The sequence below is a fragment of the Alkalinema pantanalense CENA528 genome (assembly GCF_050753345.1).
Lineage (GTDB): Bacteria > Cyanobacteriota > Cyanobacteriia > Leptolyngbyales > Leptolyngbyaceae > Alkalinema > Alkalinema pantanalense.
On record NZ_JBLZFX010000041.1, the window covers coordinates 1 to 49169 of the forward strand.

Sequence of the window (49169 nt, forward strand, 5' to 3'; positions counted from 1 at the left end):
AAGCAGACGAGCAGGGCGGCGAGTGCTGGCGAAAATCAGCCGATACTTAACCCAAATGCTGAAGCTCAAAGTTAATCGGGAAAAGAGTCGAGTGGTCAAGATTGAGGAGTTGAACTACCTGGGATTTACCTTCCGGGGCATTCGGATCTTCGCATCTGACCAAGCTCTCCAAGACTTCAAACACCGTTTGCGAGGCTTAACGTCGCGCAGTTGGGGAGTTTCTATGGCAGAGCGATTCGAGCGCTTGAACCGATATTTACGGGGGTGGATGAATTATTACGGCATTTCTCAGCACTACACTCCCATGGAAGAGTTAGATCATTGGCTGAGGCGACGGATTCGGATGTGTTATTGGAAGCAGTGGCGCAGACCGAGGACACGCATTACCAACCTGCTCAAACTGGGGACAAGTAAGCGTCATGCGATTTTGACGGGCATTAGTCGTAAAGGCTATTGGCGCTTGTCAAAGACGTTAGCAACGCAAACGGGAATGACGAATGAGTGGTTGAAGAAACAGGGATTGCTTTCAATTAAGCAACTTTGGAAGAAAGCCCAAGGTTACGCTTAAGTCATCAGTGTTGTTTGCGCGTCGTCATGAACCGCCCATTGCGGACCCGCACGATGGGTGGTGTGGGAGGGGAGGGTTAAATTCCCTCCTCGACCCGATTAGGCGACTGGCTGTACGGTACCAACTTCACCCATTTTTCGGGCAAACCTCAAAAGCCAACTCGTGTCGATAGAAACACACGTTGAATTCTGCAAAGAAGTTCATGTGACCCAGAATCACAGGTGTATCTCTCATCTCAGTCCAAGCAAATCCAAGTAGAACAGGAGGGAACTGGGCGATCGTACCAGACACAACCAAACCGCGTGAATCACTCCGAGCCAAATTCCCACTCAATGGAATCGAAACCGTCTGATTTTCCCAGATCGCTCCTAGCTGTAGACCGATCTCATAGGGCAAAACGCTGACACTCGCACCCGTATCTAGCAATGCTGTCGCCTCTAGAGAGCGATCGCCCAGTGTGAGAGTTAAAGGAATATACGGCATGACGACGGATCGCCCAAGACTATCGATTCGTTCAGTGAATGAATAGCGTTGTCCATTAAGCATTGGATGCTGCCTTTGCTGCCACCAGAAGATCTGACAATGCCTGAACAGATGCGCTATCAGTTTGAGGCGACCATACCACGGCTTCGGTGGATGCAAGTTGCTGGAGCAGCGTATTCTCCAAATTAGAAACTACTTTTGTTGGTTCTAGGTTGCATCCTTCTTCTTTGGCAACTGCTAGAAGGAGAAAATGGATAAGCCGCAGCTTATCTTGATGAGATAACTGATCAACGGTCGGCAACAGTTCGCTGAGTGACATATTGCTTGCTCCAGAGAATACGCCTCTCTATATTATATGTTTAATTCTCCTGTTAGGCTCAGGACATATGTTAGGCGGTGGTTGAAGACTTTTAAACCTGTTATGGTCGAATTGCATACCAAGCATGTATAAACAGAGTCTGCATGAATAGCACTGGACTATCAAATCCGCTGGATGCAATAATTGCCGAGACTTCATGAGATGGTAATACCGCCGCATCCCGACCATGAGAATCGAGAAAGTCTTTGATTGTCTGCTCAGGATATTCGGCATACTGCAACATCCGAGTCCAAACCTCACGCAAGCTTTGATAGGACGAAGTGGACATATCAGACGCTAAATCCGCACTAACTAAATATCCTTGAGGGCGAAGTCGTGCCGCAATTTGACCGAAAAAGTTGCGCCTCTCCTCTTGCTTCATAAAGAAGTGCGAAACCAATAGGCAAGTTGCCGCATCAAACGGCTCCGAAACAGATAATGAATCTAGATAACCTTCATGCCAAGTGCAACGCGATGCAATTCCACTTGCTTCGGCTTTCTGACGGCAAATTTCAAGCATTGCGGGGGCAGGTTCAACCGCTGTAAATTGCCACTGGGGAAATTCACGGGCGAGATAAATCAATTCCAAGCCAGTACCAACACCGATACAAAGAATTCGCGCATTGAGCGGAAGATCAGCAAGAACCAGGCGGGTCAATAAATGAAGTGTGTCGCGCAATGGGGCGAGTTTAGCAAATCTTTCGTCATAGGTAGCGGCGCGTTCTTCGTCGAAGACTACAGCTTGTTCTTGGTTTTGCATGTAGAGAATAAATAACTTTGTTATCTGTATTTTACAAGGATCAAAATCTTGACTTAGAGGAATGCTGTTCAGCCTAACGCAAAGTTCACCTGCTGTGAGTTGATTTTGCTGAGAATAGTTTAGCATTGCCAGTCAGGTGCGACGACGGGTTAGGCTGGGCCAATGAGGAAGATTTCCTGAAGATTTCACTCAGAACGACTGCCCACGAAACAATCTGAAAAGCCGATCGAACTCTGCATCACACAAATGAGGGAGAAACTACACGATCGTTCGCAATGACCACTATTTCTGCTTCCGTGGACGGGTTCCTGGGCAAATGAGCCAGTTAGTTTTGCTAGAACCTCGATCGATTAAATGCTGGGAAAACGAACGGATCAATGTTGCGAAAGCCTCGATCGATGAGTCCGCGCCGAGTCTCAAATAACATTGATGATGCGATCAATGAAGCGATCGTAATAGCCATAATTCTGAAACATGAACTGAAATACTGTAAAAACAGAGACTAGAAGGTTTTTTTTCTCTCTGGGCTCAGGCTAACAATCACTTTGACCGGGCCGATGCTAATCAACCTTGACTTCACGAATGACTAGATCGGCAGCTCCGCGTCCAACGAATTGTTCGTCGCTAAGTGTTAGACGAGCTACGTTTTGTCCATTCGCCGGATATTTACATAGTAAATGAGAAAAATTGCTGCAATCGTTTCCAAGAAAATGAAGGCGTTGATCTTCAGTGAAACATGCCATGGTGGCGTAATCAAATAGTGGCCAAGAACTAGAAGACTCATTATCGCATACACATTGAGTGCGATCTTGCTCCAACCCCGCCATCCTTGTACACCATACCAATATCCAAGAACTGCAAACGGGGTCATGACAAACCAAAATGCGTCTACAAGGTGAGGATTGAGCCAACTCGGTTCGGGGTACTCCGAAAAGAAGCAAATGTTGTCGCCGTAATGAATGACGGACGCAAGAATGTTTAGAACAACCAGCACGAGCAGCATTCGCAAATTTTTCGGAAACCAGTCCACAATGTTGTCACTCCGTTGAAAGTTATAGTTTCAATTTCAATACGACAAACGATACCAAGCATCGGCTGTGAGCCACGCTTCGCCTATTATAGATTAACTTTGCCAGCCCGCTGCCTTGGGCGTGTTAGCATGCGATCTGTTGAGACAAGATACTTGTTAACGTAGGCAAGTAAATGTAAGGCTGCAATACTGAAGGTTTCCACCCCGTAGCCTGCTGAATAAAACCACCCTTGTCAGAACGCTTAACGCTCCATAACTTATCAATAACAGGAAGGGTGAACCAGTTAAGTGTCTGATTTGTCACGGAATGAACTGGCTGTGTAAAAAATGTTAGAAAATTCTCTTTTGGCATATCTGGAGTATGTTCAAACTGAAAAGGCATCCATTCAAATGTCCCTACACCCTTCCCTTTGACCTTAACGAACCAGAAAATTGGAATCAAACCATCCGGATATCTAGCATCAACTTTCTCAACCCATTGTTCAAATAAATCATAGCTACTGATCTCACTGGGTGTGTAGTCATCACTAATTGGGTCAAGGCTAACTTCCCAATAGGCTTCAATTAAACCTTCTAACTCTTGTCCTGAACGATGATTCACAAATTTCCAATTTGACATAATCTCTAGCCCTAGATAATACAAAATACCTCATCAGTTAGCTCAAGGCTTAATCTCACTATAATTCATTAAACTATTGCTGTATTAATATCTTGCTGGAAGACTTAATATTCACTGAATATCCTCAAAGCACTGCCTCAACAAAAAAACGAAGCTGGCTAACAACTGACTATACGGAAACTTTCCATATATCTCCCGCCATTTCCCATAAGATATTCTAGTTTTATCGGGGGATACAAGTTATTTGGTTTAAGAAAAGTGAATTGTTGTGATTAATTGTCACCAAGCGCTACTCGAGACAGTTGTGTCTTGAAGTTATAGCGTCCGCAGTTCATTAGATCATTAACGAACCTGCGGAACACCTATGACACCTCAACCATTAACGCTGACGTTCACGACTCAGTATGCTGATGTATTGCCCATCGGAATGCAAAATCTTCATCGGTTGACTCCAATGAATCCTGTCTGCGATGCGATGGACATGCAATTGATTAATTGTGTCCTGAATGAATTCTGGATGACCGATTAAGTGGAACTGTAAGCGTTGTTTCTCATGTTGAACTGAACGATCGCTGCGATCGCTGGAACCTTTCGCCATATTGTGAGCTTCTCCTTGGTTGTAGTGAATCCCCTTCCCACTGCAAACTGACTCCCTTCTCCTGCGGGAGAAGGGCTGGGGAGGAGGGCGGAAGAAAGCCCAAAAATTTAGAGCCACCCCGTTTGACATCACAAACAAGAGTGGCTCGGTCAGATGTTAAAATCCTCATCAAGCCTCCTTGCTGGGCAAACAGCGAGGGGGATAGCTACTTGGGGTTGTCCTACCAATCCCGAGTAGTGCCCTAAATTTCCGGGAACCCAGCGACCCCATGCTTCGTACAAACCGTCTCGCAAAAGAAGGATGTCCACGGCGATCGCTATGAAAAACTACACTACTGAGAACCCCGCCCCAAGTCAACCGTATAGCATCAAAAAATATTAACTTTGCTCTTTTCAGAAAAATTCTTCCCCGATTCCGACCGTCCCCCAAGCAGCCTGAGCCACCGACCGACAAAAATTGACTCACCTAACCAACCTCACGGTTTCACCGACTTCCGAATCGCCAACCGCACCACAAACGCCATCAAAACAAACAAACTGCCCGCACCCATAAAAATTAAGCCAAACAGATTACTTTGGGGCCGATCGTCCTCCACGATCGTCAGATCAACTTGGCGGCGATCGGCAATGAAATCATTGATCGCCTCCGCTGTATCTTCCTTTTCGTTCTTATCCGATCGAAACTGGTCAGTCAGTGGAACTTGATCTGAAGAGGTTTCCAAAACAACGCGATAGGCATTTCTAAATTTGCGTCCCGTCTGTTCTACTTTTGCCTCCTTCAGTGATTTAACCATCACTTTGATAGGCACTGTCTTCGCCGATTCCGTTAACTTTTCACAATTGATGCTCGTCTTCGATCGTTGGCATTTCAGCGTCGTAATCCGCCCGAATCCCATTTCCAACACCCCAAACCCGATCGTCATCGCACCCAACGACCCACAAATCATCATGGGTAGCCATCCCTTAGGAAGACTCGTTTCAGGTCTGCGTCGTGTTGAAGGAACCCCGGAATCCTTATTCATAGAAATGCAGTCTCAGAGAGCGTCCCATACTAGCTTGCTTGAATTCCCCTATTGCTGCGCTGCTTCTTGCAGCAGGGGAAGGGGTAGAGAAGTAGGATTTACTGTAATCTAGCACCCACCGCTAATCTAACACCTACCACCGTCCCCCATCAATTATCGTCTCACCATAGCGGTTGGTGTATATTGCTTTCGCGTTCTCACCGCCAGCCACAAAATCCCTAAATTGAGAAAACCCGCCAAAAATAATGGATAACTATAGGTAATCGGATATTGTTCATTGACCATTGACCCTGCAATGATTGGCCCAATTCCATTGGCAATACTTAAATAAGAAGCATTCAGCCCAGAAGAAATCCCCTGTTCTTCAGGCTTAACATTCAACGAAATCAACGTACTAATCATCGGTTGAACCATGGCATTAAACATGGCAAAAACAATACTAACCTCCACAAAATAGCGAATATCTGGCCACAGCGGCATACACAAAAATGCCAACGATCGTACCAAAATCCCCGCGAACAAAATTCGAGTTAATGTCGTCCGCTGAGTCAGCCAACTGACGCCCTTCGTTTGCGCTAACACCCCCAGAATCCCAATCATGCAAAACAACAACGTCAACGATCGGTTATCCTGCTTCAACACATTGATGTAATAGGGTTGGAAGCCAAAGGTAAAGATCGTAAACGTCGTGCCAATGAGAAAATTCAGCAGCAACAATAAGCCAATTTTCGGCAGCGTAAAGCCCCGAATCAGTTCAGAAAACCCAAGGTCAAACAAATTAATTTGACGACTCCGACCTTCCGGTGCGAGGGTTTCCGGCAGAAATAGAACCGTGAGCACAAGCGCGATCGCCGCCATTCCCGAAGAAGCCAAAAACGACGCCCCTAGCGAAATCTGTTGCGCCAACAAACTAATCGCTGGGCCTAGAACAAATCCCAACCCAAATGCCGCCCCAAAAATACCAAATCCCTTGGCTCGCTCCTCCGGTTTCGTCACATCGGAAATAATCGCCTGGGCCACGGACACATTCCCTCCGGTAATCCCATCCAGCCCCCGCGCCGCAAACAACACCACGGCATTAGGAGCAGTTCCCGCCAGGAAATTCGCAATCACCGTCCCCGTTAAACTGATCATCAGTAACGGCTTACGACCAAAGCGATCGGACAGCTTACCAATCACTGGCGTCGCAAAAAACTGCGCCACTGCAAACATCGACAGTAAGCAACCCGCTTGAAAATCCGTCAGATTAAATTGCTTGGCATACAGGTAGATGGTGGGAATCAGGATCGTCGCACTTAATGCATTGATAAAAGTAATCAGTGCAGCAATCCAAAACTTACGGTTCATCGCGATCGAGAGTGAGAGAACAGACCATCAGCCTACTAGAGAATGGCCCGCCTTTGGCGATCCCCAGGTCACTTTGCTGATTGCCGATCGGGCGTTCCTGATCACTGCACCACGGTCAACCATCCGGACCCATTAGCCACCACTAATCTTGGCCTTATAGCCCAATTTGACCAGAATTTCCAATAGCTTTTGTTTGTGATCACCTTGGATCTCGATCGTCTCTTCCCGAACCGTGCCGCCGGTACCACATTGCGCCTTTAGCTTTTTGGCTAATTCTGTCAACTTATCCGGGGAATGTTGCCAGCCACTAATGACCGTCACCGTTTTGCCCCCGCGCCCTTTGCGAGACGCTTGAATGCGCAAATTTTGTTGATTAGGCGGTAAATCCGGCACCCCCCGCTCAAAGGCCGCTTCGTTATCGTTACCAAACTCGCGATACACCGTGCGATTATTCTGATCCTTCGCTTTGCCCATGGCAGCCCCTCCCAGACATGACCCACATGCAACCATCTTACTGACTCATCTTACTGACTTCTTGGACAGCATTCCTCAGCGCATTCGATCGCCAACGGCCACCATCCCCACACCCTATAATATGGATTGTTCTCTACATAGACATGGGCCTGTGACTACGACTCCGCTTCCCACAAATTCAAACCCCACCGCGATCGAACATCGTCCCGACTCCCTAGGTCGCTTTGGCAAATTTGGGGGAAAGTACGTCCCCGAAACCCTCATGCCAGCCCTGTTTGAGCTAGAAGAAGCCTACCGTCGCTATAGCCAAGATGCCGACTTTCAAGCGCAACTGGAGCAACTGCTGAAGGATTACGTGGGTCGTCCCAGTCCGCTGTATTTTGCTGAACGGTTGACGGAACACTACGCCCGTCCCGACGGCAGCGGCCCCCAAATTTACCTCAAGCGGGAAGACCTGAACCACACAGGTGCCCACAAAATTAACAACGCCCTCGCCCAAGCCCTACTGGCAAAACGCATGGGCAAGCAACGAATTATCGCAGAAACGGGGGCGGGTCAGCACGGCGTGGCCACGGCAACGGTGTGCGCCCGCTTTGGCCTCCAATGCATCATCTACATGGGCGTGCATGACATGGAGCGCCAAGCCCTAAACGTCTTTCGGATGCGCCTGATGGGTGCGGAAGTCGTGCCCGTAGAAGCCGGAACCGGAACCCTCAAGGATGCCACCTCGGAAGCGATTCGCGACTGGGTCACCAACGTCGAAACCACCCACTACATTCTGGGTTCCGTCGCTGGCCCCCACCCCTACCCCATGATGGTGCGGGACTTCCACGCAGTGATCGGCCAGGAAACCCGGCGGCAATGTCAAGAAAAATGGGGCGGCCTACCGGACATTTTGATGGCCTGTGTCGGCGGCGGTTCCAATGCCATGGGACTGTTCCATGAATTTATCGAAGATGCTTCGATCCGCATCATTGGTGTGGAAGCGGCAGGCTTTGGCGTCGAGTCGGGCAAGCACGCCGCAACGTTGACCAAAGGTCGGATCGGCGTCCTGCATGGGGCCATGAGCTACCTGCTCCAGGATGAAGATGGCCAGGTGATTGAACCCCACTCCGTCAGCGCAGGGTTAGACTATCCCGGCGTTGGACCCGAGCACAGCTACCTGATGGACATTGGCCGCGCCGAATACTACGCTGTCACCGATCAGCAAGCACTGGATGCGTTCCAACGCCTCTCGCAACTGGAAGGCATCATTCCTGCCTTGGAAACCTCCCACGCGATCGCCTACCTGGAAACCCTCTGCCCACAACTGGAAGGCAATCCCCGCATTGTCATCAACTGTTCCGGTCGGGGGGATAAGGATGTGTTGAGTGTGTCGAAACTGTTGAATCCTTAAACATCGAGATCAAAAAAAGAGGGAATTTTAGCCAATGTTGGTTAAGTTCCCTCTTTATGCGTTCCCCTTCCTTGAGCTGGGTTGAATAATGGCAATTATTCGATCAGCAAAGTCCGGTCAAAAGCCAGTCATTAGAGCCGACTTTGTAGAGATTGATCCAGGACTAGCCGTTGAATAAAGAAGGGTTGCGCCGCTGAATGTTTCCGCTTGTAAAGTTCAAAGGCTTTGATGGCAGGGGATGCAATCATATTGAGCTTTTTGCCTAAATCAGCGGAAAAAGTTGGCCCATCCAGAAATTCGGTGGTCTCGATCGTCACTTGGAGTAAGGTTTCTTCCAGGACTAAAAACACTTGGGGGTCTGCATGGGTGATGATCTCTTCGTTATCGGCAAGGGCGGGTCGGAGGGCTCTGGCTTGGGTTAGGAGCTCTTGAACCGCTTGCTCGACATAGGTTTGCAGGGCATTGAGATCCCCTTCGCGAGCAAGGGCTAGCAAATTGCCTTGGCCAAAATCATCGGTCGCAACTTCGTCTAGGGTGAGTTCTGTTAAACCTGTCGCATCCTGTTGGAACGATCGCTTCCAAGCGGTTTCCTTAACCCCGGTTTGTTTACCGTAGATGTGCAGTTGATTCACGGTTGCGATTTGCAGCTTTTGTACCCCCTGAGTCACCAGACTCACCATGCGGGTTTCGTCAGGAATATCTAAGCCTTCCAATAAAACCTGTAGGCGGGCATCACTATTAGCAACTTTAGCTTCAATCCCTTGGGGCTTCAGGGTTCGGTTCAGCAGAAAAGCGATCGCATCTGCATTGCCCTGTTGTGCGAGTTCTAAGACCTGTTGTGACATCGGACTCTCCTTTATCCGCAAACCCCCAGAGCCTTTTGCCTAGCGCATCTGAGGTGACTTATCGTCAACTTGCCATGAAACGGAACAATGTTTCCAAGATAGCCTAGGCTAATAAGATGAGGGGGCATTCTGTGCCAATTTTGGGTGAGTCCCTGGTTCTGTTGGGTTAATCAGGTTGAGGTCAGGGGGAGAAGCTTCAATTCCGATCGCCAGTCGGCGATCGATTTTTCCCAGCCTGCTTCCCAAGTTTGCGCTAGAAAAGGTTTTGCTTGCAAGCCCATCTGCCAGCCTCTTTGCAGACTTTCAACGACCTGATTCAGGGGGCCATTCATTTTGAGGGTGTGCAGGAGGGTGGCCGCTAGGATCGTGACGGATAAAGGGGAGTGGGTTTGGGCCAGGGTGAAGGCTTGCAGCCCCATTTCTCCAGCTAAATCGGTGCCAAATCCAGTGATCAGGTGCCAAATGTCATGGGTTTGCCGCATCCGAATGGCCAAGTAGCTATAGTCATCCTCGATCGGGATTTGGCGATAGAAATTGGGGTCGAGGTTCATGGCCTTGAGGGTTGAGGCATAGCCATATCCTAAGGAATCAGTAGGGTAGGTCAGGAGTTGTTCCAGATCGATCGCGGGGGGTTTATAGCGGCCTTGGACGATCGCGGCGACTTCCGGCTGGGCGTAGGCGTAGTCGATAAACTGCTGGTACAGATCCGTCGGACGTAACCCATCGGCAAGGTCAAAGACGGCTTCGGTCTGGCTGGGGTTATTCACGAGGTTGATAAATCCCTGGGCTGCTTGGAGCAAATGGGGGGCGAGGTCGATGGAGGATTGAGTCACGATCGCGGCATTGTCCACAATAACAACACCAGGATTGTAACAACACTAGGATTGCAGCAAGGCTCCTGGGACTGCAATCGCCATTAACAGTAGACAGAATCGCCCGCAGGGGTTACTTGCCCCCTATGCCTGCCGTCCACTTTCGCCTTTGAGAACGGCTGCGGTGATGAGGTGGGCAATCCGTAGCGCTTCAGGCACATGGCCCCGATCGGTAAGGCGGGTCAACGCCTGCGCGATCGTTTGCGGATCTTCGCCCCAAACTTGAAAATAAAAGGGGGGATGGTGGTGAATTAGCCCCGATCGTTGGAGAATTGCCAATCGATTTTCTGGTTCTGGTAAGCGTTCGATCGCCCATTGCATTTTCTGTAATTTGGGATATCGCCGCATAACGGCAACGCAGGGTAATCCCAAAGTCTCGGCCAAGCGTGGCAATTCAATCACGTTCAACCCGCCCATAGAAATGCCGTCCAGTAAAACGAGGTGTAGTTGATCGAGAAACTTACTGGCCTGTAGCAATTCAATTAAGCGATCGGTCGCGTCCCATCCATCGGCAGTAATGGTGCCCCACAGCATTCCTTCAAACCGCGTTCCTGCGCAGACGACTCCGGCGACAGGGACAGGTTCCGTTTGTCCTCGCGTAAATGGCGCATCATCAAAACCAATTACTCGAATAGTTTTTTGTTGTTCCAGTAGCGTTTCCAGTTTCACAAATCACTATTTCAGGAAGTAATCAATCAATATCACCTAACCAATTTCAGCCAATTCACTAGATCTGGAAAATTAATTCAGCAATCACAATCATTTTTCAAGTCTCAGCAGAAAGGGAAAGACAATCAATGCAATATTGATCGCAAGCAGCCACAGCAAATGAATCATTGAAACCCCTCCCCCATGCATTGCGATCGCGCCTTGTAAGATTGTCCACATCCAAAAAAATAGAATCGTCAGTAACAATCTTGCCGTTGCCCACCGCTTCCATTGCGGGTTCAACACTAGATACAGTCCAGTCAGTTCAATTAAGCTGAACGTGAAATAAAGGTCGAATGCTCCTGGTGGGTTAGTACCATATTGATCTACTAGACCGGGATCATCCCAATAATCAACCTTCATCCAGATGACACAGAGCAACCAAGAAATACCAAGGCTGTAATATTCAATCAATCTTACGGAAATTCGTTTGATGAAGTTTAGAACTTGAAGCAGGTGATTCATTTGAAGAGGAACTGAGGCAACACGATCGCAGATCTGGAGTCGCTGTTATCTTCACCTCAACTCTATGCCATTCCAACTTCAGCAGCAATTCACAATCAGACCATTTTATAAATTTACAAAATAAAATAGGGTAAGCGATCGCTCACCCTATCCTTAAATCTAATCAAACGCTTCAAACTTAGTAACGGTAGCCGCTGTTGTTTTGGTTGGGCTTGTACACGATGAAGCTCATCACTTGGCACTGCTTGATGTTGTCGAAAGCCACAACACGGATGTAGCAGTTGGGGTACTCAGACTTGCACTGTTGCACTTCAGTCAGCAACTCTTGGGGAGAGCTGCAGTTGAACAGAGGCAGCTTCCACATCGTCCAGTAGGATTGAGCCGGATCGGGGCTCTCATCGAACTCAACGCAAGGATAGTAACCTTGATCCAAGGTGTACTGAATTTGACGAGCAATTTGCGCATCCGTAAGCGGAGGCAAGTAAGAAAAAGTTTCGTAGCGACGCTCTTTGGGCAGAGTCTTCATGGTTTCCTCGGTAATCGTTGAGTGAAGAATTCCAATTAAGAGTCTTCTGACTCAGAAATTTCTTGCTGCTCTGGATGGTTCCCTTCCACACTCACACGAGTCATACGTTCCAATTGCTGCGATCGCTGCTTGAGATTTGCTTGCTGCATTTCCGCTAACAGGCGATCGGATAACCCCTCAGCCAATTCTTGAGCCAAGTGTTCCCGTACCGTCAGAATCCGGAAGGCTAAATCCTGCCGTTCCTGAAACAGCTTCTCCATAAAAAGTTCACCATCTTTAATGCTTTCGCGAGAGGCAAACTGGTGAAGCCAGTAGGCACGTTTGGGTTCTGTTTCGTCGAGTTGCTCGTAAACTACCCGTACAGCCCGGTAAGTCAAGTAACTCATCAGCGTCTTGGTCGTATCCTTCGCAATCTGCTTGAGATCCATATCTGGTGTGGAAGTAAGAGGAACGGGAAAGGTAAAGACGTTAATCTGAGATTAACCCAGGATTTAAATTTCTTCACCTTTAGTCACCCATCCCTCACAATCCGTCACAGAAGGGGATTAGGGCACAAAGCGCAATTAGATGGTGTCTTGAGCTTCGAATTCGAACTTGATTTCCTTCCACAGTTCGCAAGCCACAGCCAGTTCAGGAGACCAGCGGCAAGCTTCACGAATGATGTCGCCGCCTTCACGCATGAGGTCGCGACCTTCGTTCCGAGCTTGGACGCAAGCTTCCAGAGCAACCCGGTTTGCGGTTGCACCCGGCGCGTTACCCCAGGGGTGACCCAAGGTACCACCACCGAACTGTAGGACGGAGTCGTCACCGAAGATGTCCACCAACGCAGGCATGTGCCATACGTGGATACCACCGGAAGCAACCGCCATCACACCAGGCATGGAAGCCCAGTCTTGGGTAAAGTAAACCCCACGGGAACGGTCTTGTTCGATGTAGTTTTCCCGCAGCAGGTCGATGAAACCGAGGGTAACAGCCTTGTCACCTTCGAGCTTACCGACGACGGTACCGGTGTGGATGTGGTCACCACCGGACATCCGCAAGCACTTGGAAAGAACGCGGAAGTGGATCCCGTGGTTCTTCTGACGGTCGATTACCGCGTGCATTGCACGGTGAATGTGCAGCAGAACGCCGTTATCACGACACCAGTGAGCCAAGGAGGTATTGGCGGTGAAACCACCGGTCAAGAAGTCATGCATGATGATGGGCATTTCGAGTTCTTTCGCGAACTCAGCCCGCTTCAGCATTTCTTCGCAAGTCGCAGCGGTCACGTTCAGGTAGTGACCTTTAACTTCGCCCGTTTCAGCCTGTGCCTTGTGGATTGCATCAGCAACAAACAGGAAACGATCGCGCCAGCGTTGGAAGGGCTGGGAGTTGATGTTTTCGTCGTCTTTGGTGAAGTCCAAACCACCGCGCAGACATTCGTACACTGCACGACCGTAGTTCTTCGCAGACAGCCCCAATTTGGGTTTGATGGTGCAACCCAACATCGGACGACCATACTTGTTCAGCTTATCGCGCTCAACCTGGATACCGTGGGGAGGTCCTTGGAAGGTCTTCAGGTATGCAACAGGAATGCGCAAGTCTTCCAAACGGAGAGCTTTCAACGCTTTAAACCCGAACACGTTACCGACCAAGGAAGTCAGCAAGTTAGTTACGGAACCTTCCTCGAACAAGTCGAGGGGGTAAGCGATGTAGCAAATATATTGGTTATCTTCGCCGGGAACGGGTTCGATGTCGTAGCAACGTCCCTTGTAGCGATCGAGATCGGTCAGCAGGTCCGTCCACACGGTCGTCCAGGTACCGGTAGAAGATTCAGCCGCAACTGCTGCCCCAGCCTCTTCCGGCGGAACGCCTGGTTGAGGGGTCATGCGGAACGCCGCCAAGACATCAGTGTCCTTGGGGGTGTAATCAGGGGTGTAATACGTTAATTTGTAGTCCTTTACCCCTGCGTCGTACCCAGCTTTCGCTTGGGTTCTAGCTTGCGCGTAAGACATATCTCCCTTCCTGTGAAATGTGAAATCTTCACGAGCGGTTCCAGAAGACCAGAAAAACTCTGAAGTTCCGGAGTACAATCTGTTGTCCAAACCCGCTGAGGTCCACAAAACCTGCTTACCTTCGACTGTAGCAAAGCTAACAAATTTGCTTGATCTCGCGAGCCAGGGACGAGTTCTTAAGCATAATATCAGGATCTCAATAAGCTTTACTTTAGAGATCCTGTAGCGAATGATTAATCCTTGTTATGGTTTGTAGCGAAACCTAAAGGAATGCTTAAGCAGAACTTTACCTTAGCTGCGATGCATTGATGCGGCAAAAACGCAAGGTAGAGATTGAAGCGACTCCGCTGTGAATAGATCGACTCACATATCGACTCACATGTCGATTCACATATAGCTCTTGGCTGTGCCCCGACATCCCCACGGCCCCTAGCGCTTGAAACGTGGAAACAGACCAAATGGGAAAGATCAACGGGATAGAGCACCTTAACAAACTCAAACTTATCCAACTCAAGCGGTCAAGGGTGCGGTTCCTGGGTAGGCATTGGGTACCCCCCCATCCGTCGTTCAAATCGCCGTCGATAAAGGAGTTCCAATTGGCCGCCGTATTCTTGAATTAAGGCCAATTGCCGGAGATACAGGCCCCGAAAACTGTTGGCAAAAACCAACATGACGATCGCCACTGCCAGACCGGAAGCAGTCGAAATTAGGGCGGTGCTAATTCCCCCGGTCACATTCACGGTATTGGTACCGCCCACATTACCCGGTTGCAAGGCCGCGAACGATCGAATCAAGCCCAAGACAGTTCCCAGAAGCCCCAGCAGGGGTGAGAGGCTGATAATGGTTTCAAAAATCGTGTTAAATCGCTTGAGCAGGGGAATTTCAGCCTGGGCAGAGCTTTCCAATGCAAGCCGAAATTCCTCCGGTGTCGCTTGATCCAGTTCTAAGGCAGCCAAAAAAATTCGAGCGATCGGAAGATCTGAATTTTTTTCTAATAAGCCAAAGGCCGCACGCGGATTCCGTCGATAGAGATGCAAGGTTTCTTGCACAAGGCGATCGGTGCGTTTCAACACTTTCGCCCAAAAGATTAGACGCTCTAAAATCAGCGCAATTCCTAGGATCGAGAATCCCAGGAGGGGGATCATCACTTCTCCCCCCGCAGAAAACCAGTCACTAGACTGTGATGCCATCGTGTAATGCCTATCCCATCGAACGTCATCATTAATCAATCGAACAGCATATCAGGTCAATCTCTCCTATGGGGAAATCGGATCCACAAATCATCATTCTCTGGGCAGTGGCAATCGCAAATTGATCCCCAGGAAAAACCGCACAAACTAGGCAAAGTTTAGGTGGGCAAAATTTCAAGGGGCAAAGATTTTAAGAAATTAAATGTCAGGAAGCAGTGCTTAAGTGGGTAAAGTTTAGCTTGGTTTATGAGGAGTCAGTAAATTCCGGTACGGTGATTCCGAAATCTCCGTGAAATAACAGAGAGTAGGATTGACCCTTTTTTTCGGATTACGCGAAGATACGGAGAATAACCTACTCATTGATCGGATTAAGATATTTGAGATTCCAACAAGCGATGGGCGAGCCAGGGGCTGATCAGGGAATTTACCTCAGGATATTCACTGATCCATCAAGGGCAACCGGAGTCCGGCGAATAATCTATGCCGACACTTTAGGCCGATCGCAGCATTGAACAAAGGATTGAGGGGCATCAAAGCCGTTGTTCACGCATTTGTCCAATCAATCGCTGTTAAGGCATTGTTGGACGGAGAAAATCGGGGTGTCAACGTTTAAATCAGGATAGCCACACAGGATAGCCCCGCACCGAGAGTGTGCTCTAGTTCAATGTGCTCTAGTTCAATGTGCTCCAGTGACTGTATTTGCAGGAACTGTACCTAACTTGATATTGCATTTGCATTGCAAGATTTCTCACAAACATGGAATTGACTATGGTGAAGTCCAATATTTCTTCTTCCCAAGGATTAGATGTAGTGATTGACCGGATTCTTGCTACAGGTCGGATTACGCTGGCCGATCGAACCTACTTGATGCAAATTGGTTGTTCGGATAACGCACTCAGCTTTCAAGAGCACGACAAAATTAATCGAGTTTTCCAACGCCTACAAATGGGATTGGTACAAGTAGCTAAAGACTAACGTGAGTTCAACAAAAAGGAGTTCGACAAAAAGGAGTTCGACAAAAAGGAGTTCGACAAAAAAGTTGTCTCTCACAAATTCCCTGTCCTTGGATGGAGAATTCACTGGGATGCCGGGAGAGTAGAGTCCCCTGACAAGACTCAAAATTCTACAGGGCTAAATTCGTCTAGATTGGGTGAATTCATCCTTCAACTCCTGGAATCAGTGATAAAAGTGTGGTGGGTAAAATCCCTACACGGTAAAATTCAAGACCAACCGATCCAAGCTTAAGTCGTTAAACTCAAGGGTAATGGGGGTTCTTCTACTGTGTTCTCAGGAGTTTAGGTGAAGTCAACTTCCGATCGCTCATCGCCAATTCAGCCGCATGAAAAAGCAATTTTGGGTTGCCCTCTCTATTTTTGCCGCCGGGATCATTGCGCTGTTTGCCAGTATTGGCAATAGTGATGCTGAGTTTATTGAAGGCCGACCTATTCCGCGATCGGAGCAACCATCAGCAATTTCTAGGATCGATCGTAGTCTCACTTCAGATGCTGCGGTTTCCCCTTCTACGGCGTCGGATATCCCTGATAAAGCGAAAACCCTAGCAGGGGCAAAGTTGTCTTCTGAAAAGTTACCCTCTGCAAAGTTAACCTCAAAGTCCGCTCCCCGTCCCAATCAACCGACCTCTCCTGTAGTGGCTCAATCAGTCAGCAACGATCCACGACTGTCCACCGATTGCACCCTGCGCCCTGACCCCAAACCCCGCCGCCCAACTCGGCAAGAACTTGCCCCCCTCCGAGACTCGCTCCCCCTAACTCGGTTTCGTCCAACTGCAAATCAGACCGATCCCAACGCACCTCAAGAAGTGGTTGCCCTCGCCCATCCCACTAATTTTGGTCAGCGATATCTCCAAGATATTGAAGGACGCCCCGTACAAAATCCCCCGATCGTCGTGCTCCATGAGACGGATGCTTCTGGGGAATCAACCATCAATTTCTTCCAGACACCCCACGTAGATGATGACGATCAAGTCAGCTACCATGCCTTGATTCCGGAAGATGGCAGAGTCATTTACATGGTGCCACCGGACAAGCGGGCCTTCGGTGCGGGCAATTCAGTGTTTGTTAATAACGATCGGCAGAAGGAAACGGTGAAAACCAATCCTAAGTTTCCACCGTCGGTGAATAATTTCGCCTACCACATTTCCTTGGTGACCCCCCGCGATGGACGAGGCAGCCGTCGCAGAACCCACAGTGGGTACTCTCAGGCACAGTACGAATCTTTGGCCTGGTTGATTGCAAAGTTAGGCATCTCTGCCGATCGCATTACAACCCATCAGTTGGTCGATCGATCGGGAGAACGGATTGATCCTCGGAGTTTTAATGTGCGCTATTTCCTCGATCGGTTTAGCAAATATCCATTGACGACTGAGATCTCCATTCAATGCACAACGCCTGTCAATGCGAATTCTGAGAATGAATCTGCAACCTAGTGCAATAAGACCAACGCAGGCAATTCAGCACATTTAATCTAATGCCTATAGCCTGATATACCACCTAATACACAATTGGGACCTGCCTAGGACGATCGCTCAAGCGATTGAGTGAGGACGCACCAACGCTCCAAGATCAGAAACAACAGAGATCCCAACGGAACGATTATCTACAACAGTGCTATTGACGCCAGCAATTGGCAGACTGCCAGGGATTTTCAGGGATTTCTGGAGATTGTAGAGGATGAATCGCTAATGTAAACTTGATTCGCTTCTAGACTTTCTGCTTCTAGATAGCTTTGCACCGATCGATAAACCTGTTCCAAAACCTCGGGGTCGCGCTCAACACGACTGATAAATCCCATGTAATTTCCCATGATGCAATAGACCGACACAAGACCTGCCGCCGCAGAAGCCACCAACGTCCCTGCCAACATCAGGGAAAACTCCTGCCGCGTGACTGCTTCTTGCATCAAGTGCAAGGCCCAGGCCACGAGGGCAATTACAAATAGCAATATTACTATTAGCATATGTTAAAGATTGTAACAGATTCTTATTAAAAGTGCCCCATTGCGATTAAAAATCGCAAGATAACTTCACTATACTTCCCCAGATACCGGAGGCTTGTCATCTGGGAGACTCATTGCAAACGGACTTGAGGCGGTTATTGACGCACGATCAGATCGCGATCGCTTAAGTATGTCTTTATCTGAGAGACCGTTAACTGTCCGTAATGAAGTAGAGAGGCTAGCAGCGCTGCTTCTGCCTTACCTGTGGTCAAAGCATCATAGATATGATCACAGTTACCCGCCCCGCCGGACGCAATCACAGGGACTTCCACGGATTCGGCGATCGTCCGCGTAATCTCTAGGTCATAGCCCGCTTGGGTGCCATCGGCATCCATACTAGTAATGAGTAATTCACCTGCCCCACGCCCCACGACTTCCTTGGCCCAAGCGATCGCGTCAATTCCTGTATTCTCCCGGCCACCCCGTACATAGACATCCCAGCCTGGATTGCTGGAATCGTTACGCCGTCGCGCATCGATCGCCACCACAATGCACTGATTACCAAACTGCCGTGCCGCTTGGTTAATAAAATCCGGATCGCGTACTGCCGCAGAATTAATACTGACCTTGTCTGCCCCCGCCCGCAACAGCTTTTTAATGGTGTCGAGGTTACTAATGCCCCCCCCTACAGTCAGGGGAATAAACACCTGTTCCGCTGTCCGATACACCACGTCGTAGATAATATCTCGATCTTCGTGGGTGGCCGTGATATCAAGAAATACCAGTTCATCCGCCCCCGCTTGGTTATAAATCTGCGCCATTTCCACCGGGTCGCCCGCATCCCGAAGATTCACGAAATTCACACCTTTGACCACACGACCAGCTTTGACATCCAGGCAGGGAAGAATTCGTTTTGCGAGCATGGGCTGAACTTAGAAGGGGTAATACAAAGAACCGTAGACGCCGTAGTATATCGCTATTTACAGGGCTTTCCAAGTTACTGAGCGCTCCAAGCTTTAATCGACCCATCACTGCCTGCACTGACGAGCCAGTTGGCGCTAACAATCAGAGTGAAGGCTTGAATGGCTCCTTGCTCTGCGGGCCAATGGGTGAGCCGTTGCCAGTTTTGTGTATCCCAAATTTTAATTTCTCCGTCCGCACCACCTGTGATCAGCTGGCTTCCGCAGGTTGTGAACTGCAAACCCCGAAGGGCTCCGGCTCCGTGGGCTGCAATGGTTTTAAGCCAGTCTCCGGCGATCGACCACAAATGTAAATTGCCTTGATCATCGCTAACTACCAGCGTTTGTCCATCGGGGCTGATGGCGCTTTTATAGCAACAGGGCGAAGGGAGGGAAATTTCCCGCAGCAGTTCACCTGTTTGAGCTTGCCACAGACGCAAAACTTGATCCGCACTGGTTGTCATCACCAGGCTACCGATCGCATCAAAGATGACTGACCAGACCGTTGCCCGATGGCTCAATACTGTTACCAGGGTAGCTGGATTCAGGCGAAACAGTTTAACTTGGCCATCTTCCCCCGCACTGGCTAGTAACTGCTCCGTCGGATCTATGGCTAAGGCTTGAATTCCACTTTGATGCAGCGGAACAGTTCTAAGGAGCCGTTTGTCTGGCAGGCTCCACATTTTCATTTGCCCATCCTTTCCGCCAGTGACTATCAGCCCCTGCTGAGCCGCCATTGCGATCGCGGTAATCGGCACCCGATGACTGGTCAAGACCGCTTGTGCCTCACCCGTTGGCCAGTGCCATAATCGCAAGGTTTTATCAAGGCTAGTGCTCATCAGAGTCGAGCTAGCCCAACCCAGGCCCGTGACGGCTCCCCCATGGCCCAACCAGGTTTGGTGCAAGCGCCACGGAGCCACGGGAGAATGGCTGGAAGCGGCGGCGGCGGGCGGGGTTTGAGCGGTGTGAGCAGAGGAGGATTGGGCCGATCGCGGGTCAGCCGATCGCGGGTCAGCCGATCGCGGGTCAGCCGATCGCGGGTCAGTAGGGTGGGGGTGAGCTTGCTGCGTCTGAGTTTGCGGGGCTTGAGTTGACTCATCTTTGGGAACCCAACCATGCTGTTTTGCCTTGGCTAAATCCTCCTGAGCTGATGCTGTCCAGCCCTTCGCTTTTCGCAGTTGGCTGCGGTACCAGTAGGCTTCGGCATAATCCGGCTTCAGGTGAATGGCAAAGGAGAAAAAATCCAGCGCAGCCATGTACTGTTTTGCCTGGAATTGTTCGATTCCTTTCTTCAAGGCAATTTCTGCCTCCGAAGGTTTCCGGGGATCTGCTGCCCGTCGGGGTTTAGTTCGGATAGATACGCCTGTATGGGAAGCCTCTGATTTAGTCGATCGCGCGGAACTGGGCGCATAGTCTTTCAGGGCTTCGTAGGCGGCCTGGATAGTTTGAAACTTAGCCTTGGCCGCTTGCTGTTCTACGGGATCCTGATAGCGATCGGGATGATAGGTCTTCGCTAATTTGCGATAGGCTTGCTTGACGGCTTCCGGTGAAGCGCCCCATTCCAGACCCAAAATTTCGTAGTAATGCCGCATTGAATTCGATGACGATTCCAGCAATCCGTTCAATTCTGGCGATATCGAACTTCCGCCTATCTTCTTTCTTCAATATGCCCGAGCGGCCATCCTACGGAACAAATCCGCTGCGATCCCACGGGCCAACTGCTGGTAAACTTTGAAATGGTCTGTATCAATGTTGCTGTGATGGAAATCGGTCAAAAAGTACGTGTCCGTCGTCTGCGCGATCGCGTTCCCCAAGAAGTGGTGAGCAAGCTGGGTAAAGTGGGTACTGTCAAGGACTTCAAAGTCGTAGATGGCAGAGGTCTAGGCCGTCTCGTTCAGTTTGATGACCAGTATGCTACCTGGTTTTTTGAAGACGAACTGGAAGCCTTTAATTAGTCAACTAGTTCAGAGGCTAGCGTCTGCGATCGAAAGCTTGAGTGAGGCAGTGAGTGAGTTAATCATTGACTGCCTTCTTGTTTTGGGGCTGATCGCTGGGTGGCAAGCATGATGGGCTTGGGTATCAGTCTGAGCAGTTTGATGAGCCAACAATCTTGGCAGGAAATGGATAGATTGAATGGGTAAACCCGGCATCGGAGTCACAGCAAATCTACTATGGCGTTTATTCTGACGTTTTTGGGCAAGGGTGGAACGGGACGGACTACAGTCGCGATCGCCGCCGCTCATCGCTTTGCCGCCCAAGGCAGACGTGTTCTTTTGGCGAGTCAAGATTGTAGTCCGGCATTGGGCATTGCCCTAGGGGCTGAAGTGGGGCCAGATCCAACCACGATCGCCCCTAACCTCGAAGCCGTCCAACTCCACTCCACGGTGCTGCTAGAACGGGCTTGGGAAGAATTGAAAAAGCTGGAAGCCCAGTATGTACGCACTCCCTTCTTTCGGAATGTCTATGGCCAGGAATTAGGCGTTCTGTCGGGCATGGACAATGCCTTGGCGCTGAATGCGATTCGGCAGTGGGACAGTCGCTATGACGTAATCGTCTATGACAGTGGCAGCAGTCCCGAAACCCTGCGGATGCTGGGAATGCCGGAAATTGTCAGTTGGTACATCCGGCGTTTTCGTCAGGTATTTATCGATTCTGACCTCGGCAAAACCCTAGCGCCCTTCATTCCGCCGATCGCCTCGGCGATTCTCAGCGTCAATTTTGCAGCGGATAACTTTGCCCAACCGACCGCAGAAATGAACAGCCAATTGGATCAGGGGAAAGCCAAAATCGCAGACCCCCAGCGTACCGTAGCCTATCTGGTGACAACGGATGATCCACTGGCAGTCAGTACCGCGCAGTATCTCTGGGGCAGTGCCCAGCAGGTCGGTTTAACGATCGGCGGCGTAATTGCCAACCAAAGCCGTTATGCGGGAGATGCCTTCCACCCGTTGGCTGTTACTTCAGTGCCTCGAAAAACCGGCGATGACTGGCTGACGGTAATGGAAGCCTTACCCGACTTTAGCCAAGCGGTACAAGCCCCCCGGCCAATTACGATTAATGTGAGCGATCGCACCGTTGCGCTGTTTCTGCCCAGCTTTGACAAGAAGCAAGTTAAGCTAACCCAGTACGGGCCAGAAATCACGATCGAAGCTGGCGATCAACGGCGGAATATTTTCCTGCCGCCAGAGCTGAGTGGTTTGCCGGTCAAAGGGGCAAAATTTCAAAACAGTTCCCTGGTCATTTCGTTTTAACTCCAGGCTGGGGCTGGTATGCTTTTGCCGATGAATACAAGCTCCCAGATTCGATCCTCGCTTAATATTTCACCTTCGCCTAACCCTATGACAGAATCCAAATCCACGGAAATTTTGACCGAAACTGCCGAAGAAAAAGATAATCGATCGGCCAAAGCTCGCCAACTGCTGGGCATGAAAGGGGCTGAGGTGGAAGAGAAGTCGATTTGGAAAATTCGGCTACAACTGATGAAGCCTGTGACCTGGATTCCCCTGATGTGGGGCGTTCTGTGTGGTGCTGCCTCTTCGGGCAACTACACTTGGTCGATCGAAAATGTCTTGATTTCCCTGGCCTGTATGCTGATGTCGGGGCCACTGCTGACGGGGTATACCCAGACGATTAATGACTACTACGATCGGGAAATTGACGCGATTAATGAACCCTATCGGCCCATTCCCTCCGGAGCCATTGCCCTAGGACAGGTGAAGGCGCAGATTTTGATTTTGCTGGCGGGGGGCATTGGGGTGGCCTATCTGCTGGATTTGTGGGCTGGCCATGGGTTCCCAACCATTACCGTGATGGCGATCGGCGGCTCCTTAATTTCCTACATCTACTCCGCGCCACCCCTCAAACTGAAGCAAAACGGTTGGTTGGGGAATTATGCCTTGGGTGCGAGCTATATTGCGCTGCCTTGGTGGGCGGGTCATGCGCTGTTTGGCGATTTGAATCCGACGATCGTGGTGCTGACGCTGTTCTACAGCTTGGCAGGGTTGGGAATTGCCGTGGTTAATGATTTCAAGAGCGTCGAGGGTGATCGGGCCTTAGGATTAAAGTCCCTTCCCGTGATGTTTGGCATTACGACGGCAGCTTGGATTTGCGTCTTAATGATTGATATCTTTCAAATTGGCGTGGCAGGTTATCTGATGTCAATCCATCAAAACCTCTATGCTACGATTCTGCTGCTCTTTGTGATTCCCCAAATTACCTTCCAGGACATGTATTTCCTACGGGATCCACTAAAAAACGATGTGAAATATCAAGCCAGTGCCCAACCATTTTTAGTGCTGGGAATGTTGATCACGGGAATTGCCCTGGGAAATGCAGGCTTGTCCTAGGGGGACATCAGGGTGCTGTCGTTCGGTGTGATCGCAGGTTCCCAAAACCATCTCGATCACACATTTAGATTGAGAAAACTCTAAAAAGACTACAAATTTTTCTCATCCTTCCTGTAAACTGTTCGATTAACTTCTGGGTTAGTCTACGGTTCTCACCTCCGCGAACCGCCAAGGCTCTGGGTGCACCTTTGATATGAACCATTGGAGTGGTCTAACAATAGACACTTCCATGGCTCGGCAATTCCCGCTAGATACTTAAAGAGGCTTCTTGTGTGGCTAAGTACGGCTTCCGGCGATCGAAATCATCGAAACATTCCGGGATAGATCCCATGACAGGCAAGCAAGAGGGGCAGACGCCGCGTAGAAAAGGATCACGACGCAGGATTAAACTCCCGGCCCCGCTGCAGCACACTCTAGTCAGTGCAAGGCTGGGAATTGCGGAGCAATGGGCTTGGATCGCCCAACGCATCCCCATGCCGCTCAAACGACGGAGAAATCAACTGGGCTTAGTCATTGTGGGAGTCGCCGCTGTCGGAGTCGCTGTGGGCTACAACCAGATAGAACGGGAATTACCGGACGTTTCCACGTTAAACACTTTTGTGCGCCCAGGCACTTTGACCATCAAAGCATCCGATGGCACAGTCTTGTTACAAAGTGGCCCCGCCACCCGCGAACGCATGTCAATCCGCGACTTGCCGACACGGGTGAAAGAGGCATTTATTGCTGCGGAAGATCGCCGTTTTTATCAACATAGAGGGGTAGATTACTGGGGCATTGTGCGAGCCACTGCCCGCAATGTGACCTCGGGGGAAATGGTGGAAGGGGGCAGTACCATTACCCAGCAGTTGGCCCGTATGGTATTCCTCAACCAAGATCGGAGCCTCATCCGAAAAATCCGGGAGGCGATGCTGGCGCAGAAGCTGGAGCGGGAGTTATCCAAGGATAAGTTGTTAGAAAACTACCTGAACCTGGTTTATCTGGGCTCAGAAGCCTATGGAGTCGCGGATGCAGCTTGGGTATTCTTCAGCAAGCCCGTGAAAGACTTAACCCTGGCAGAAACTGCGATGATTGCAGGCTTGCCCCCGGCTCCGAGTCTCTATTCGCCCCTGGTTGATCCCAAGAAAGCCCAACAACGGCGCGATATTGTCCTCGATCGCATGGCGGAACAGGGCTTTATTTCCCAGAGTGAAGCCGATGCCGCTAAAGCAGAGTCGATTCGCCTCAAACCTGCGATACCGAAAAATCTCTACAGTTCTAGCCCCTATTTCACCTCCTTTGTGCAACAGCAGTTAGCACAGTACATTTCCAAGGAGGCGATCGAATATGGTGGGCTGACGGTCGAAACGACATTGAACGCCAAATGGCAAAAAGCCGCAGAAACAGCCGTTAAAGAAGCAATCGAAATTGATGGGCGAGCCCAGGGATTTGAGCAAGCCGCTCTAGTAGCTATCGATCCTCGGAATGGGGAAATTCGCGCCCTAGTCGGCGGATTAGATTACTACAAAGGTAGCCAGTTTAACCGCGCCACCCAAGCCCAACGGCAGCCGGGATCGACCTTTAAGGTGTTTGTTTATACCGCTGCGATCGCCGCTGGATTTTCGCCCTATCGCGGCTACGTGGATGAGCGCTATGTGGTGGATGGCTACGAGCCGAAAAACTATGGGAATAAGTATTCCGGTTCTGTGGACATGCGCACCGCCCTCACCAAATCCCTCAACGTGGTGGCGGTCAAGACCTTGATAGATGTGGGATTTGAACCCGTGATCAAGTTAGCGAAGGAGATGGGCATTAAATCGTCCCTCAAGGACACCTATTCCTTGGCCTTGGGTGCCTATGAAGTCAATCTGTTAGAACTCACCAGTGGCTATGGCCCCTTGGCTGCGAACGGGGAATATACCGCGCCCCACGCCATTCTGAAAGTGACGGATAACAAGGGGAAGGAGCTCTATAAATCCGACTTTAAGTCTCGCAAAGTTCTCGATCCAGGGACGGTTGCAATTATGACTTGGATGCTGGAGAACGTCGTGAAAAAGGGAACTGGCTCCCCTGCGGCCTTGCCCGATCGGCAAGTTGCGGGTAAAACCGGAACCTCAGAACAAGCGCGAGATCTCTGGTTTATTGGCTATATTCCCCAAATGGTGGCCGGGGTTTGGTTAGGCAACGATGATAACTACCCCACGGGCGGCAGTAGCGGAACGGCAGCGTTTACTTGGAACCAGTTCATGAAAGTGGTGGCGAAAGATCTGTCCGTGGAGAAGTTTCCGGATCTGCCGAAGGACATCGATACCCGGAAAGGCAGTATCAAAGCGAAGCCCGTAGAGCCAAATAGTGCCTACTCCAAAGGAATTGCACCGGATCCTAAGGACTCCGATCGTTTGCGCGATCGCCAGGAAAATTCGCCACCGGAGTCAAATTCCCAGAATAACCAAAGCAGTCCACCCGAGGATTCACCTGCGCCGCCACCCGAGGATATTCCACCCCCCGCCAGCTACGATCCCCCTCCGGCCTATAATCCGCCTCCAGCAGCAGATCCGATCGATGCGGCTCCCCCTCCGGCAGCAGATCCGCCCCCGCCAACGGAACCTGATCCTTTACCGCCGTCCAATCCTTAGTTCCGCTAGGCGTCACAGAATCCCTCCACCATCTTGTAGGACAGCGAGGGATATGTTGGCGATAAGGTTAAGACGATCGGACATCTTTGAGCGCGTAGTCCCGAAAGCGATTCATATCCGCTTGGAGAGAAGATTCCACGACTTTACCCAGGGCCAACCCATCCATTAGTTGCCGAATTACCGTTGGCACAGAATAGGCCACGGTGAGTTTGACAACGCTGCCGTCATTGCCGCGATCGTAGAACCGGATTGCGCCTTTATTGGGCAAGCCATCCACCGATTCCCATTGAATAATTTGATGCTGAACTTGGCGCACAATTTTGGATTGCCAGGAAAACTCGAATCCCCCCGAAGCTAACTTCCATACAGAAAGGTCAGGATTATCAGGCCGGACTTTGACGGAATCGATCCACTTCATCCACCTAGGCATTTGCTCTAAGTCTGACCAAAGCGACCAGACATGTTCGATCGTCGTAGGAATTTCAACCTGTACAGTGTGCTCGAGCCAGTCAGACATAAGGGCGACGGGGGTAAGGGTGGGAGGGTGGGTGGGTAGGGCGCAGGAAAATAGATCGGGATCGCAGAGCCTATAATGCGGTCATTGAGAACCCAGCTTTTCTCCCAGCGTAGCGCACTCACTCAGATGTGCGACGTTGGCAAAAGAACGGTTTTCCTAACTGAGATCTGTAACTGAGATCTGTATCGTCTTTGCTGAATATTAGAGCCCTACCTTAGGCATAGGAGTAGCGGAATAAACCTTTGCCTTCTACTTTTTGGCCGAAGGGCTCCAAAATCACCGCAGCGGCTTGTTTGCCAGAAATCGTTGCACCTTCCATACTGTCGATGTAGTCCTGTTGGGTATAACTGCCCGCCAGGAAAAAGTTCGCGATCGGGGTCTTTTGGTTGGGACGATAGGGATCCATATCCGGTTTTTCACGGTAGAGGGATTGGGCCAGCTTGACGACACTGAACCAAGTCATTTCTAGCTCGCGGGAAGAGGGGAACAGATCGTGCAGTTGCTTGAGGGCGTGCTGGGCAATGTCTTCGTTGCTCATTTTGATGAACGGATCGCCGGGAGTCAGCACCACTTGCATGAGGGAACCCTGGCCTTCGCGGTAGTAATCCTTAGGACTGGACAGCGCCAAGTCTGAGAAGCAGGAAAAGTCGGCATCGGCGCTGTAGAGCAGGTTATCAATACCAGCGGCGATCGCTTGCTTGCGTTTGCTTTCATCCTGCATTTCCGTGACCCAGCCATTGAACCGCAACTGCACGGTCACCACAGGCACGGCTTCCAGCTTGTAAATATTGTCAAACTCTGCCATGCTGCGCCATTCCGGGGGCAGAAGCCGTTGAATTCCCGGCACATCGCAGGCAGCCAAGTAGGCATCGGCGGTGACAATCTCTTCCTCCGCGCCATCGGCGATCGCCAAGCCCGTGACTTTAGTATTGCGGCCTTCCCCTTCAAAGAGAATGCGGCGGGTCTGGCGACGGGTGTGGATTTTGGCTCCCTTAGCAGTGATGTAATCCACGATCGGCTTGCTGAGATACTCCCCCGGCGATCCGGCCAACATGTTTAGTCGGGACGCTTCCGTTTTAGCCGCGAACATCATGAAGATCGTCAGCATACAGCGGGCGGAAATTTCCTCGGTGTCAATGAATCCCAAGGCCAGGGCGATCGGATCCCACATCCGCTTCAAGCTATTCTGCGATCCACCATGGCTGCGGAACCAATCGGCAAAGCTGATGTTGTCTAGCTTGCGGATCAGTTTCATCGCCACTTCATAGTTAACCAAACCCGGTACGATCGGGCTGGTACCTAGGGCGATCGCGTTCTGTAGCTTGTCTAATGGGGTTAACTGCCCCGTGGTGAAAAATGCCTTGAGGCCATGGAACGGTGCACCGACTAGGAATCGGAAATCCAACGTACCGATTTGGCCGCCGCGATTAATGAAGGTGTGGACATGCTCCTTGGGTAGCAAATTTTCGTAGGCACCCACTTTTTTCAGCAGCGCGAATAAGTTGTAATAGTTGTTGAAGAAGACATGCAGGCCCATTTCAATGTGGTTGCCATCGGCGTCCACCCAGCTTCCCACCTTGCCACCGACAAAGGGACGGGACTCAAAAATCTCCACCTCATGGCCAGCGTCTACTAGTTCGACTGCCGCCGCCAACCCTGCTAAACCCGCACCAACGATCGCAACACGCATTACGCCACCTAAAAATACGCTACCTAAGAACTTATAGACATCGACTGTCCAGACAGCTTTACAGATTGTAATGGTTTGCGGGTCGGGAAAAAAGCGCTTGCGTAGGATTCTGCGTTGATCAGCCCACAACCACTCAGCCCCAGGAATCCGTAGGACACAGGGCAGGGGCAGGGGGTGGCAGATTCCATTCCAGACAAGCGCTATCAGCCGCTATAACACCCGCTATAACAGATGGGCATATTCCAACGCTGTACGGCCTGCACGACTTTCGGGATGATGACTGTGCAGGGTTTTGGCGAGCATCCAGTGATCCAGGATCTCCAGAAGCCAGCGCAAATCTTCCTGGAAGCTCTGGCGATAGTGCTGCACCAGTGCGGCAAAGTGTCGGGCAATCCGATCGCAGGTGTGCTGCCAATTGCGTTGACAGACCAAGGCTAGCTTAAGTAACAGACCAACGGTAAAGGTGGCTCCAAATCCACCATGGAGGTTCATAAAGCGAACGTGGTGGTCGGCATGGCTTCTGGGGTGAGCCAGCAGGGTATCTAACAATTGCCAACTAACCTCCGTGAGCAATAAATCACTTTGGCCTAGAAAAGCTTTGGGGGAGGCGATCGCTTTCGATTGCATCTCCAGCCATTGACTGACAGAGGCTCCGCAATGGGGATGGTGGGCCTGCTGGGCAAAGTGTTGGACGCTGGTGTTCAAATAAGTAGAGAGGTGGTGAACCGCTTGGTGGTGGGCAGTGGCTCCGTCCCAAGCCAGCAAGAATTTCTGAGCACTCTCACGATAGCGCCCCGCCGCCGTTGATTTACCCGCATAGTGTTTGATGGCAAATCGGAGTTGTGGCTCCTCTAGCCCGGTCAGCCGTTGCAGCTCCGTCGAAAATTCTCCGGTGTGATTGCGCAATAGGGCATTGCGTAGATATTGATCAAGGCATTGATCATAGTGATGTTCTCGTTGTCGTTGTAGATGCGAAACCGCTTCTTGCCCACTATCGCTCGTGTCTTCGTTCAGCAAGATATGGGGATAAAGAAACGGGTACCGCCGCAATTCATCTTGCACCGATCGCGAATGATTCGACGTTTCAGGCTCATCCTCCGTTTGCGCCACATTAACCCGATCGAGCAGCGCCGTATATTGGGGAGACTGCGTAAATTGCGCCACCAGTTTCCGCAGGCGATCGATCACCGGAAAACGGCTTAACTGCGTAGGTTTGCGTTGAAAAATGAGGACAAAACCCGCCGTGTAACGCAAGTCCGATCTCGACCACCAATGGTTGATTAAGATATAGCAACAGCGATTGAGTACATTGAGAAATTCCCGATCGGCCTGTTCTGAAGCCACTAAACGATAGACTATTTCTAGAATTTCTGGCTCACGATATTGAGTCCCCTCAATAAACAATTGAGTGAGGCGATCGAGAATATCTGGAAATGGTAAATACCGTAACTCATACAGGTGATGATACAGGGATTCAGCATCCTGGTGCCAAGGCAACCTGGAAGAATGGAAATTCATGGTAGAGCCACCTTAAGAAAGATCCACAGAGCACGGAGGGACGAAACCAGAAAGCCAGGGAACAACGAAGGGTGCGATCTTGGGCTAATCAAAGGACAATTCAAGCCAATCATTCAACCCATTCCAACTAGAATGTCTTGCATTCTTGAAGACAATCATTAAAATTTCGCAATACACCCACCATTTTGACGGGAAATTGACGTTAATGACCAGTCAACTATCACTTGTAGCAACACCTATAACAATGAGTGCAGCAAGATTACAGCAATACATGTAGCAATGATTGTGGTAATGGAGAATTGGGCTGTGATATCAGGGTCGGTGAAGCTGCTAACTGTTCGATCGCCAAGGTCGATCGCCGGGATAAAAGAATTATCTCAGAAATATATAAGACTCTGAGGTTAGATTTATGGGGCGTTGATGACAGTTTTTACACTGTCTATCGAGAAATTACAGGTGCAGGTAGATGGATTCCGGGGAGCGCAGTTCATTGGGTAATTCCTAGGCAGCGGAAACTTGCAGTAGTTGGGATTCCGGTTCACAGGTGAAGCTGAGAGGTGACTGCGATCGGGGATGTTGGAAGGCTAAGTGGTAGGCATGGAGCCAGTAGCCACAATCTCCTGGGACGGGGACGTTGTCTGCATCCGGCTGGGCAGGCACGATCGGTAACCCGCCAACGCCATAGAGGGGATCGCCCACCAACGGATAGCCCGCCGCCGCAAGATGGATACGGATCTGATGGGGACGCCCAGTCAGAATGGTGACTTCCAGCAGGGTGTCTTGGGGATTGCGGCGTAGAACTCGGCAGTGGCTCTGGGCAAAGGAACCGCTGGGGGTGGCGGCGTAAAGGGTACCTAAGGCAGGATGGCCGATCGGGCCGATCGGGGTTTGGAGGGTAAATTCGTCGGCCATGGCGGTACCCGTCGCTAGGGCACGATAGATTTTGCGAATGGTTCGATCGCGCATTTGCTGGGTCAGGTGGGATTTTGCCAGGGGCGATCGGGCCAGCAAGAGTAACCCGGAGGTTCCGCGACCGAGGCGATGGATGGGAACGGGGGGCTGGTGGGGATATTGTTTTTGCATCTGGTGCAAAACGGTGTGTTCTAAAAATCCGGCTCCTGGCATAACGGGCAATCCCGAGGGTTTATTCACAACGAGGAGATCGGCATCTTCGTACAGGATTTCGATCGTCAGGGGCACGATCGGTTCCTGCCAAGGGGGACGGTGGTAGGCAAGGCGATCGCCTTTTTGCAGATAAGTATCTGGGGTAGTGGGATTCCCGTTTAATTGCACTTGCCCGGATGTAATTTTGGTTTGCCATTTGCTGGGGCTGGAGTGACGATAGTATTGCGCGTAGTATTGCAGAACAGTGAGTCCTGCTTGTTGCTGACTAATGCGATCGTGGTATGTCCAGCCTTGATTCATGGGGAGTTGGTTCAGGAGGTTTTCCTAGCAATTCTCATTATGAAAATAATTCTCATAGGAATTGAGCCTTTTTAACAAGCAATCATCTAAAACCCTCATGTTTTAGATGACAATTTCGGCTTAAAAATTCAGAATTTAGTATAAATGATTCAACCCAAGCATTGCTCAGGCTAAGCATTGTTCCAACTTTCCTACAGGAACCGTATTGCTACCAGGAACATTGCTAGAATAGGCTTGGCTCTGTAGAGGCGCAGCCATGATACTAGAAGACTATTTTGAATTCATTGCCGCTGATGAGATTCGCATCAAGGGGCATCGGATTGGCATCGAAGACGTAGTGAACTACTATCTACAGGGCTACTCACCCGAACAAATTCAATCAGAATTGCCCTCCTTAAGTTTAGAAAAAATTTACGCAACCATTACCTATTACCTTCATAACCGCGTCGAGATTGATACCTACATGCTGCGATTGCAGCAGTGGCGTGAACAGGAATACCAAAAATGGGCCGCAGAACCCTCATCCCTAATCGAACATCTCCGCCAAATTCAAAAAGAGCGTGAGCAATCCTTACTGAATCCAGTGTGAGCCGTTTTGCATGTCTCAACCGCCCGTGAAAGTCAAATTTTTATTAGACGAAAATTTGTCACCCAAATTTCAGGCAGCCATATTACGCCAAAATCCTCAAATTGATATTTTGCGGGTCGGCGATGCTGGGGCTCCCGCGTTTGGCACTCCAGACCCAAATTTATTGGACTACTTGGAAATTGCACAACGGATTCTGGTGACTGACAATCGGAAAAGTATGCCTGGACACCTCCAAGACCATTGGGCAAAAGGCGGTCATACTTGGGGGATTCTTTGGCTTAAGCCAGGTAGTTCGCTGACGAGCTGGGTTAGTACGATCGTCTTAATCTGGGAAGTCAGTGATGCTGCTGAATGGCGCGATCGACTGGATTGGATTCCGCTTTAAAGATTTGAGCAGAAGCTGTTCACTGCCGAGATTTTCGCTAGACTAATGGGAAGTTTGCTTGGGCTAGCTTTGGCCTATGTGGGAGTTTGATTTTCAGCCGTATTTAAGCGCGATCGTTGCTCACTATACCAAGGCGTGTGACTTTTACACGCCGACGGATGCAGTTTTGCCGTTGCAGGCGCGCTCGGTAGGGCGGGAGCAGGACGATCGGGAACAGAAGGTAGAGCCGTTTCCGGTGTTGGCAGGGTTGAAGAGGTACGCGCTGGGAGAGGAGAGAGAGCATGTGCTACTGGCGGGGCGACCGGGTTCCGGAAAATCAACAGCATTGCGGCAATGGGTGGGAGATTTGGTGGCGGCAGGGTTAGTTCCGGTGTTGGTGCAGTTGAAGGGCGATCGAACCGTTCCTGAATTAATCAAAGCAGAGTTTCGACGTTTCAAGATCAGGGTTACGGATGAACAGATCGACGACTGGTTGTTAGCCGATCAATTGGTTTTGCTACTTGATGGGGTGAATGAGATTCCGACCGAGGACTTACGGCGGGAATTGCAGCGGTTTCGGGAGGAGAATCGGTCGGTGCCGATGGTTTTTACGACACGGGATTTGAGTTTAGGTGGGGATTTGGGAATCGAGAAGCGGTTTAAGATGCAGCCGTTGTCCGATCGTCAGATGCGGGATTTTGTGGAAAAATATTTGCCGGAGCAGGGCAATCGATTGTTGGGACAGTTGCGCGATCGATTGAGAGAGATTGCGGAAACGCCATTGCTATTGAAAATGCTATGTGATGTATTTAAGCAAACAGAACAGATACCTCAGAATAAGGGGGAATTATTTCGGTGGTTCGATCGGGAGTACGACCGATTTAAGGGTTTGCCTGCGGTGTCAGCGGAGTTTCGGCGGTTCAAGTCAGAGGTGTTGCAGTACTTGGCATTTGCGATGATGCAAGGGGATAGTCGGACGGAGTTTTGGTTAACGATCGATCGAGGTCGAGCAGAAAGTTTGATTGAAGAGTGGTTGACGGGTCGAGTGAGTGATCCGGCGGAGAAAGCAAAGGAATGGCTGGAGGATTTATTGGAACATCATTTGCTGCAAGTGGCGGCAGATGGACGACGGGTGGAGTTTCATCACCAATTATTTCTGGAGTATTATGCGGCGGAGCATTTTTGGCAGGCGTTGGAGAGACATTCAAACTGGCTAGAAAAGCAAGAGGGAGAAGAATTCTCTTGGTTTCAACAGCATTACTTAAATAACCTTAAATGGACAGAACCAATTTCGTTAATGCTAGGACTACCTGAAGTCGATCGCAGATCTGCCGTCGAGATAGTCGAGCAAGCTTTAGCTATTGATTTGATATTAGGAGCAAAGTTAGCAGGAGCAGTGATAGAAGAAATTCAGAAAATGCTCATGCCAAGACTGCTGAATCTTCCTTTATCAGATGTTATAAAGCTCGAATTACTACGAGCAACAAAATCATTATTAGCTATTGAATTTATACTTCAGATATTTAGAAAATCTCCTGCGAAGCTAAGCCAATTAACTGCTTCCATCTTACGAGACTTAAATGCAGAAAAACAATGTGATTACCACAAAGACTTGAAAACCGCACTAGATTCCATTGATTTTTGGAATCAGTTTCTCGGCTGCGACTGGAGTGAAAATGATAGAAAAAGAATAGAAGAGGATTTTTGGGAGGGGGTTTACTATATCTGTATCGAATCGGATGAATTTGATCTTAATGAGGATATTCATATTTTTGCGTCAAATCTATGTGATTCAAAAAGAGATTGGAGAGATTTGAGGGTAACGATTCAAAACGGGATTTATCATTCTAATCCCCGCATTAGATCTATAGCAATAGAGGCTGCCGGAATTTTTTATTTAGAAGAGGCCCAAACCTTTTCACCTGATATGCTACAAACTCCAGTCTCAGAGGTGCATCAGACATCAATAAGGGCTGCTGAGAAAGATGATTTTACCAATATAGTTGACTGTTTGCTCAATCAATGGGAAATCGAGCAGAATGACCAAGTTAAAACAGTACTCGAAAATGTTTTAAGTAATCTCAATCAACCAGTTTATTTAAAATTTCTCTATAATTCTTGGACACAAAATGACTCATGGCAATTCTTTCACGCTTTTCAAACTATCCAAGAGAGCTGTAAATTCTACAACTACGAAATCTACCAAAAAGCTCTAGCCCGATCGGCCCTAGATACCCAGCAGTTCTCACCCGCAAACACCATTCATTTTGCAGGCGATTATATTGCAGGCGATAAAGTGGGGCGCGATAAAATTTTAGGCGACAAAAACGAAGCCCCCAACGCCAGCGAAGTCAAAATCTTCGAGCAAATCGACAACTACCACGAATCCCCAAGAGATCCGCCATCATAGGAACAGCCACCCCCATAACCGACCAAAAACTCAAGAGAAAAAGCAATGAACACCTTTCCCATCAACCTTAACGACAACCTCACCCGCTATCTCCAAGAAAAAATTGCCTCCGGCCACTACAGCAGCCCCAGCGACTACATCGAAGCCCTCATCCAAGAAGATCAAGCCCGCACAACTCGCCTCGAAACCCTCGCCCTCGAAGGTATCAACTCCGGCCCCTCCACCCCCATGACCGATGATGACTGGGCTTACATCCGCGCCCAAGTCCGCAAAAACCTCGGTCAAAGCTAAATATGCCAGAACTCATTAAGCGACCGATCGTCATCCAAGATCTCCTCAACATTGCCACCTACATCAGCTATGACAACCTCGACTCAGGCGATCGGTTCCTCTATGCAGCCGAAGCTACGTTCAAACTCATTGCTAAAACCCCAGGCATTGGGAGATTTAGCGGATTTCGTGGTTCCCAAATCGCTCAAATTCGCCAATATCCTGTCAAAGGATTCAACAACTATCTTGTCCTTTACGAACTAACCGAAACCACAATCGATATTGTACGTGTTGTACATGGCGCGCGCGACCTTGAACAACTCTTGCTTGAACCGGAGAATCCAGAAGATGAGTAATTCATCCAAATACAATTTCCCAAACGCCCAAAAAGTCCAAATCTTCGAGCAAGTAGACACTTACATCGAAAACAATCATCCAACCGACCCCGAAATCCAATCCGCGATCGCCGATCTCAAAACCCTGATCACAGACCTCCAAACCAAACACCCCAACGTCACAACAGAAGCCGAAGCCCGCGATATCATTGATGCAGAATTCACCGAAATCACCACCAACCCAAACCACAAACTTACAAAACTGGGGCAGCAACTTCGCAACCCCGAACGCCACCTCCAAGCCGGAAAAGCCGCTCTCGTTGAAGTAGCCAAAAAGAAACTCGACCAAAGCCTAATTGCTACTGCAATCGTCACCTACCTCGACAAACTCAGCGAAACCCCCGACCAAGGAGCCTAAACCATGGAATCGATCGAAACCACTGCCACTTTCTCCCCTAACGGACAATTCACGATCGATACACCGATCGAACTCAAAGACATAGCCGTATAACCGTCGATCGCCCTTGACTAGGGCACCACTAAAACCGGACAAGGCGACAGACTAATCACCCGATTCGTCACACTATCCTGAGATCCTTCTCCCGTCAGTCCCATTCCACGACTGCCCATGACGATCAAATCCACACCCATCTCATCCGCCACATCACAGATCGTAAATGCAGGCTTGCCTTGCCGCTCCACCGTTTCCGCAGTAATCCCCTGCTGAGAGAATAGCTCATTAGCCCCTTTCAGCAGTTCATCCACCGCATTCACCGACGTCATCGCCAAGTCCTCAGCCCCCTCTTCCACCACCGAGAGGATGACCAGACGGCTCTTGTGTTGCTGCACCAACTCCACCACCAAACTGGCAGCCTCACGGGATTCACGACTACGATCGATGGGAAACAAAATGGTCTTAAACATAACCTACGCACAACGCCTATGGAAACGTAACCGATCGAACCTGGGATTCTCAGAAAGAAACGGCTCTTTCCTCCAGAACCCTCCCACTTTGAAACTACCGCATGCAGCCCCAATTTTTACCAGATGTAAACCCAATGTAATGTGTCAGAGGAACTGTTCCAGGCAACTGTATTCCAGGCAGCAGAGGAGCCAGACTAGGGAGACGGTTCCAGTAGCATGGCCGCTAAAACACCGTCGGGTCTGATATAGGGTGTGAGTTGCTCGTAGCTCAATAAGTAACTATTCTGAGGCTCGGCAGCCTTCAACACATGGGGGAAGTCAAATTCGTAGTGAAAGAGAATCCCTCGATCGGTAATTGTAAAATGATTGAGATCTTTCACCCGAAACTGGTGCGCAGCATAGATTTTGAGATCAATCTCTTCGCCATAAGACTGCTTCACTTCAGCCATTTTTTTCTGAATTTCTACCTGCATTACCTGATTCACTAGGCGAGCTACCTGACCAAGGGCTTCGGTTTTAAACAGATGATGCGCGTAGATCACAGTTCCCGTTTTCAGATTAACCGCAAGATAGCGCTCAAAGCCCGATGGATAGGCCCCGGTACCCCAACCACTGTAGGTAATGTCCAAGATGGAATGCTGGTTGTAGTTAACGGTGTAGCCCAACTCATTCAACCAAGCATAGTCCTCAAACTCAGCGCGCATATCTTCTACGGACTTGCCAAAGGCTTGCTGGAGACCGATCGCGGCCTGTACCTTTCCCTCAAGTGCCGGATCAGCTATGCCAGAAATTTTGGGATATTTAACGATCGCTTCTCGACGGCCCAGGGCATCGCCCTTATCCCGCACGAACTTCACCATCTCCTCCGTAACAGTTACTTGCTCTGCACCTGCCATGGGCTTTGGGGAGGCCAAGGCTGGCTCCCCAGATGGAGTGGAAATCGGGGAAGTGGATCCTTGGGCAACTTGCCTGGATGCAGCAGAGGGATCAGTAGCACCTGAATCACTCCCCCCAGGCAACGGATGGCCGATCGCACAAGCCCAGGGAAATCCGCCCATTACCACTGCCAAAGTCAGAAAAACAATCGATTTCATACTCGTTACCATTTCGCAAAATGCGATGTCCTCAAAAAAAGCAAACTGTAGAGAAGAGTTTGTCAGCCATAGCCCTTGAAAAAATAGCTGGGAGAAACTGAACGCAACCACCGTAAAGCTTGTCATGCAGCCATTGTCGTGCAGCTATCTTGTTGTAAAGCTATGTTGTGTAGTGTGAAAGCTATGTAGAGTTGACTACATCTATTCTGACGAAATTTCGGAGAGGAAGTTCGGGATAGAGAGCGGGATTTCCCCAAATTCAAGGGATTTTTGGAAGACCCTGCACAAAACTTTACACCTAAGCGAACCTCGGCATCTTCAAGCGTGTTACGCCCCTTTGATAGACTTGATAACTGAAGTCGCTGACAGATTTGTAACGTTGGCGCAACATCAGCAGTTTGGAGGACGCTTAGTGGAAAGCACGCTGGGTTTAGAGATTATCGAAGTCGTCGAGCAAGCCGCGATCGCGTCGGCTCGGTTAGTCGGCAAGGGCGACAAAAACGGTGCAGACCAAGCTGCCGTAGAAGCCATGCGGGAACGGATGAATAAAATCCACATGCGCGGTCGGATCGTTATCGGTGAAGGGGAACGGGACGATGCACCCATGCTCTTCATTGGGGAAGAAGTGGGCATCTGTAACCAACCCAACGCCGCAGACTTCTGCACCCCAGAAGAACTGATCGAAATCGACATCGCTGTGGATCCTTGCGAAGGGACTAACCTTTGTGCCTATGGTCAACCTGGTTCGATCGCTGTACTCGCAATTTCTGAAAAAGGCGGCCTGTTTGCAGCCCCCGACTTTTACATGAAGAAGCTGGCAGCTCCGGCAGCAGCGAAGGGCAAAGTAGATATCCGCAAGTCTGCCACCGAAAACCTCAAAATCCTGTCCGAGTGCTTAGATCGGGCGATCGAAGAATTGACGGTGGTCGTCATGAAGCGCGATCGTCACAATGACCTGATCAAAGAAATCCGTGAAGCGGGTGCTCGCATCCAACTGATTGGCGATGGCGACGTCGGTGCTGCCATCAACTGCGGGTTTGCCGGAACTGGCATCCATGCACTGATGGGCATTGGTGCGGCTCCTGAAGGGGTGATCACGGCTGCGGCCATGCGCTGCCTAGGCGGTCACTTCCAAGGCCAGCTCATCTACGATCCGGCGATCGTGCAAACTAAGGAATGGGCCGACATGACCAAGGAAGGCAACCTGGCTCGTTTAGCTGAAATGAACATCGCCGATCCCGATAAGATCTATGAAGCGGAAGAGCTGGCTTCGGGCGAAAACGTTATGTTTGCTGCAACGGGCATCACCTCTAGCAACTGGCTGGAAGGCGTGAGGTTCTTTGGCGGTGGTATCCGCACCCAAACCCTGGTCATTTCCAGCCAATCCAAAACCGCACGGTTTGTGGACACCATCCACATGGCTGGGCATCCCAAGAGCGTTCAACTACGCTAGGAGTTGCTGCCTTTCCCTAGCTTTTTTGCAGGGAGCTAACGCATCGCTCATTCCGTTCAAGGGATGACCTATGCGCTGTTCTTCGGGGGGGAGGGTGCTTGGCAAGGATCTAAGTCACCCCTCTCCCCCACTCCTTTTCACACACTTTCGGACTTTTCTAAAACATCAACGATTTAATATGAATATCGCGGTTGTTGGACTGACCCATAAAACAGCGCCCGTTGAAGTGCGGGAAAAGTTGAGTATTCCAGAGCCTCAGTACGAAGGCGCGATCGCCGAACTCTGTAGCTGTCCCAACGTCGAAGAGGTGGCTGTCCTCAGTACCTGCAATCGTTTAGAAATTTATCTCGTCCTTCGCGAAGTGGATGCAGGCGTCCGCGAAGTCATCCAGTTTTTATCCAACCATAGTAAACTTCCGATTTCTACCCTGCGGCCTTACCTATTCACCCTGTTGCACCAGGATGCAGTCATGCACCTCATGCGAGTTTCCTCTGGATTAGACAGTTTGGTGCTGGGAGAAGGTCAAATTTTGGCCCAGGTGAAGCAATGCCACCAAGCAGGGCAGCAATGTACCAGTGTGGGTCGGACGCTCAATCAACTGTTTAAGCAAGCGATCGCCGCTGGGAAGCGCGTCCGCACCGAAACCAGCATCGGCACCGGAGCCGTCTCCATCAGTTCCGCTGCGGTGGAATTGGCGCAGATGAAGCTAGGGGATTTAGCACCCTACAAAATCCTCATCCTCGGCGCGGGGAAAATGTCCCGCCTGTTGGTCAAGCATCTGGTATCCAAGAATGCCGTAGACATGACCGTCCTCAACCGATCGATGGGGCGCGCCCAGGAACTGTCGAAGGAATTCCCCGAAGCCAATCTCAAGCTGGGGCTGATGGATCAAATGATGGCCCAATTGGTGCAGGCTGATATTGTCTTTACCAGTACTTCGGCCACGGAACCCATCCTCGATCGGGCCAAGCTGGAAGCGATTCTCGATCCGCAGCGCCTGGTATCCCTCATCGATATTTCCGTACCTCGGAACGTGGACGCGGATGTTAACGAGTTATCCCACGTCAAAGCCTACAACGTAGACGACCTCAAGGCAGTCGTGGCCCAAAACCAAGAAAGCCGCCGCCAAATGGCCATGGAAGCGGAGTCCCTACTGGAAGAAGAAGTGGAAGCCTTTGAAACCTGGCTGCGATCGCTCGATGCCGTGGCCACTATCAGCAGCCTCCGCAACAAAGTGGAAGCCATTCGCACCCAGGAACTAGAAAAAGCCCTCTCCCGTTTAGGCAATGATTTTGGTGATAAGCATAAGGAAGTCGTGGAAGCCTTGACACGCGGTATTGTTAACAAGATTTTGCACGATCCGATGGTGCAATTGCGGGCTCAAAAAGATGTGGACACCCGTCGGCAAGCCATGCAAGCTCTGACCGTTTTGTTTAACCTAGAAGACACACAACAGGAAGTGCGGGCTTAAAGAACGGTCAGAGCAGTTGGTTAGCCATAGCCAACCGATCGTGGAAGCGGGGAGAATGCGTCCTAAAGCTATCTATTCTCCATTCTCCCCAGCGTCAAAGGTCGCATCCAAAGGCAACACCACCGAAAACGTGGTGCTACCAGGCTGGCTGGTAACGGTGATATGGCCACTGTGTTTATCGACAATCTTTTTGACGATACTGAGCCCTAATCCATTGCCTTTGCCAGATGTCTTGGTCGTAAAAAAGGGTTCAAAAATTTTGTCTTGAATCTCGGGAGCCACGCCAGGGCCACTATCGGTAATCTGCACCACGATCGTCCGATCAACTTCCTTGGTGGTGACGGATAGGATGCCTTGATAGTTCATCGCTTGCAGCGCATTGTGAATTAAATTATTCCAAACTTGGTTGAGTTCCTCGGGAAAGCAGCGCAGGGGCGGCAAGGGGCGGTAATGGCGAATCACTTCCACGTGGTGCTTCATCTGGTTGTGGTGCAAGGTGAGGCTGGTTTCAATGCCCTCTGTCACATCCGCTTCGATCGGCACCGTATAGTCCCGGTGGTAGGCATAACGACGCAGCGCTTGCACCACGGTAACCGCCTGATCAACCGCCTCCAAAATAGTTTTGGTGCTGCGCTGAAATCCCACCAGCATATAGGCTTGTTCCAAAATCTCCATGGCGTTGGAATCCGTGAGCAACGGGTCAAACAGCGGCAAATCTTGCAGAATGCCCATATCCACGAGAATATCAGCGATTTCTTCAGCTGCATCGATATTCTGCTCAGCCAACTGAGGGATGATCTGTCGCCGCCATTGCCGCTTTTCACGGCTGGACATTTGCAAAACTTTGGGTGTATTTTCCCGCGATCGGGCAAGAAGATTTAAAAAAAGCGATTGCTGCTCCGCTGAAAGGCGCTGAAGACAGGTCGGCAGGGTGGTTAACCGTTGATTGAGCAATTGATCAACGTTTTTGGCTGACGATCGAATCACCCCCAACGGAGAATTCATTTCATGGGCCACCGAAGCTACCAATTCTCCTAAGGCCGCCATTTTCTCATTTTGGATTAACTGCGCTTGCGTGGTTTGTAGCTCTGTCAGGGCTTGGCTCAGTTCCACATTTTGCGCTTGCATTTGGCTTTGCAGCGATCGCAATTGCAAATGGGTGCTAATGCGAGCGAGCACTTCCTCAATTTGAAAGGGCTTGGTAATGTAGTCCACCCCCCCCACTTCAAACCCTTTCACTTTGTCCAACACATCCGACGCCGCACTGAGAAAAATAATCGGGATATCCTGCGTCCGGGCATCCGCCTTGAAATAGCGGCACACCTCATAGCCATCCATTTCCGGCATGCTGATATCGAGCAAAATCAGATCGGGGGGCAAACCCTGGGCCGCAGCGATCGCTTGCTTACCACTCACCGCTGGCCGTACGGTGTACCCCCGCTGAGTCAATAAGGTCATCAACAGCCGCAGATTGGTGGGCGTATCATCAACGACTAGGATATTGGCTAAGGAGGAAGAGGTCATAGATCGCGATCGCGCTGGAGGGTGGAGCGTGGGAGGGTGGAAGCGTAGGAGGGTGAGAACGGGGACTGGGGGAATCAGATGTGCAGGATTTGCTCGACTGATGGGCCAGCGGAGAAGTGGGAGGGTGAAAGAGTCGATTGGGTTGAATCAGGTGGGATTACTCCGGCTTTTATCCGGGTTGCTCTTGGGGAGGCCATTGATAAAATTCACTCGTTAGAAATTTAATAGATGGAAAGATGGAAAGTGAATAGGTGGAAATTTAGCCAATTGCATTCAATATAATCAATCCCAAACCATCCTATCTTTGTATAGCAACATCTTGGGTAATCGGAATAACCTCGGTGATCAGGCTCAGAACAACGTCATACTCAAATTGAGCGATCAAGGTGCGCAGTTGGGGCATGACCTCCGGGAATTGAGTTTGTAGATCGCTTAACAGGTTCTCGATCGTCTCAACATCGATCGTCATCACCGCATTGTGTAACGCTAGTAGCCATTCTGGAGGCAAGGGTTGGAGTCCTTGGGCCGTTAGGAGCGACCCTTGGGCTGGAACCGATTCTGATAAATCCATTGGCGAAGCAGCTTCTGCCTCAACGATCGTGTCTTCATAACGATATTGCACCCCTAAATGGGTCGCGATCGTGGCAAAAATATCGGCGGCGCGGAAGGGCTTGCGCAAAAAATCATCACATCCCGCTGACAGAATTAGGGATTTTTCCTCTTCAAAGACGCTGGCCGTCAGCGCAATAATAGCTGTGGCTTGGCCTTTATCCGTGCGCTTAATCTGCCGAGTTGCCGTGTATCCATCCATGACGGGCATCCGCATATCCATCCAAATCAAGTGGGGCTCCCAGCGTTGCCATTCCTCGATCGCCGCTTGACCATGGGCTGCTTCCCGCACTTCAAAGCCGATCGGCTGCAATAAATGCCGCAGGAGTTTGCGGTTCGTCTCCGAATCATCCACCACTAAAATGCGGTAGGTGGGCTGTCCCGGCTGGAGTCCTACCACTGGTTTGCTCTCCTGGGATTTTGGATGCGGGGACTGGGCTAGGGGTTCTACAGGAATCTGGAATTGGAAACAGGATCCCTGACCCAGCGTAGAAGTCACAGTCAACTGTCCCCCCATCAAGGCCACAAACTGCTGGCTAATGGACAATCCCAGCCCGGTGCCCCCCTGTTGTTGTCCAGTTGCCGTTTGCTCAAAGGCGCGGAATAGGCGATCGCAGTCTTCGGAGGCAATGCCAGGGCCTGTATCCATGACGGAGAACTGTAGGTATACAGGATGTAGGTATATAGGGGAATCGCCTGTCCCGCCCCGCTGTACTTGAAGGTGAACCGCCCCCTGCTCCGTAAATTTAATGGCATTGTTAATTAAGTTAATCAACACCTGCCGTAGTTTGACCCCATCCGTTCGCACCCAGTGGGGCAGGTCGGACGATCGCTCCACCTGCAAGGTCAATTGTTTCTCCGTGGCCCGCAATTGAAACATGTCCCGCAACGTGGTGAGCAATTGATCCAAATCCAGCTCGCTCAAATTCAGCGTGGTATGGCCGGCTTCAATTTTGGACAAATCCAAAACGTTATTGATCAACGTCAACAAATGCTCGCCACTGTTTAAAATCATGCGCAGGTGATCCCGTTGGTTGAAATTCAACTGGGGATCCCGATCGAGCAACTGGGCAAATCCCAGAATGCCATTCAGCGGCGATCGCAGTTCATGGCTCATATTGGCCAAAAAGCGACTCTTGGCTTGATTGGCGGTGTCTGCCACCTGTTTAGCCTGCTCCAATTCCCAAGTGCGCTCCCGAACTTTATCCTCCAGCGATCGGGCATAGGCTTCCAACCGCTGGCGCGCCTCTTGAATGTCCTGCCCCATTTGCTGAAAGGAGGCCGTCAGCACCGAAAGTTCCTGAATCCTCGATAGGGGGAGAGGTTGGTTTGGCTGCCCCGACGCCAAACTCCGGCTAGCCTGACTCAGACGTTCAATCGGAGCCGTGATCCCATGGGCCAGCAGTAAACTCATCCCGATCGCCAACACCAACGACAATCCGCACAACACGATCGTGCGCTGGGTATTGGCCTGAATTTCCGCCATAAAGGTCGATTCAGGAATCGTGGCCACCAAAATCCAATCCAATCCGGTGGTTTGAGAAAGCGACACCCAGCGTAAAAAATGCCGTTGGCCATTCAACTGCACCAACTCGGATTGGGTCGGATGCTCGGATGGGGCACGTTCCCCCCCTTGTCCCGCCAACTGCCTCAGCGCAGTCTGAGCCGCTAATTGGGTTAGTGGATCAGGGCTTTGGGTCGCCAGCGCTAGCGATTGGGGCCGGGTCGCAAAAGAAGTCGCCACTAGATGACCCGCACGATCTAGAATCAACAACCGACTTTGATCTCCCCAACTTAGCTGTTGCAGTAAATGGGAAATGTGGGTTAGCACAAAATCCACACCAACCACTCCTAGCCGCTGCCCTTGGGGCGTCTGAACTACTTTAATGGCTGTAATTTTGGGGCGCTTTTCCAAAAAATCAATATAGACCTGGCTCCAGCGGGGACGATCGGAACCAATGGCCTGTTGATACCAAGGGCGACGGCGGGGATCAAAGGGCTTTGTGACCTGAATCAAAGGCCCCAGCAACCCATCAGAGGTTAAATGATAGTCTTGAAACCGGGATCCTAGAGAGGCATTCACCAAACTGCCGTGCCAAGTCCGATCGGCTTGCAAGCCAATGCCCACAAAGGCACCCGTTTCGCTGCCGAAGTAGATTGCAGAGACACTCGGCGAATTAAAGGCTTGTCGCTGTTGCCAAAAACTTTGGCGTAAGCTTTGATGTTGGGCGATCGATTGCTGTCCCGTCGCCAAGTGCTGGGCATTAATTTGATTAATCGTCTGCGGAATCGCGAGGTATTGCTGTATCGATTGATCTAAGTGCTCCCCAGTCTTTGCAAGCAACTGGAAGGACAGATCTGCGATCGCGGTTTGGCCATTGCGGAAGGACAGATAACCAACAACGCCCACCACTCCCAAAAGCTGAATCACCCAAGTTACACTGAGTAGCCCGTTCAAAGGAAACCTGAGCGATCGCCATCGAGCCAACATGCAACCCCCTTACCTCAAGTTGACTCAGGTCTTGAAACCGACCCAGTCGCTGAAGTGGATTCAGGTTTTGACTGGAGAGCCAGCAATTGATCCAGGCTGCTCAGTTGCAGTTTGCTGAGGCTAACTAACTGTTCTAACGTTGCCTTGGGCATGGGAACGATCGACGTATCTTGACTATTAGAATCTCCGTAGAGCGCCTGCTGGAGCAGGTCTAAGCTGCAAACTACCGCAGGTCTAAGCGTTTGCGGCAAATGCTGACGATAGGCTTGAAGCTGTTGTTCTTTTTGGTTGAGATCCGTTGTCTGCGCTTGAACTTGACTTTCCAAGCGGGTATTCAAAAGTTGCATTTCCCGATGGATGCTTTGCAATTCGGTGAGCGATTGCTGCAAATAGCGATTCACTTCCACCAATTGGGTGGCTTGCGCTTCTAGCTTTTTTTGGGACAGGTAATGGTTGAGGGCCTCTGACACCGTGATGCCAAGCTCTTCCGATTTCCAGGGCTTAAGGATATAGCGGTAAAGTTGCGCCCCTTCGATCGCCTTAGAAATCCCTTCCAAATCCGCCTGTCCGCTAATCATAATGTTGAGCGTACTGGGCGATCGATCGTGAATTCGCTCCAACAGTTCATCGCCCTTTAGTCCCGGCATAATATAATCTGCTAGCATCACAGCTACTTCATAACCATCGGTCTGAAGTTCTTCAAACAATTCCAGTGCCTCTTCTCCATCTTCCGTCGTTTCAATGAGGTAGGCATCCCCGAAAATTCGTTTGAGTTCCGTTTTCAAGCTGGCGAGCACCATGGGCTCATCGTCAACACAAATAATGACAGGCTTTTTAGCAGCAGGCATAACACCGTTGAACAAAAAGACAAGTAAACCCAACATCCGGGAACAACCAATGGCAGACCCGGAAGGGAGTCTTCCCGAAGATTCTGCTGGATAGTCTATGCAAAACAATCCAAAATAGCTAGTAGATTTCCCTAAACTTCCCTAAATAAGAGGAGAGGCCAAGGGAACTATGGAATAAAGCCAATTTTTGATCTCTTCCGGGAGATAGATCAAAATCGGGGATTTTGCGTAGAAATATGTGGTTTTTCCGTAAATATATTTGATTTTAGTGGACATCTTGCCCATAAGTGGACATAGTGAATGAGAACCGTGAACAGACAGGTTAACGGGGAACCCCATCCCATCTGGCAAGTGATTGCCCCATTCATGTTTTTTGCTGATTCATCAGACATTGAGGAGATTGAATATCTTGAACTAAAGTGGACTGAGATTAGAACCTCTACCCATTAGATTAGGGAGCGACTACCTTTATCCTTTCATTTTCCTGCCTCTAACATTCTAGGAGGCTTCCTTTACTCCTTCTACGCTGTTATGAAACTTGTGTTGTGTTCACTGTGCAGTGGCCTTGTCCTTTTAAGTCTCACTAGCTGCAATTCTAATCCGTTGGCAAGTCGTCCTGGATCCGAGCCATCCCAAGGCAATCAGTCTCAAGGCAACCAGTCTCAAGTCCAGACGCCCACGATCGTCAAAGTCGCCGCCTCTAGCTCTACCAGTTTGCTACTAGAGATTTTGGCCGAAGCCTATCAAGCCAAAGTGAAGACGGTCAAAATCGAATTTGCCACCAGTAACCAATCCGGTAGCTCGATCGCCGCCGTATCCGATAAATTAGTGGACATTGCAGGCAGCAGCCATCCCCTCAAACCCGAAGAAAGTAATGGCAAACTTCAGTACCGGGAAGTGGCGAAGGATCCCCTCATGGTCGCGACCCACCCTTCGGTCACAGGGGTCAAGAATCTAAGCAAGGCCCAACTGCAAGGCATTTACAGCGGTAAGATTCGCAATTGGCAGGAACTAGGTGGCCCGGATGCCGCCATTGTGGTGCTCGATCGGCCCGAAGACGAGTCTGCTAAAAAATTGCTCCGTCAATATTATTTAGGCGATGCACCAACGACCCCGAAGGCCATCATTCTCAAAAAAGAAGGCGAACTCATTCAAAGCTTGCGGGAAACCCCCTACGCGATCGGAACCTTTTCCCACGCCTATGCCCTGGTTAAACAAGTCCCCGTTAATCCCCTCCGTTTAGACAATGCGGAACCTAGCCCAGATAATTGGAAACAGGGAACTTACTCCATGGTGCGACAAATGGGCATCGTCTGGAACACACAACCCTCCCCCGCCACGGTAGGCTTTGTGGAATTTATTTTTAGTCCCGAAGCGGAAAAACTGTTACAGGACAAAGGGTTTATTCCCATTCGTTAGGGGGCTAATGATGCAGTTCCTGCGGATCTACCGACACTTAAGCCTGCGGCAAAAAATCGTCCTACCCTTTTTAGCGGTTTTTATGACGATTTTGCTGATCGGGGCCATGGCGATCGGGTATTGGTTAACCCAGACTTTAGAACAGCAACGCTACGTTGAATTAGAAGATTTTTCCCGACGGGTTCAAGCGGATCTACAGGCTAACCAAGAAGCGCTGATTGCCAAAGCGCAGGTACTCGCCGATCAACCTGCCATTCGTCAGGCTGTAGCTAAGGGCGACCGGGCGGCTTTGATGCAGTTACTCTTACCTACGAAGGCGGAACTCCAGTTGGATTGGGTCAAAATCCTCAATACCCAGTCCCAGAACTTACTCGATCTACAAAATGAGACCATCCAGCAGCGAGGATTATTGGATCCCAAAATTTCTACCAGTGCAGCCAAAGGCATTGCCCTGGACGATTGGGTAAGCACGCCGGACGATGCCCGCACCTTTGGGGTGGTGACCGTGCCCATCAAATCGAACACCTTGCTGGGGGGACTGATTTTAGGTCAGGAGTTGACGGATTTCAGCTTGACCCGCATTGCCCAAGGGTCGTCCAAGCAAATTGTGGTGCTTTCTGGCCAACAAGTGGTTGCATCCATGGTGGAGAATCTGCGGGGCTCGATTCCTTTTACACCAGGGTCTCAGCGGTACATTACGATTCAAGGGCAGCAGTTCCTCACAACCTCCCTGGAAATTCCTCGGTGGAGCGATCGCACACTGACGGTGCTTGTTCTCTCGTCTACCGAAACCTTAGCAGCAGCCCAAAAGATTTTATGGATCCGTTTGCTGGGGGTACTATTGCTGGGGGGGGCGCTGATCACTCTAGTGGGCTTTCGGATTGCGGGGATGATTACTCGTCCGATTACGGCTCTGACCCAGGCCACTCAATCCTTAGCAGAGGGCAACCTCGATCGGGTTCTTCCAGTCGATCGATCGGATGAAGTCGGCAAGCTGAGTAATTCTTTTAACCAAATGGCAGAGCAACTGCGCCACTTGTTTGCAGTCCTAGAAGCCACGAATAGTCAGTTAGAACAGCGAGTGGAAGAACGCACCCAAGAATTATCTGAGACGCTCAACCAACTCAAAATAACCCAGGCTCAAATGATCCAGGCGGAGAAAATGTCCAGTCTTGGCAAGTTGGTCGCTGGAATTGCCCATGAAATCAATAATCCAGTCACCTTCATCCATGGCAACTTGGAACATTTAGAGCCGGCTACCCAAGATGTTTTAGCCCTCTTGGATCTCTATCAAAACAATTTCCCAAACCCTACGTCTGACATCGAAAACCGCTTGACTGAGATGGACTGGAGCTATTTGCGTCAAGATATTCCAGCCATGCTAAATTCCATGCGAGTTGGCAGCCAACGCATCCGCGAAATTGTTCTCTCACTCCGCAACTTCTCCCGATTGGATGAAGCAGAAACCAAATGGGCGGATATTCACCAAGGCTTAGAAAGTACGCTCCTGATTTTGCGCCATCGCTTAAACGCAAATTCCACCCGTCCCCAGATCGAAGTGGAGCGGCACTATGGTGAACTTCCTCCAATTTTGTGCCATCCGGGGTTGCTCAATCAGGTATTTATGAATATCTTGTCCAATGCGATCGATGCGCTGGAAGACCGTCTCAGAAGCGATGCCAGCTTCACTCGACCGTATATTTATATTTCAACGGGATTCACCCAAAGAAATCGGATCAAAATCACGATCGCCGACAACGGGCCAGGAATTCCAGAAGAAATTCAATCCCAAATTTTCGATCCCTTTTTCACCACCAAACCCGTCGGCCAGGGAACAGGGATGGGAATGTCGATTAGCTATCAAATCATTACTGAAAAACATCACGGCAACCTAGTCTGTCGATCGACACCAGGTAATGGTTGTGAATTCAAAATTTTGTTACCCTACACTCCCAACAGAACACCCCTTCCTGATGTTTCAGTAGACCTCCTGCATGAATCAAGTGGCTTGTGCCAGTTCAAAATTGAGTAGACCCGCAATCAAATTGAGCCGGAGTCCAAACCGCTTCCTGCGATTGCGATAGCGCCCCGA

48 protein-coding genes are annotated in these 49169 nt (G+C 50.2%); 18 read left to right on the plus strand and 30 right to left on the minus strand.

What is annotated here, in order from left to right; all coding sequences use genetic code 11:
• A partial coding sequence (locus ACN4EG_RS14595) for a group II intron maturase-specific domain-containing protein (RefSeq protein WP_431630473.1) occupies positions 1–568 on the plus strand: 568 nt, incomplete at its 5' end.
• Between the two features lie 126 nt (positions 569–694).
• Here ACN4EG_RS14595 and ACN4EG_RS14600 read toward each other — a convergent pair.
• From ACN4EG_RS14600 to ACN4EG_RS14640, 9 genes are all read right to left on the minus strand, one after another.
• On the minus strand, positions 695–1051 hold the full coding sequence (locus tag ACN4EG_RS14600) for a pepsin/retropepsin-like aspartic protease family protein (protein WP_431630474.1): 357 nt from the start codon (positions 1049–1051) through the stop codon (positions 695–697).
• A gap of 55 nt (positions 1052–1106) precedes the next feature.
• Complete coding sequence (locus ACN4EG_RS14605) at positions 1107–1370, minus strand: hypothetical protein (RefSeq protein WP_431630475.1); 264 nt, start codon at positions 1368–1370, stop codon at positions 1107–1109.
• A 100-nt stretch (positions 1371–1470) separates the two neighbouring features.
• Positions 1471–2295, minus strand: coding sequence for a class I SAM-dependent methyltransferase (locus ACN4EG_RS14610; protein WP_431630477.1), 825 nt, complete (start codon positions 2293–2295; stop codon positions 1471–1473).
• 514 nt (positions 2296–2809) lie between these two features.
• On the minus strand, positions 2810–3199 hold the full coding sequence (locus ACN4EG_RS14615) for a hypothetical protein (RefSeq protein WP_431630480.1): 390 nt from the start codon (positions 3197–3199) through the stop codon (positions 2810–2812).
• Positions 3200–3323: 124 nt separating this feature from the next.
• Positions 3324–3818 (minus strand): hypothetical protein, encoded by a 495-nt coding sequence (locus ACN4EG_RS14620; protein ID WP_431630481.1) that lies wholly within the window; start codon positions 3816–3818, stop codon positions 3324–3326.
• A gap of 379 nt (positions 3819–4197) precedes the next feature.
• The gene (locus ACN4EG_RS14625; protein WP_431630483.1) at positions 4198–4416 is read right to left on the minus strand and encodes a hypothetical protein; all 219 of its coding nucleotides are present in this window, start codon (positions 4414–4416) and stop codon (positions 4198–4200) included.
• A gap of 475 nt (positions 4417–4891) precedes the next feature.
• Complete coding sequence (locus tag ACN4EG_RS14630; RefSeq protein ID WP_431630484.1) at positions 4892–5437, minus strand: hypothetical protein; 546 nt, start codon at positions 5435–5437, stop codon at positions 4892–4894.
• Positions 5438–5590: 153 nt separating this feature from the next.
• On the minus strand, positions 5591–6784 hold the full coding sequence (locus ACN4EG_RS14635) for an MFS transporter (RefSeq protein ID WP_431630485.1): 1194 nt from the start codon (positions 6782–6784) through the stop codon (positions 5591–5593).
• 132 nt (positions 6785–6916) lie between these two features.
• Positions 6917–7258, minus strand: coding sequence for a translation initiation factor (locus ACN4EG_RS14640; RefSeq protein ID WP_431630487.1), 342 nt, complete (start codon positions 7256–7258; stop codon positions 6917–6919).
• A gap of 151 nt (positions 7259–7409) precedes the next feature.
• Here ACN4EG_RS14640 and trpB point away from each other — a divergent pair, with 151 nt between their 5' ends.
• The gene (gene trpB, locus ACN4EG_RS14645; protein ID WP_431630488.1) at positions 7410–8654 is read left to right on the plus strand and encodes a tryptophan synthase subunit beta; all 1245 of its coding nucleotides are present in this window, start codon (positions 7410–7412) and stop codon (positions 8652–8654) included.
• A 131-nt stretch (positions 8655–8785) separates the two neighbouring features.
• Here the strand turns inward: trpB and ACN4EG_RS14650 are convergent, their stop codons facing one another.
• The 8 genes from ACN4EG_RS14650 to ACN4EG_RS14685 form a co-directional block, all read right to left on the minus strand.
• The gene (locus ACN4EG_RS14650; protein ID WP_431630490.1) at positions 8786–9499 is read right to left on the minus strand and encodes a hypothetical protein; all 714 of its coding nucleotides are present in this window, start codon (positions 9497–9499) and stop codon (positions 8786–8788) included.
• A 170-nt stretch (positions 9500–9669) separates the two neighbouring features.
• A complete protein-coding gene (locus tag ACN4EG_RS14655) occupies positions 9670–10332 on the minus strand; it encodes a Coq4 family protein (RefSeq protein WP_431630492.1) in 663 nt (220 codons plus the stop codon).
• Positions 10333–10455: 123 nt separating this feature from the next.
• Positions 10456–11040 carry an endonuclease dU gene (locus tag ACN4EG_RS14660; protein WP_431630494.1) on the minus strand — a complete coding sequence of 195 codons (585 nt, stop codon included), beginning with the start codon at positions 11038–11040 and terminating at the stop codon, positions 10456–10458.
• Positions 11041–11130: 90 nt separating this feature from the next.
• Positions 11131–11544 carry a hypothetical protein gene (locus ACN4EG_RS14665; RefSeq protein ID WP_431630496.1) on the minus strand — a complete coding sequence of 138 codons (414 nt, stop codon included), beginning with the start codon at positions 11542–11544 and terminating at the stop codon, positions 11131–11133.
• Between the two features lie 178 nt (positions 11545–11722).
• Positions 11723–12070, minus strand: coding sequence for a ribulose bisphosphate carboxylase small subunit (locus ACN4EG_RS14670; RefSeq protein WP_431630499.1), 348 nt, complete (start codon positions 12068–12070; stop codon positions 11723–11725).
• 35 nt (positions 12071–12105) lie between these two features.
• Entirely contained in the window at positions 12106–12498 is a 393-nt protein-coding gene (gene rcbX / locus ACN4EG_RS14675) for a RuBisCO chaperone RbcX (protein ID WP_431630502.1), read from the minus strand.
• Between the two features lie 135 nt (positions 12499–12633).
• A complete protein-coding gene (locus tag ACN4EG_RS14680) occupies positions 12634–14064 on the minus strand; it encodes a form I ribulose bisphosphate carboxylase large subunit (protein ID WP_190574900.1) in 1431 nt (476 codons plus the stop codon).
• Between the two features lie 518 nt (positions 14065–14582).
• Entirely contained in the window at positions 14583–15254 is a 672-nt protein-coding gene (locus ACN4EG_RS14685) for a MotA/TolQ/ExbB proton channel family protein (protein WP_431630505.1), read from the minus strand.
• 768 nt (positions 15255–16022) lie between these two features.
• Here ACN4EG_RS14685 and ACN4EG_RS14690 point away from each other — a divergent pair.
• Both ACN4EG_RS14690 and ACN4EG_RS14695 read left to right on the plus strand, forming a co-directional pair.
• Entirely contained in the window at positions 16023–16229 is a 207-nt protein-coding gene (locus tag ACN4EG_RS14690) for a hypothetical protein (protein WP_431630507.1), read from the plus strand.
• Between the two features lie 364 nt (positions 16230–16593).
• A complete protein-coding gene (locus tag ACN4EG_RS14695; protein ID WP_431630508.1) occupies positions 16594–17700 on the plus strand; it encodes a peptidoglycan recognition protein family protein in 1107 nt (368 codons plus the stop codon).
• 218 nt (positions 17701–17918) lie between these two features.
• Here the strand turns inward: ACN4EG_RS14695 and ACN4EG_RS14700 are convergent, their stop codons facing one another.
• The 3 genes from ACN4EG_RS14700 to ACN4EG_RS14710 form a co-directional block, all read right to left on the minus strand.
• A complete protein-coding gene (locus ACN4EG_RS14700) occupies positions 17919–18230 on the minus strand; it encodes a hypothetical protein (protein ID WP_431630509.1) in 312 nt (103 codons plus the stop codon).
• Positions 18231–18364: 134 nt separating this feature from the next.
• Entirely contained in the window at positions 18365–19132 is a 768-nt protein-coding gene (gene hisF, locus ACN4EG_RS14705; RefSeq protein ID WP_431630510.1) for an imidazole glycerol phosphate synthase subunit HisF, read from the minus strand.
• Positions 19133–19206: 74 nt separating this feature from the next.
• Positions 19207–20760, minus strand: a complete 1554-nt coding sequence (locus ACN4EG_RS14710) for a DnaJ domain-containing protein (protein WP_431630512.1) — start codon at positions 20758–20760, stop codon at positions 19207–19209.
• A 144-nt stretch (positions 20761–20904) separates the two neighbouring features.
• Between ACN4EG_RS14710 and petP the strand changes: the two genes are divergently transcribed.
• The 4 genes from petP to ACN4EG_RS14730 all read left to right on the plus strand — a co-directional run bounded on the left by petP (position 20905) and on the right by ACN4EG_RS14730 (position 26126).
• Positions 20905–21123: a cytochrome b6f subunit PetP gene (gene petP, locus ACN4EG_RS14715; RefSeq protein WP_431630514.1), complete on the plus strand. Its 219-nt coding sequence runs from the start codon at positions 20905–20907 to the stop codon at positions 21121–21123.
• A gap of 216 nt (positions 21124–21339) precedes the next feature.
• Positions 21340–22419: a Get3/ArsA fold putative tail anchor-mediating ATPase NosAFP gene (locus ACN4EG_RS14720; RefSeq protein WP_431630516.1), complete on the plus strand. Its 1080-nt coding sequence runs from the start codon at positions 21340–21342 to the stop codon at positions 22417–22419.
• A gap of 87 nt (positions 22420–22506) precedes the next feature.
• The gene (chlG, locus tag ACN4EG_RS14725; protein ID WP_431630517.1) at positions 22507–23514 is read left to right on the plus strand and encodes a chlorophyll synthase ChlG; all 1008 of its coding nucleotides are present in this window, start codon (positions 22507–22509) and stop codon (positions 23512–23514) included.
• A gap of 329 nt (positions 23515–23843) precedes the next feature.
• Positions 23844–26126: a transglycosylase domain-containing protein gene (locus tag ACN4EG_RS14730; protein WP_431630518.1), complete on the plus strand. Its 2283-nt coding sequence runs from the start codon at positions 23844–23846 to the stop codon at positions 26124–26126.
• 67 nt (positions 26127–26193) lie between these two features.
• Here the strand turns inward: ACN4EG_RS14730 and ACN4EG_RS14735 are convergent, their stop codons facing one another.
• From ACN4EG_RS14735 to ACN4EG_RS14750, 4 genes are all read right to left on the minus strand, one after another.
• Positions 26194–26643, minus strand: a complete 450-nt coding sequence (locus tag ACN4EG_RS14735; RefSeq protein WP_431630521.1) for an SRPBCC family protein — start codon at positions 26641–26643, stop codon at positions 26194–26196.
• 214 nt (positions 26644–26857) lie between these two features.
• On the minus strand, positions 26858–28333 hold the full coding sequence (gene zds / locus ACN4EG_RS14740) for a 9,9'-di-cis-zeta-carotene desaturase (RefSeq protein WP_431630523.1): 1476 nt from the start codon (positions 28331–28333) through the stop codon (positions 26858–26860).
• 222 nt (positions 28334–28555) lie between these two features.
• The gene (locus ACN4EG_RS14745; RefSeq protein ID WP_431630524.1) at positions 28556–29851 is read right to left on the minus strand and encodes a hypothetical protein; all 1296 of its coding nucleotides are present in this window, start codon (positions 29849–29851) and stop codon (positions 28556–28558) included.
• A 501-nt stretch (positions 29852–30352) separates the two neighbouring features.
• Positions 30353–31276 carry an RluA family pseudouridine synthase gene (locus ACN4EG_RS14750; RefSeq protein WP_431630526.1) on the minus strand — a complete coding sequence of 308 codons (924 nt, stop codon included), beginning with the start codon at positions 31274–31276 and terminating at the stop codon, positions 30353–30355.
• Between the two features lie 256 nt (positions 31277–31532).
• Here ACN4EG_RS14750 and ACN4EG_RS14755 point away from each other — a divergent pair, with 256 nt between their 5' ends.
• Together ACN4EG_RS14755 and ACN4EG_RS14760 are read left to right on the plus strand one after the other, a co-directional pair.
• Positions 31533–31865 (plus strand): DUF433 domain-containing protein, encoded by a 333-nt coding sequence (locus tag ACN4EG_RS14755; RefSeq protein WP_431630528.1) that lies wholly within the window; start codon positions 31533–31535, stop codon positions 31863–31865.
• Positions 31866–31875: 10 nt separating this feature from the next.
• Positions 31876–32250, plus strand: a complete 375-nt coding sequence (locus ACN4EG_RS14760; protein WP_431630529.1) for a DUF5615 family PIN-like protein — start codon at positions 31876–31878, stop codon at positions 32248–32250.
• 144 nt (positions 32251–32394) lie between these two features.
• On the opposite strand, the gene ACN4EG_RS14765 is transcribed toward ACN4EG_RS14760, so the two are convergent.
• On the minus strand, positions 32395–32688 hold the full coding sequence (locus tag ACN4EG_RS14765) for a hypothetical protein (protein WP_431630530.1): 294 nt from the start codon (positions 32686–32688) through the stop codon (positions 32395–32397).
• A gap of 142 nt (positions 32689–32830) precedes the next feature.
• Here ACN4EG_RS14765 and ACN4EG_RS14770 point away from each other — a divergent pair, with 142 nt between their 5' ends.
• The 4 genes from ACN4EG_RS14770 to ACN4EG_RS14785 are packed head-to-tail and all read left to right on the plus strand — an operon-like array spanning position 32831 to position 35662.
• Positions 32831–34639: an NACHT domain-containing protein gene (locus ACN4EG_RS14770; RefSeq protein WP_431630531.1), complete on the plus strand. Its 1809-nt coding sequence runs from the start codon at positions 32831–32833 to the stop codon at positions 34637–34639.
• A 45-nt stretch (positions 34640–34684) separates the two neighbouring features.
• Positions 34685–34930 (plus strand): ribbon-helix-helix domain-containing protein, encoded by a 246-nt coding sequence (locus ACN4EG_RS14775; RefSeq protein ID WP_431630533.1) that lies wholly within the window; start codon positions 34685–34687, stop codon positions 34928–34930.
• A 2-nt stretch (positions 34931–34932) separates the two neighbouring features.
• Positions 34933–35265: a type II toxin-antitoxin system RelE/ParE family toxin gene (locus ACN4EG_RS14780; RefSeq protein ID WP_431630534.1), complete on the plus strand. Its 333-nt coding sequence runs from the start codon at positions 34933–34935 to the stop codon at positions 35263–35265.
• Positions 35258–35662 carry a hypothetical protein gene (locus ACN4EG_RS14785; protein ID WP_431630537.1) on the plus strand — a complete coding sequence of 135 codons (405 nt, stop codon included), beginning with the start codon at positions 35258–35260 and terminating at the stop codon, positions 35660–35662. Before ACN4EG_RS14780 ends, ACN4EG_RS14785 begins: the two co-directional genes overlap by 8 nt.
• A 110-nt stretch (positions 35663–35772) precedes the next feature.
• On the opposite strand, the gene ACN4EG_RS14790 is transcribed toward ACN4EG_RS14785, so the two are convergent.
• Both ACN4EG_RS14790 and ACN4EG_RS14795 read right to left on the minus strand, forming a co-directional pair.
• Positions 35773–36168 carry a universal stress protein gene (locus tag ACN4EG_RS14790; RefSeq protein ID WP_431630538.1) on the minus strand — a complete coding sequence of 132 codons (396 nt, stop codon included), beginning with the start codon at positions 36166–36168 and terminating at the stop codon, positions 35773–35775.
• A gap of 194 nt (positions 36169–36362) precedes the next feature.
• Positions 36363–37262, minus strand: a complete 900-nt coding sequence (locus ACN4EG_RS14795) for a polysaccharide deacetylase family protein (protein ID WP_431630539.1) — start codon at positions 37260–37262, stop codon at positions 36363–36365.
• 412 nt (positions 37263–37674) lie between these two features.
• Between ACN4EG_RS14795 and glpX the strand changes: the two genes are divergently transcribed.
• Together glpX and ACN4EG_RS14805 are read left to right on the plus strand one after the other, a co-directional pair.
• On the plus strand, positions 37675–38715 hold the full coding sequence (glpX, locus tag ACN4EG_RS14800; protein WP_431630550.1) for a class II fructose-bisphosphatase: 1041 nt from the start codon (positions 37675–37677) through the stop codon (positions 38713–38715).
• Between the two features lie 178 nt (positions 38716–38893).
• The gene (locus ACN4EG_RS14805; RefSeq protein ID WP_431630541.1) at positions 38894–40186 is read left to right on the plus strand and encodes a glutamyl-tRNA reductase; all 1293 of its coding nucleotides are present in this window, start codon (positions 38894–38896) and stop codon (positions 40184–40186) included.
• Between the two features lie 72 nt (positions 40187–40258).
• Here ACN4EG_RS14805 and ACN4EG_RS14810 read toward each other — a convergent pair whose 3' ends face one another.
• From ACN4EG_RS14810 to ACN4EG_RS14820, 3 genes are all read right to left on the minus strand, one after another.
• Entirely contained in the window at positions 40259–41710 is a 1452-nt protein-coding gene (locus ACN4EG_RS14810) for a hybrid sensor histidine kinase/response regulator (protein WP_431630542.1), read from the minus strand.
• Between the two features lie 298 nt (positions 41711–42008).
• Positions 42009–44810 (minus strand): ATP-binding protein, encoded by a 2802-nt coding sequence (locus tag ACN4EG_RS14815; RefSeq protein WP_431630543.1) that lies wholly within the window; start codon positions 44808–44810, stop codon positions 42009–42011.
• Positions 44811–44824: 14 nt separating this feature from the next.
• On the minus strand, positions 44825–45694 hold the full coding sequence (locus ACN4EG_RS14820) for a response regulator (protein ID WP_431630544.1): 870 nt from the start codon (positions 45692–45694) through the stop codon (positions 44825–44827).
• Positions 45695–46261: 567 nt separating this feature from the next.
• Between ACN4EG_RS14820 and ACN4EG_RS14825 the strand changes: the two genes are divergently transcribed.
• Together ACN4EG_RS14825 and ACN4EG_RS14830 are read left to right on the plus strand one after the other, a co-directional pair.
• The gene (locus tag ACN4EG_RS14825) at positions 46262–47077 is read left to right on the plus strand and encodes a substrate-binding domain-containing protein (protein ID WP_431630546.1); all 816 of its coding nucleotides are present in this window, start codon (positions 46262–46264) and stop codon (positions 47075–47077) included.
• 7 nt (positions 47078–47084) lie between these two features.
• Positions 47085–49109: an ATP-binding protein gene (locus ACN4EG_RS14830; RefSeq protein WP_431630547.1), complete on the plus strand. Its 2025-nt coding sequence runs from the start codon at positions 47085–47087 to the stop codon at positions 49107–49109.
• Positions 49110–49169: the final 60 nt, after the last annotated feature.

Bases quoted from the DNA above. Each gene is read 5' to 3' on its own strand.
- ACN4EG_RS14600 (WP_431630474.1), bottom strand. From the start codon at position 1,051: ATGCCGTATATTCCTTTAACTCTCACACTGGGCGATCGCTCTCTAGAG.
- ACN4EG_RS14605 (WP_431630475.1), bottom strand. From the start codon at position 1,370: ATGTCACTCAGCGAACTGTTGCCGACCGTTGATCAGTTATCTCATCAA.
- ACN4EG_RS14610 (WP_431630477.1), bottom strand. From the start codon at position 2,295: ATGCTAAACTATTCTCAGCAAAATCAACTCACAGCAGGTGAACTTTGC.
- ACN4EG_RS14620 (WP_431630481.1), bottom strand. From the start codon at position 3,818: ATGTCAAATTGGAAATTTGTGAATCATCGTTCAGGACAAGAGTTAGAA.
- ACN4EG_RS14625 (WP_431630483.1), bottom strand. From the start codon at position 4,416: ATGGCGAAAGGTTCCAGCGATCGCAGCGATCGTTCAGTTCAACATGAG.
- ACN4EG_RS14630 (WP_431630484.1), bottom strand. From the start codon at position 5,437: ATGAATAAGGATTCCGGGGTTCCTTCAACACGACGCAGACCTGAAACG.
- ACN4EG_RS14635 (WP_431630485.1), bottom strand. From the start codon at position 6,784: ATGAACCGTAAGTTTTGGATTGCTGCACTGATTACTTTTATCAATGCA.
- ACN4EG_RS14640 (WP_431630487.1), bottom strand. From the start codon at position 7,258: ATGGGCAAAGCGAAGGATCAGAATAATCGCACGGTGTATCGCGAGTTT.
- ACN4EG_RS14650 (WP_431630490.1), bottom strand. From the start codon at position 9,499: ATGTCACAACAGGTCTTAGAACTCGCACAACAGGGCAATGCAGATGCG.
- ACN4EG_RS14665 (WP_431630496.1), bottom strand. From the start codon at position 11,544: ATGAATCACCTGCTTCAAGTTCTAAACTTCATCAAACGAATTTCCGTA.
- ACN4EG_RS14670 (WP_431630499.1), bottom strand. From the start codon at position 12,070: ATGAAGACTCTGCCCAAAGAGCGTCGCTACGAAACTTTTTCTTACTTG.
- rcbX (WP_431630502.1), bottom strand. From the start codon at position 12,498: ATGGATCTCAAGCAGATTGCGAAGGATACGACCAAGACGCTGATGAGT.
- ACN4EG_RS14680 (WP_190574900.1), bottom strand. From the start codon at position 14,064: ATGTCTTACGCGCAAGCTAGAACCCAAGCGAAAGCTGGGTACGACGCA.
- ACN4EG_RS14685 (WP_431630505.1), bottom strand. From the start codon at position 15,254: ATGGCATCACAGTCTAGTGACTGGTTTTCTGCGGGGGGAGAAGTGATG.
- ACN4EG_RS14690 (WP_431630507.1), top strand. From the start codon at position 16,023: ATGGTGAAGTCCAATATTTCTTCTTCCCAAGGATTAGATGTAGTGATT.
- ACN4EG_RS14695 (WP_431630508.1), top strand. From the start codon at position 16,594: ATGAAAAAGCAATTTTGGGTTGCCCTCTCTATTTTTGCCGCCGGGATC.
- ACN4EG_RS14700 (WP_431630509.1), bottom strand. From the start codon at position 18,230: ATGCTAATAGTAATATTGCTATTTGTAATTGCCCTCGTGGCCTGGGCC.
- hisF (WP_431630510.1), bottom strand. From the start codon at position 19,132: ATGCTCGCAAAACGAATTCTTCCCTGCCTGGATGTCAAAGCTGGTCGT.
- ACN4EG_RS14710 (WP_431630512.1), bottom strand. From the start codon at position 20,760: ATGCGGCATTACTACGAAATTTTGGGTCTGGAATGGGGCGCTTCACCG.
- petP (WP_431630514.1), top strand. From the start codon at position 20,905: ATGGTCTGTATCAATGTTGCTGTGATGGAAATCGGTCAAAAAGTACGT.
- ACN4EG_RS14720 (WP_431630516.1), top strand. From the start codon at position 21,340: ATGGCGTTTATTCTGACGTTTTTGGGCAAGGGTGGAACGGGACGGACT.
- chlG (WP_431630517.1), top strand. From the start codon at position 22,507: ATGACAGAATCCAAATCCACGGAAATTTTGACCGAAACTGCCGAAGAA.
- ACN4EG_RS14730 (WP_431630518.1), top strand. From the start codon at position 23,844: ATGACAGGCAAGCAAGAGGGGCAGACGCCGCGTAGAAAAGGATCACGA.
- ACN4EG_RS14735 (WP_431630521.1), bottom strand. From the start codon at position 26,643: ATGTCTGACTGGCTCGAGCACACTGTACAGGTTGAAATTCCTACGACG.
- zds (WP_431630523.1), bottom strand. From the start codon at position 28,333: ATGCGTGTTGCGATCGTTGGTGCGGGTTTAGCAGGGTTGGCGGCGGCA.
- ACN4EG_RS14745 (WP_431630524.1), bottom strand. From the start codon at position 29,851: ATGAATTTCCATTCTTCCAGGTTGCCTTGGCACCAGGATGCTGAATCC.
- ACN4EG_RS14750 (WP_431630526.1), bottom strand. From the start codon at position 31,276: ATGAATCAAGGCTGGACATACCACGATCGCATTAGTCAGCAACAAGCA.
- ACN4EG_RS14755 (WP_431630528.1), top strand. From the start codon at position 31,533: ATGATACTAGAAGACTATTTTGAATTCATTGCCGCTGATGAGATTCGC.
- ACN4EG_RS14760 (WP_431630529.1), top strand. From the start codon at position 31,876: ATGTCTCAACCGCCCGTGAAAGTCAAATTTTTATTAGACGAAAATTTG.
- ACN4EG_RS14770 (WP_431630531.1), top strand. From the start codon at position 32,831: ATGGTTTTTACGACACGGGATTTGAGTTTAGGTGGGGATTTGGGAATC.
- ACN4EG_RS14775 (WP_431630533.1), top strand. From the start codon at position 34,685: ATGAACACCTTTCCCATCAACCTTAACGACAACCTCACCCGCTATCTC.
- ACN4EG_RS14780 (WP_431630534.1), top strand. From the start codon at position 34,933: ATGCCAGAACTCATTAAGCGACCGATCGTCATCCAAGATCTCCTCAAC.
- ACN4EG_RS14785 (WP_431630537.1), top strand. From the start codon at position 35,258: ATGAGTAATTCATCCAAATACAATTTCCCAAACGCCCAAAAAGTCCAA.
- ACN4EG_RS14790 (WP_431630538.1), bottom strand. From the start codon at position 36,168: ATGTTTAAGACCATTTTGTTTCCCATCGATCGTAGTCGTGAATCCCGT.
- ACN4EG_RS14795 (WP_431630539.1), bottom strand. From the start codon at position 37,262: ATGAAATCGATTGTTTTTCTGACTTTGGCAGTGGTAATGGGCGGATTT.
- ACN4EG_RS14805 (WP_431630541.1), top strand. From the start codon at position 38,894: ATGAATATCGCGGTTGTTGGACTGACCCATAAAACAGCGCCCGTTGAA.
- ACN4EG_RS14810 (WP_431630542.1), bottom strand. From the start codon at position 41,710: ATGACCTCTTCCTCCTTAGCCAATATCCTAGTCGTTGATGATACGCCC.
- ACN4EG_RS14815 (WP_431630543.1), bottom strand. From the start codon at position 44,810: ATGTTGGCTCGATGGCGATCGCTCAGGTTTCCTTTGAACGGGCTACTC.
- ACN4EG_RS14820 (WP_431630544.1), bottom strand. From the start codon at position 45,694: ATGTTGGGTTTACTTGTCTTTTTGTTCAACGGTGTTATGCCTGCTGCT.
- ACN4EG_RS14830 (WP_431630547.1), top strand. From the start codon at position 47,085: ATGATGCAGTTCCTGCGGATCTACCGACACTTAAGCCTGCGGCAAAAA.